Source organism: Rubricoccus marinus (genome assembly GCF_002257665.1).
In the GTDB taxonomy this organism is placed as follows: domain Bacteria; phylum Bacteroidota; class Rhodothermia; order Rhodothermales; family Rubricoccaceae; genus Rubricoccus; species Rubricoccus marinus.
The window spans coordinates 3,854,254-3,911,310 of the sequence record NZ_MQWB01000001.1 but is presented as its reverse complement, the minus strand read 5'-3'; the positions used below and the strand labels follow the sequence as shown (position 1 = coordinate 3,911,310).

The 57,057-nt window shown below is 69.4% G+C and carries 46 protein-coding genes and 1 tRNA gene (1 of these 47 only partly in view); 25 read left to right on the top strand and 22 right to left on the bottom strand.

The window, feature by feature from the left end; genetic code table 11:
- A protein-coding gene (locus tag BSZ36_RS16595; RefSeq protein ID WP_094550978.1) for a hypothetical protein crosses the window boundary here: on the top strand, positions 1-112 show its final stretch. Its footprint begins 182 nt before the window's first position; the window shows 112 of its 294 coding nt (coding positions 183-294); its start codon lies beyond the left edge, outside the window; the stop codon is at positions 110-112.
- 103 nt (positions 113-215) lie between these two features.
- On the opposite strand, the gene BSZ36_RS16590 is transcribed toward BSZ36_RS16595, so the two are convergent.
- The gene (locus tag BSZ36_RS16590) at positions 216-812 is read right to left on the bottom strand and encodes a hypothetical protein (RefSeq protein WP_218827717.1); all 597 of its coding nucleotides are present in this window, start codon (positions 810-812) and stop codon (positions 216-218) included.
- Between the two features lie 146 nt (positions 813-958).
- Here BSZ36_RS16590 and BSZ36_RS16585 point away from each other — a divergent pair, with 146 nt between their 5' ends.
- The 4 genes from BSZ36_RS16585 to BSZ36_RS16570 all read left to right on the top strand — a co-directional run bounded on the left by BSZ36_RS16585 (position 959) and on the right by BSZ36_RS16570 (position 8,537).
- Positions 959-1,888 (top strand): ATP-binding cassette domain-containing protein, encoded by a 930-nt coding sequence (locus tag BSZ36_RS16585; RefSeq protein WP_179271239.1) that lies wholly within the window; start codon positions 959-961, stop codon positions 1,886-1,888.
- Positions 1,889-1,963: 75 nt separating this feature from the next.
- A complete protein-coding gene (locus BSZ36_RS16580) occupies positions 1,964-3,292 on the top strand; it encodes an ABC transporter permease (RefSeq protein ID WP_094550974.1) in 1,329 nt (442 codons plus the stop codon).
- Positions 3,293-3,542: 250 nt separating this feature from the next.
- Entirely contained in the window at positions 3,543-4,850 is a 1,308-nt protein-coding gene (locus tag BSZ36_RS16575) for an aminotransferase class I/II-fold pyridoxal phosphate-dependent enzyme (RefSeq protein WP_094550972.1), read from the top strand.
- 210 nt (positions 4,851-5,060) lie between these two features.
- Positions 5,061-8,537 carry a peptidase MA family metallohydrolase gene (locus BSZ36_RS16570; protein ID WP_094550970.1) on the top strand — a complete coding sequence of 1,159 codons (3,477 nt, stop codon included), beginning with the start codon at positions 5,061-5,063 and terminating at the stop codon, positions 8,535-8,537.
- Between the two features lie 16 nt (positions 8,538-8,553).
- On the opposite strand, the gene BSZ36_RS16565 is transcribed toward BSZ36_RS16570, so the two are convergent.
- From BSZ36_RS16565 to BSZ36_RS16555, 3 genes are all read right to left on the bottom strand, one after another.
- Complete coding sequence (locus tag BSZ36_RS16565; RefSeq protein WP_094550968.1) at positions 8,554-9,939, bottom strand: porin family protein; 1,386 nt, start codon at positions 9,937-9,939, stop codon at positions 8,554-8,556.
- Positions 9,936-10,478, bottom strand: a complete 543-nt coding sequence (locus tag BSZ36_RS16560; protein WP_094550966.1) for an RNA polymerase sigma factor — start codon at positions 10,476-10,478, stop codon at positions 9,936-9,938. Before BSZ36_RS16560 ends, BSZ36_RS16565 begins: the two co-directional genes overlap by 4 nt.
- A 74-nt stretch (positions 10,479-10,552) precedes the next feature.
- Positions 10,553-11,785 carry a serpin family protein gene (locus BSZ36_RS16555; RefSeq protein WP_094550964.1) on the bottom strand — a complete coding sequence of 411 codons (1,233 nt, stop codon included), beginning with the start codon at positions 11,783-11,785 and terminating at the stop codon, positions 10,553-10,555.
- A gap of 226 nt (positions 11,786-12,011) precedes the next feature.
- Here BSZ36_RS16555 and tig point away from each other — a divergent pair, with 226 nt between their 5' ends.
- Both tig and BSZ36_RS16545 read left to right on the top strand, forming a co-directional pair.
- Positions 12,012-13,346 carry a trigger factor gene (gene tig / locus BSZ36_RS16550; protein WP_179271238.1) on the top strand — a complete coding sequence of 445 codons (1,335 nt, stop codon included), beginning with the start codon at positions 12,012-12,014 and terminating at the stop codon, positions 13,344-13,346.
- A gap of 119 nt (positions 13,347-13,465) precedes the next feature.
- Positions 13,466-14,170 (top strand): lipase family alpha/beta hydrolase, encoded by a 705-nt coding sequence (locus tag BSZ36_RS16545; protein ID WP_094550960.1) that lies wholly within the window; start codon positions 13,466-13,468, stop codon positions 14,168-14,170.
- Between the two features lie 48 nt (positions 14,171-14,218).
- On the opposite strand, the gene BSZ36_RS16540 is transcribed toward BSZ36_RS16545, so the two are convergent.
- Positions 14,219-16,105 (bottom strand): MutS-related protein, encoded by a 1,887-nt coding sequence (locus BSZ36_RS16540; protein WP_094550958.1) that lies wholly within the window; start codon positions 16,103-16,105, stop codon positions 14,219-14,221.
- A gap of 221 nt (positions 16,106-16,326) precedes the next feature.
- Between BSZ36_RS16540 and clpP the strand changes: the two genes are divergently transcribed.
- Positions 16,327-17,058, top strand: a complete 732-nt coding sequence (clpP, locus tag BSZ36_RS16535) for an ATP-dependent Clp endopeptidase proteolytic subunit ClpP (RefSeq protein ID WP_094550955.1) — start codon at positions 16,327-16,329, stop codon at positions 17,056-17,058.
- A gap of 61 nt (positions 17,059-17,119) precedes the next feature.
- Here the strand turns inward: clpP and BSZ36_RS16530 are convergent.
- Positions 17,120-17,193 (bottom strand) — tRNA-Lys (locus BSZ36_RS16530).
- Positions 17,194-17,325: 132 nt separating this feature from the next.
- On the opposite strand from BSZ36_RS16530, the gene BSZ36_RS16525 reads away from it, so the two are divergent.
- From BSZ36_RS16525 to BSZ36_RS16495, 7 genes are all read left to right on the top strand, one after another.
- Entirely contained in the window at positions 17,326-19,308 is a 1,983-nt protein-coding gene (locus tag BSZ36_RS16525; protein WP_094550953.1) for a serine hydrolase, read from the top strand.
- A gap of 120 nt (positions 19,309-19,428) precedes the next feature.
- Positions 19,429-22,299 carry an aminomethyl-transferring glycine dehydrogenase gene (gene gcvP / locus BSZ36_RS16520; RefSeq protein ID WP_094550951.1) on the top strand — a complete coding sequence of 957 codons (2,871 nt, stop codon included), beginning with the start codon at positions 19,429-19,431 and terminating at the stop codon, positions 22,297-22,299.
- A gap of 203 nt (positions 22,300-22,502) precedes the next feature.
- On the top strand, positions 22,503-23,552 hold the full coding sequence (locus BSZ36_RS16515; protein WP_094550949.1) for a TolB-like translocation protein: 1,050 nt from the start codon (positions 22,503-22,505) through the stop codon (positions 23,550-23,552).
- Positions 23,553-23,615: 63 nt separating this feature from the next.
- Positions 23,616-24,335 (top strand): hypothetical protein, encoded by a 720-nt coding sequence (locus tag BSZ36_RS16510; protein WP_094550947.1) that lies wholly within the window; start codon positions 23,616-23,618, stop codon positions 24,333-24,335.
- Between the two features lie 89 nt (positions 24,336-24,424).
- Positions 24,425-25,171, top strand: a complete 747-nt coding sequence (locus BSZ36_RS16505) for an electron transfer flavoprotein subunit beta/FixA family protein (protein WP_094550945.1) — start codon at positions 24,425-24,427, stop codon at positions 25,169-25,171.
- An 86-nt stretch (positions 25,172-25,257) separates the two neighbouring features.
- A complete protein-coding gene (locus BSZ36_RS16500; protein ID WP_094550943.1) occupies positions 25,258-26,247 on the top strand; it encodes an electron transfer flavoprotein subunit alpha/FixB family protein in 990 nt (329 codons plus the stop codon).
- Positions 26,248-26,430: 183 nt separating this feature from the next.
- Positions 26,431-28,467, top strand: coding sequence for a monovalent cation:proton antiporter family protein (locus BSZ36_RS16495; protein WP_218827716.1), 2,037 nt, complete (start codon positions 26,431-26,433; stop codon positions 28,465-28,467).
- Between the two features lie 41 nt (positions 28,468-28,508).
- On the opposite strand, the gene BSZ36_RS16490 is transcribed toward BSZ36_RS16495, so the two are convergent.
- The gene (locus BSZ36_RS16490) at positions 28,509-29,450 is read right to left on the bottom strand and encodes a WD40 repeat domain-containing protein (RefSeq protein ID WP_094550941.1); all 942 of its coding nucleotides are present in this window, start codon (positions 29,448-29,450) and stop codon (positions 28,509-28,511) included.
- A 194-nt stretch (positions 29,451-29,644) separates the two neighbouring features.
- Between BSZ36_RS16490 and BSZ36_RS16485 the strand changes: the two genes are divergently transcribed.
- The gene (locus BSZ36_RS16485) at positions 29,645-30,580 is read left to right on the top strand and encodes a calcium/sodium antiporter (RefSeq protein ID WP_094551397.1); all 936 of its coding nucleotides are present in this window, start codon (positions 29,645-29,647) and stop codon (positions 30,578-30,580) included.
- A gap of 28 nt (positions 30,581-30,608) precedes the next feature.
- On the opposite strand, the gene BSZ36_RS16480 is transcribed toward BSZ36_RS16485, so the two are convergent.
- A complete protein-coding gene (locus tag BSZ36_RS16480; RefSeq protein ID WP_094550939.1) occupies positions 30,609-31,571 on the bottom strand; it encodes a D-2-hydroxyacid dehydrogenase in 963 nt (320 codons plus the stop codon).
- A gap of 34 nt (positions 31,572-31,605) precedes the next feature.
- Positions 31,606-32,883 (bottom strand): phospholipase D-like domain-containing protein, encoded by a 1,278-nt coding sequence (locus BSZ36_RS16475; protein WP_094550937.1) that lies wholly within the window; start codon positions 32,881-32,883, stop codon positions 31,606-31,608.
- Between the two features lie 248 nt (positions 32,884-33,131).
- Between BSZ36_RS16475 and ispG the strand changes: the two genes are divergently transcribed.
- Positions 33,132-34,292: a flavodoxin-dependent (E)-4-hydroxy-3-methylbut-2-enyl-diphosphate synthase gene (ispG, locus tag BSZ36_RS16470; RefSeq protein WP_094550935.1), complete on the top strand. Its 1,161-nt coding sequence runs from the start codon at positions 33,132-33,134 to the stop codon at positions 34,290-34,292.
- 150 nt (positions 34,293-34,442) lie between these two features.
- On the opposite strand, the gene BSZ36_RS16465 is transcribed toward ispG, so the two are convergent.
- Both BSZ36_RS16465 and BSZ36_RS16460 read right to left on the bottom strand, forming a co-directional pair.
- Positions 34,443-34,937 (bottom strand): DinB family protein, encoded by a 495-nt coding sequence (locus tag BSZ36_RS16465; protein ID WP_094550933.1) that lies wholly within the window; start codon positions 34,935-34,937, stop codon positions 34,443-34,445.
- Entirely contained in the window at positions 34,934-35,368 is a 435-nt protein-coding gene (locus BSZ36_RS16460) for a DoxX-like family protein (protein WP_094550931.1), read from the bottom strand. Before BSZ36_RS16460 ends, BSZ36_RS16465 begins: the two co-directional genes overlap by 4 nt.
- A gap of 125 nt (positions 35,369-35,493) precedes the next feature.
- On the opposite strand from BSZ36_RS16460, the gene BSZ36_RS16455 reads away from it, so the two are divergent.
- Positions 35,494-36,402 carry an NAD-dependent epimerase/dehydratase family protein gene (locus BSZ36_RS16455; protein ID WP_094550929.1) on the top strand — a complete coding sequence of 303 codons (909 nt, stop codon included), beginning with the start codon at positions 35,494-35,496 and terminating at the stop codon, positions 36,400-36,402.
- 173 nt (positions 36,403-36,575) lie between these two features.
- On the opposite strand, the gene BSZ36_RS16450 is transcribed toward BSZ36_RS16455, so the two are convergent.
- The 4 genes from BSZ36_RS16450 to BSZ36_RS16435 form a co-directional block, all read right to left on the bottom strand.
- A complete protein-coding gene (locus BSZ36_RS16450) occupies positions 36,576-38,003 on the bottom strand; it encodes an alpha/beta hydrolase (RefSeq protein WP_094550927.1) in 1,428 nt (475 codons plus the stop codon).
- 31 nt (positions 38,004-38,034) lie between these two features.
- Entirely contained in the window at positions 38,035-38,442 is a 408-nt protein-coding gene (locus tag BSZ36_RS16445; RefSeq protein WP_094550925.1) for a DUF3224 domain-containing protein, read from the bottom strand.
- A 27-nt stretch (positions 38,443-38,469) separates the two neighbouring features.
- Positions 38,470-38,703, bottom strand: coding sequence for a hypothetical protein (locus tag BSZ36_RS19070; RefSeq protein WP_143536941.1), 234 nt, complete (start codon positions 38,701-38,703; stop codon positions 38,470-38,472).
- A 259-nt stretch (positions 38,704-38,962) separates the two neighbouring features.
- Complete coding sequence (locus BSZ36_RS16435; RefSeq protein ID WP_094550921.1) at positions 38,963-39,895, bottom strand: helix-turn-helix domain-containing protein; 933 nt, start codon at positions 39,893-39,895, stop codon at positions 38,963-38,965.
- Between the two features lie 144 nt (positions 39,896-40,039).
- On the opposite strand from BSZ36_RS16435, the gene BSZ36_RS16430 reads away from it, so the two are divergent.
- The 3 genes from BSZ36_RS16430 (at position 40,040) to acs (ending at position 44,574) form a co-directional block, all read left to right on the top strand.
- Positions 40,040-41,683, top strand: coding sequence for an aldehyde dehydrogenase family protein (locus tag BSZ36_RS16430; RefSeq protein WP_281253161.1), 1,644 nt, complete (start codon positions 40,040-40,042; stop codon positions 41,681-41,683).
- A 164-nt stretch (positions 41,684-41,847) separates the two neighbouring features.
- Entirely contained in the window at positions 41,848-42,225 is a 378-nt protein-coding gene (locus BSZ36_RS16420) for a DUF779 domain-containing protein (RefSeq protein WP_094550919.1), read from the top strand.
- Positions 42,226-42,555: 330 nt separating this feature from the next.
- Positions 42,556-44,574 carry an acetate--CoA ligase gene (gene acs / locus BSZ36_RS16415; protein ID WP_094550917.1) on the top strand — a complete coding sequence of 673 codons (2,019 nt, stop codon included), beginning with the start codon at positions 42,556-42,558 and terminating at the stop codon, positions 44,572-44,574.
- Positions 44,575-44,830: 256 nt separating this feature from the next.
- Here acs and asnB read toward each other — a convergent pair whose 3' ends face one another.
- The 3 genes from asnB to BSZ36_RS16400 all read right to left on the bottom strand — a co-directional run bounded on the left by asnB (position 44,831) and on the right by BSZ36_RS16400 (position 49,282).
- Entirely contained in the window at positions 44,831-46,495 is a 1,665-nt protein-coding gene (asnB, locus tag BSZ36_RS16410; RefSeq protein WP_094550915.1) for an asparagine synthase B, read from the bottom strand.
- Between the two features lie 258 nt (positions 46,496-46,753).
- Positions 46,754-47,572, bottom strand: a complete 819-nt coding sequence (locus BSZ36_RS16405; protein ID WP_094550913.1) for a M48 family metalloprotease — start codon at positions 47,570-47,572, stop codon at positions 46,754-46,756.
- 108 nt (positions 47,573-47,680) lie between these two features.
- Complete coding sequence (locus tag BSZ36_RS16400) at positions 47,681-49,282, bottom strand: GGDEF domain-containing protein (protein WP_179271237.1); 1,602 nt, start codon at positions 49,280-49,282, stop codon at positions 47,681-47,683.
- Positions 49,283-49,579: 297 nt separating this feature from the next.
- Here BSZ36_RS16400 and BSZ36_RS16395 point away from each other — a divergent pair, with 297 nt between their 5' ends.
- Both BSZ36_RS16395 and BSZ36_RS16390 read left to right on the top strand, forming a co-directional pair.
- A complete protein-coding gene (locus BSZ36_RS16395; RefSeq protein WP_094550909.1) occupies positions 49,580-49,873 on the top strand; it encodes a hypothetical protein in 294 nt (97 codons plus the stop codon).
- A 53-nt stretch (positions 49,874-49,926) separates the two neighbouring features.
- Positions 49,927-50,280, top strand: a complete 354-nt coding sequence (locus BSZ36_RS16390) for a VOC family protein (RefSeq protein ID WP_094550907.1) — start codon at positions 49,927-49,929, stop codon at positions 50,278-50,280.
- Positions 50,281-50,584: 304 nt separating this feature from the next.
- Here BSZ36_RS16390 and BSZ36_RS16385 read toward each other — a convergent pair whose 3' ends face one another.
- Positions 50,585-51,628, bottom strand: coding sequence for a succinylglutamate desuccinylase/aspartoacylase family protein (locus tag BSZ36_RS16385; RefSeq protein ID WP_094550905.1), 1,044 nt, complete (start codon positions 51,626-51,628; stop codon positions 50,585-50,587).
- A 193-nt stretch (positions 51,629-51,821) separates the two neighbouring features.
- On the opposite strand from BSZ36_RS16385, the gene BSZ36_RS16380 reads away from it, so the two are divergent.
- Positions 51,822-52,451 carry a hypothetical protein gene (locus BSZ36_RS16380; RefSeq protein WP_094550903.1) on the top strand — a complete coding sequence of 210 codons (630 nt, stop codon included), beginning with the start codon at positions 51,822-51,824 and terminating at the stop codon, positions 52,449-52,451.
- A gap of 90 nt (positions 52,452-52,541) precedes the next feature.
- Here the strand turns inward: BSZ36_RS16380 and BSZ36_RS16375 are convergent, their stop codons facing one another.
- Entirely contained in the window at positions 52,542-53,354 is an 813-nt protein-coding gene (locus BSZ36_RS16375; RefSeq protein ID WP_179271236.1) for a DUF1206 domain-containing protein, read from the bottom strand.
- A 100-nt stretch (positions 53,355-53,454) separates the two neighbouring features.
- Here BSZ36_RS16375 and BSZ36_RS19535 point away from each other — a divergent pair, with 100 nt between their 5' ends.
- Positions 53,455-53,595, top strand: a complete 141-nt coding sequence (locus BSZ36_RS19535) for a hypothetical protein (protein WP_179271235.1) — start codon at positions 53,455-53,457, stop codon at positions 53,593-53,595.
- Here BSZ36_RS19535 and BSZ36_RS16370 read toward each other — a convergent pair.
- Together BSZ36_RS16370 and clpB are read right to left on the bottom strand one after the other, a co-directional pair.
- Positions 53,592-53,993, bottom strand: a complete 402-nt coding sequence (locus tag BSZ36_RS16370; protein ID WP_094550899.1) for a hypothetical protein — start codon at positions 53,991-53,993, stop codon at positions 53,592-53,594. The two genes, BSZ36_RS19535 and BSZ36_RS16370, sit on opposite strands and share 4 nt — an antisense overlap.
- A 311-nt stretch (positions 53,994-54,304) precedes the next feature.
- Positions 54,305-57,001: an ATP-dependent chaperone ClpB gene (clpB, locus tag BSZ36_RS16365; protein ID WP_094551395.1), complete on the bottom strand. Its 2,697-nt coding sequence runs from the start codon at positions 56,999-57,001 to the stop codon at positions 54,305-54,307.
- Positions 57,002-57,057 lie beyond the last annotated feature (56 nt).

Sequence of the window (57,057 nt, the reverse complement as noted above, 5' to 3'; positions counted from 1 at the left end):
GCAGCACGTGCTCGTCAACTTCCGCGGGACAGGTATGTTTGGCGTCCACGAGGAAGCGCTCGCGCGCCGCTACGTCCTGCCCATCCCGGACGACCGCGCCGAGCTACTGTAGCCTCTGGCGACAGAGGTTTAGGGCCAGCGTCCTCTTCCTGTACACCGCGGTCGAACGCGCGGCACGCCTCTACAAGGTGAGTGCGCGCCAGAGGCCTCTGGCGCTAGAGGTTCAGGCCGCGGCCGAGGAGCAGGCTCGGGCGCTCGTACCGCGCGACGAACTCGCCGTCAGCGGTGCCGTCCACGAAGCGGCTCGTGTTCTGCACCTGGATGCCGCGCGCATCGAAGCGGAAGCTGCCGGAAACGACCCCGACGGGATCGACCTCGGTGATCACGAGCGTGCCATCGACGCCGTAGAGCAGCGGGCCTCTGGCGCGCTCGTCTTCGGCGAGGCTGAGATCGGACTCGTCCGCGTCCAACACGTTCGCGTAGCTGGCGGTCACGCCGGAGCGCTGCGGGTCCTCCTCCACCGCGTACGCGCCAACGCCCGGGACGCCTCCTTTCCGGCGGAAAGAGATGAACTGGTACTCGTCGTACTGGCTATCGAAGAGGTCGCCGACGAACAAGCCGAGGACGAACTCCTGGCCGTGCTCGGTCTCGACAACGGTGTACACGGCCTCGCCTTTGAGGCGGCCCTCCTCGGTCTCGTTGTCGTCGTCCTGCGCGTTCTCACGCGCACCATCCACCGTTACATCGGCGCGGAACTCGCCGAAGATGTCGTCATCGTTGGCGGTGTCGCAGCCGGCGGAGAGGAAGGCCACCAGAGCCAGAGCGAGGAAAGAGGGGCGGAATCGGGGCATGACGGGAGGGGAAAGGGAGGCGCCGCTAGCTTGCGGGGCCTCTGGCGTGCGCGCCAGAGGTTGGAAACCGTACGCCCCAGACCGTTCCTCGCCTCCCCCAATCTTAAATGGACCCCGTGCTGCGTCTCGAAAACGTGACCAAACGCTACGGTCAAACGCTGGCCGTTGACGGCGTCTCATTCACCGCCGAGCCGGGCCGGCTCTTCGGGCTGCTCGGCCCCAACGGGGCGGGCAAGACCTCGACGATCCGGATGATCGCGCACATCACGTCGCCGGACTCCGGGACCGTGACGCTCGGCGGCGAGCCCGTCAGCGCCGCCACGCAGAAGCGGATGGGCTACCTCCCCGAGGAGCGCGGCCTGTACCGCAAGATGAAGGTCGGCGAGCAGCTCGTCTACCTCGCGCGGCTTAAAGGCATGAGCGCGGGGGACGCCGAGCGCTCCGCCCGCGAGTGGCTGGAGCGCTTCGACGCGGCCAGTTGGTATGGCAAAAAGGTGGAGGAGCTCTCCAAGGGGATGCAGCAAAAGGTCCAGTTCGTCGCGACGGTCATGCACGGCCCGGACCTCGTCATCCTCGACGAGCCGTTTAGTGGGCTCGACCCCATCAACGCCGACCTTCTCCAGGAGACCGTCGCCGAGCTTCGCTCGGACGGCCGGACGGTTCTGTTCGCGAGTCACCGCATGGAGCAGGTGGAGCAGCTCTGTGACGACCTCTGCCTGATCGCCAGAGGCCGCGTGCTCCTCTCTGGCTCGCTGCGCGATGTCAAGCGGCAGTTCGGCAAGGACACCGCCTCGTTGCACTGGGACGGCGACGGCGCCTTTCTAGACGCGCTCTCGGCCTCTGGCGCCGTTAGCGTTCTCTCGCGCACGCACTCCGCCGCCATGCTGCGCCTCGCCAGCGGCACGGCCCCCAGCGACGTGCTACGCGCCGCGCTCGACGGCTCCGCCGACGTGGACCGCTTCGAGCTCCACGAGCCGCCTCTGGCGGAGATCTTCCGCCAGGCCGTTGGCGGCATGGACAACGCTCCCGCCGCCTGAGGCGGCTCCCTGCTCGCCTCTGGCGCTCACGGCGACGCCCCACGCGCCCTCGCCAGAGGCCTTTCCCCTTTTGAGATGTCCCCGATTGCTCTCGTCGCCCGCAGCGAGTTTTTGCGCCGCGTGCGCTCCAAGTGGTTTGCCGCCACGACGGTCCTCGCGCCCGTCCTCATGCTGGCCGTCGTCATCGTGCCCGTTGTCGCCATCGCGTTCGCGGACGGCCCGGACGAGGCGCGCGAGGTAGCCGTCATTGACGGCACCAACCGGCTCGCGGAAGCCCTCAGCGCGGACGCACCGGAGGGCGTGGTCTTCTCGCGCACCGAGGCGCCAGAGGACAGTCTGCGCGCCCGCGTCCTCCGCGGTGACCTCGCGGCGCTGCTCATCCTCCCCGAAGGGCTGCTGACCGGCGAGGCCTCGGCGCGCTACCTCTCCACCTCTGGCGGCGGGCTCACGCTCCAAGCCGAGCTCCGCGGCTCCGTCCGCAGCGCCGTCCGCGCCGAGCGCGCCCGGATCGCCGGCGCGCCAGAGGCCGTGCTCGACGTGCTGGACGCGCCCACGCGGCTGGACTTCGTGACCGTAAGCGACGCCGGGGACGCCGCGGGCGGCGCCGAGATCGGTTTCCTCATTGCTAACGTGCTCGGGCTGCTCGTGTACGTCGCCGTCCTGCTTTACGGCGCGATGGTAATGCGCGGCGTGATCGAGGAGAAGACCAACCGCATCGTCGAGGTCGTGATCTCCAGCGTGCGCCCGTTCGACCTCCTCATGGGCAAGGTGGTCGGTATCGGCGCGGTCGGGCTTGTGCAGCTGATCTCGTGGGGCGTCCTCCTAGCCGGAATCAGCGCTGCTGCCGGACCGCTCCTCGCCCTCGTGCTCGGGCCCGAGGCCGTCGCCTCTGGCGCGTCCCCCACGGGCGCGATGCCGGCCGGCGGGATCGCCGCCGCGCCAGAGGCCCCGTTCGACCCGGCTGCGATCGCGGCCGTGCTCTCGCCGGGGCTCCTCGTCGCGTTCGTGCTCTTCTTCCTCGGCGGCTACCTCCTCTTCGCGAGCCTGTTCGCGGCCGTCGGCAGCATGGTGGACACGGAGGCCGACGCCCAGAGCCTCCAGGTGCCGGTCATCATCCCCATCATCGTGCCGCTGCTCTTCCTGCCCTACGTGGTGGACCAGCCGGAGGCGCCTCTGGCGGTGGCGCTCTCGCTGTTCCCGCTCTCCTCGCCCATTCTTATGGTGGTTCGGATGGCGGTCACGGACGTCCCGCTGTGGCAGGTCCTCGCGTCACTGGCACTGCTCGGCGTAAGCTTTGTCGGGGCGGTGTGGCTCGCGGCGCGGATCTACCGCGTGGGAATCTTGATGACAGGCAAAAAGGCATCTTTTAAAGACTTGGGCAGGTGGATTAGGGAGGCTGGGTGAAGAAATATGACGGTTGTGGATGTGTATTACATGCCGCTTGCGTCAAAATGTGTTTGCTTAGGGGGCACCCGAAGTGTCCGCGCTTAAGATTGGCTGAGCCGTCGTTGGGCGGCTCGAGGGAGGCGACGCATGAGCGCCTCCGAGCATTGCTGCCGCAGAACTGCTGCGCAACGAAGCGAAGCCATTACGGATGCTTTGATTGGCCTTCCGGGCATACAGAAGCGTCTCCCTATTCCCACCACACCACGCCGTGAGCGCCCTGACGTATCGCGATTTGCTTCGCATCCGGACCCAGTACGGGGTCACCAAACGCACCTCGACCTTTGCTCACCGCATCCGAGAAGACCGCGCGGCAAACATCGACGGACTCCAATACCGCCACGTCCTGACCGAAACCGACCGCGAGGTCACCGTCCGCGACTACTCCGGTGAGGTCCGGCCGATGCGGATGTTCGGCGCGAACAACTACCTCGGCTTCGCGACGCACCCGGTCGTGGTCAAGCGCGTGCAGGAGGCGGTCGCGACGTATGGAGTAGGCGTGGGCGGCCCCCCTGCGCTCAACGGGCACGGCCCGCTCCAGCGCGAGCTTCAGGACCGGCTGGCTGCTCTCGAAGGTCAGGAAGCGGCCCTCCTCTACGGAACCGGCTACTCGGCCAACGTCGGCCTGATGAGTGCCCTCCCCTCCTCCAAGGACTTCGCGGTCTACGACGCGCACAGCCACGCGTCGTTTATCGACGGGTTGAAGCTGGGCAAGGTGCCGGGCCGCACGTTCCCCCACCGGGACCTCCGCGCGCTGGACGCCACGCTCGCCGAGGTCCGCGGCGACTACCGCGATGTGTTCGTAAGCGTGGAGGGCGTGTACTCCATGACGGGAGACGTCGCGCGTTTGGACCGCGTGGCTGAGACCTGCACCAAGCACGACGCGATGCTCATCGTGGACGACGCGCACGGAACGGGCGTGACCGGGCCGAACGGCCGCGGGACCGTCGCGATGTTCGACGTGGCGAAGGAGGTGGACGTCATCGTCGGCACGTTCTCCAAGTCATTCGCGGTCTCCGGCGGCTTTATCGCGGCCAACCGAGACATCGTGGAATACCTCCGGTACTTCTCGCGGGCGCACGTCTTCAGCGCGTCGCTCTCCTCCGCCGTGTGCGCCGCCGTCATCGCGGGCCTGGACGTGCTGGAGAGCGAGCCCGAGATCCACACGCGCCTGATGGACCACGCGGCGAACTTTGCCGAGACGCTCCAGGGCATGGGCTTCGAGGCCTCTGGCGTGACGCCGATCTTCTCGCTCCCCGCCCCACTCGGCGCCGACGTGCGCGCGATGGCGCACGCGTTCCACGACCGCGGCCTGTTCGTCAATCACGTGGAGGCGCCTGTTGTGCCCGCGAGCGAGCAGCGCTTCCGCATCAGCCTCTCCGCGCTCCACACCGAGGAAGACCTCGCCGAGCTAGCCGGAGCGATCGAGGAAATCTGGGAGGCCTACGCACCCGCCGAGCCGCCGACGCACGTGGAAGAGGACATGCCCACGCTGGACGCCTTCGAGGGCGGGTTCTAGTCCCTGGCGTCCGCGCCGTTTCGCTCCGCCTCTGTCGATGGTGCCCGGTGGCATCTCGCCAGAGGCGGTTTTCGTTGGGGGACTATTGGGCGCCAAAGGCCGCACGCATTCGCCTTGCCGCTGCGTTGGGCCCACCCTATCGTGCAGCAGGCCTCTGGCGCTGGAGCCCTGCTCCCCACTGGCCGCTCCCCACTGCCTACTGGCCCCGCCATGCTCCGCCGCCTCGCCCTGCTCGCGCTCGCCGCGCTCGTGCCTCTGGCGCCAGAGGCGAGCGCGCAGTACTTCGCCTTCGGCAAGAACCGCGTGCAGTACGACGCGCCCGCGTGGCGCTACGTGCAGAGCGAGCACTTCGACGTGTACTTCTTCGAGCGGGACCACGCGCCCGGCTCGGGCGAAGTGCTCGCGGCGTTTACCGCCGAGGCCGCCGAGGAGGCCTATCGCGAGGTCGCCGAGACGTTCAACTACGACCTCGCCAAGCGCGTCACCTTTCTCGTCTACCCCTCGCACAACGACTTCGCGGTCACGAACGCGGTGCAGCTTCCGGACTACGCCGAGGGCATCGGCGGCGTGACGGAGCTGTACAAGAACCGCATCGCGATCCCCTTTACGGGCGATTGGCGGGACTTCCGGCGTGTGATCCACCACGAACTCGTCCACGCGGTTGTCAACGACGTGTTCTACGGCGGGAGCGTCCAAAGCCTCTTGCAGCGCGGGCTTCGCTTCCCCATTCCGTTGTGGTTCAACGAGGGCCTCGCGGAATACAGCGCGCAGGGCTGGGATACCAACTCGGACATGTACCTCCGCGACGCCGTCTTGGAGGACAACCTCGCGCCCATCCCGCGCCTCAGCGGCTACTTCGCCTATCGCGGCGGGCAGGGCGTGTGGGACTTCGTGGCCGAGGAGTACGGGCAGGAAAAGGTCACCGAGATCCTGGAGCGCGTCCGCCTTCAGCGCAACGTGCCGGGCGCCGTGCGCCGGGCCACAGGCCTGTCCCTCAACGAGCTTTCCGAGCGCTGGCACCGCACGCTCAAAGCCGTCTACTTCCCTGAGGTCGCCGCGCGAGAGGCCATCCGCGACGTGGCCCGGCCTCTGGCGACGCGCGAGCGCGGCGGCGCGGGCTACCACGCGAGCCCCGTTCTCTCGCCGCAGGGCGACAAGGTGGCGTACGTCGCTACGAGCGACGGCCTGTTCGATGTGATGGTGGCCGAGACCGCCGGCTCGCCCAACCTGCGAAAGGTGCTGGACGCGCAGGACAACCCGCGCTTTGAGAGCCTGCGCATCCTCACGCCCGGCATGGCGTGGAGCCCCGACGGGCAGCGCCTCGCCGTCGCCGTCAAGAGCGGCGCGACCGACGCCATCGCGCTTGTCGACGTGGCCTCTGGCGCGAGCGAGATCGTACGGCCGACCGGCGTGGATGCGATCCAGGCCGTTGCGTGGAGCCCGGACGGCGCGCGCCTCGCCTTCGAAGGCACTGCCGGGGCCCACTCCGACCTGTGGATCGTTGACATCGCCTCTGGCGAGACGACGAACCTCACGCGCGACCTCTACGCCGACCACGCCCCCGCGTGGACGCCCGATGGGACGGCCCTCGTCTTCCACTCCGACCGCGCGGGCCAGCTCGTCACCGGCCAGGTCACCGCCTCTGGCGCCGAAAGCCGCACCTTCGACACGCGCACCCTCGGGCGCGGCGCTTTTGACATCTACCGCATCGAGGTCGCGAGCCCCGGCCGGGTCGAGCGCTTGACGAGCGATCCGGTCTGGGATCAGACGCACGCCCGCGTCGCGCAGACGCCCGTCGCGGCGGCTCCACTCCCTGAGCCTCTGGCGCCAGAAGCCTCGGGTGCCGACATGGTGTTCGGAGAGGACCTCGCTCCCGCCTCGCCAGAGGCCTCTGGCGAGGCCATCCTCTTCCTCTCCGACGAGAACGGCGTCCCCAACCTCTACGCCCTGGAGCCCGGAGGCGGCCACCGCCCGCTGAGCAACGTCCAGACCGGCTTCACCGACCTCAGCGTCTCCGCCGACGGCACGCGCGCGGTGGTCCTCGCGCTAGACCGCGGGCTGCCCAGCGTGTACCTGCTCCGCGAGCCTCTGGCGCGCAAGGACCTGCCCGAAACGCTCGCGCCGACGATCTGGGCGCAACGCCGCCTGGGCACGACGGACGAGAACGCGCCCGCGCTCCAGATCGCCGCGCAGAGCAACCGCGAGCGCAACCCCATCCTCCGCGACGCCGCCGACGGACGGCCGCCGCGCGAGCCGGGCACGCGCCCCGAGGCCTTCCCGATGCCCGACCTCGCGGACTTCGACCCCGACGTTCTCGACCGCGCCGGCGTGCCCATCGGCACCAACATCGACTCGCTGATCGCGGTCACGCTTGCCCGCCGCGACTCGCTGCGCCAGAGGCCCGAGCCGGACCTCATCGCGAGCACGGACACGTTCGACGTGGCGACGGTCAGCTACCGGGACTACACCTTTGGCGAGGGGTTCGACCAGGCCGCCGAGGCTCAGTTCGAGACGGCGACGGACGCTTTCGCGCCAGAGGACAACCTGGACCCCGACGGCAGTCTCCGCGTGCGCCGCTACAAGCTCCGCTTCTCGCCCGACATCGTGTACGCCGCTGGCGCCTACGACACCGTGTTCGGCGTGCAGAGCGTGACGCAGATGCTGTTTTCCGACGTGCTCGGGGAGCACCGCATCGGGCTCGCGACGAACCTTGTCCTGGACCTCCGCAACTCGGACTACCTGCTCTCCTACGCCAACCTCCGCGGCCGGACCGATTGGGGCGTGCGCGCCTTCCACCTCGCACGAGAGCTCCCGGACTTCCGCGACCGGACCGTCTACCGCTACCGCAACTACGGCGTCACGGCGGAGGCCAGCTACCCGCTCAGCAAGTTCAGCCGCGTGGACGCCGAAGTCGGCATCATCGGCGTTTCGCTCGCGGACCTTTCGGATATCGGCACGCAGCCGCGGAGACGTGTCTTCGCGCTGCCGCAACTGTCCTACACGCGCGATGCGACCGTCCCGGGCTTTCTCGGCCCACGCTCCGGCACGCGCTACGCCGCGTCCGTTTCAGGCTCACCTGGCCCCGACGTGAGCTTTGCGACGGCGCTCGTAGATGCCCGCCGCTACTGGTCCGTCGGTCCCGGCTACGCGTTCGCGCTCCGCGCCAGCTCCGGCGTCTCGCTGGGCCCAGATCCCCAGCGTTTCTACGCCTCTGGCGTGCAGAACTGGCTCAACCCCACGTTTAACAGCCTGCCCGTCCGCAACCCGGACGACTTCATGTTCGCGACGCCCGTCTTGCCGCTGCGCGGTTACGGCTACTCCGAGGCTGAAGGCAACTCGTTCGCGCTCGCCAACCTGGAGGCGCGCGTGCCGCTCGTGGCGGCGCTGCTCCCCGGCCCGATCCCGCTCGCGCCGTTGTACAACATCCAGACGGTCGGCTTCGTGGACGCCGGCTTTATCGCCTCTGGCGGGCTGGACGTGTGGCGCGACGTCCCGGCCGAGACCGACGAGCAGGGCAACGTGACCGAGCCCGCGCGGCGCGAGTTCGACGACATCCTGATCGGGACTGGTGTGGGCTTGCGCACGCTCGTCTTCGGCTACCCCGTCCGCGTGGACTGGGCGTGGCCCTTCGACGGTCGCCAGTTCGGGGAGAACCGCGTGTACTTCTCCTTCGGCGTGGACTTCTAGCCTCTGGCGCCAGAGGCTAGCGGAGCGCGATGCGGAGCCGCACGCCGACCGTCGTGAGGTCCAGGTCCTGCGACGTCAGCCCGCCGAGCGGGAGCCGCGTGTAGCCCTCCACCGCCAGAGGCGAGCGGTCGGACGTGAAGCGGAGCCCGAGGTTGAGCTGCCGCGCTAGGTCTATGCGGCTGAGCGGGCCCGGGGAGTCGCTCGCGGTGTACGCCTGCGCCTCGAACGTCGCAACGTCGCCGCTCGGGCTGGACACGCCAGCCGAGTACGTCCGCCCCTCTTCCCGGAACGTCTGCGCGAGGTAGACCGCCGAGGTCACGCCGGCCGAAACGCCGACACGGCCTCCGGCAGCGCGGAACACGTCCAGTCCCACGTCCAGCGGAATTTCCAGCGCGAGCGTCGAGAACTCCGTCCGGCTCGGCACGCTCACCGAGAGCGAGGGGTCCGCGGCGATGTCCCGGAACGCCAGAGGCGCCGCGTTCCCGCTCGGCTCCACGGTGAAGCGGTTGTACGCCGCGAGTGCGCCGCCCGAGACGGAGAGGCCTCTGGCGACGGCGAACTCCTGCACGACGCCCACCGAGCCTCCCAGCCCTTCGGCAAACTGTCCGCCGGAGAGTGCAGACGTAGACGCCACCGTCACGCTCAACCCCTCCGAGACGCGACGCATAGGGAGTGGCCCGTCAAGCCGATCCACTTTTACCTCCGGCTTGGGCACTGCGACAACGATGGAAGGCAGGGACACCACAGAAAAATCCTCATCCTCTGGCGAAAGTCTCGCGCCCGAGGCCTCTTGCGACACGTCCGCGCCCTCTCTCACAAGCGGTAGCGCAACGGCTACCTCTGACGCGTCCATACCGGCCGCCTGCTCAGGAGCAAGCGCTGGGGTGCGGGGAGAAACAGGACCTGGGGCCACAGGCGCGGCCGAACGGCGCGGCGCGAGACCGCGGGCCGCACGCGAGGCCTCTGGCGCCACCGCCGCAGCGCTCTCGCCAGAGGCGGGCGCAGGATCGGCGAAAGCAGGCTCGGTGGAATCGCTGGCCTCTGGCGCGAGGTCGTCCGCCGCGGGCTCCGGTTCCTGCTGCGCCACGGCGACGGCCGGCGCCTCGGCCTCTGGCGCGAGGCCGGGGCGGGCGGTCCAGACGCCAGCGGCCAGGATCAGTGCGGCGAGCGCGGCGGCGCCGATCCAGACCGCGCGACGCGGGCGTTGCGCGGCCGCCGAGCGGTCCCCCGCACGGCGCGGTGCGGCGCCAGAGGCGACGGGCACGGCAGCCGGCCCCGTCTCGGAGGCGCCAGAGGCGAGTGCGGCTTTTGTGCGCGCCCACGCGGCCTCGTCCACGGGCTCCTCGTAGGCGTCGAACGCCTCGCGCACGCGGTCCGCGAAACGGTCGTCGAAGTCGGTCATGAGAGCGTCCCGATGTGGTGGTGGTAGAGCGCCTGGAGCCGAGCGCGGGCGCGCGTGAGGTGCGAACGCGACGTGCCGACGGCGATGCCGAGGAGGCCCGCGATCTCGTCGTGCGAGTAGCCCTCCACTTCGTAGAGGTTGAAGACGGCCCGCTGCGGCTCGCTCAACTCCGCTAGAAGCTGGAGGATCTCACCCGTCTCCAGCGCGCCGAGTTGATCGGCGTGGACCGGCGCCTCTGGCGGATCGTCCGAGGGCGCGAGCGTGGCGTAGTGACGGCGCGTGGAGCGGTGCTGGTCGATGGCGCAGCGGACGAGGATCTGGCGGAACCACGGCTTGAACGGCCGCCCCGGGTCCACATCGCCCATCGCGCCGAACGCCTTGACGAACGCGTCGTGGGCGACTTCGAGGGCGTCCTCGCGAGAGGCGGCGTAGCGGAGGGCGACGGACATGGCGAACGACCAGTAGAGGCGGTACAACGCCTCCTGGCTCGGGGGGTGCTGCTGCTTGCAGCCGTGGATGAGATCTCGCTCGGTGGGCACGCGCGCAACCTAGGGGCGCGCCAGAAGCGAGGCGAGGCGCTGGGATGTCCCCAGCGGCCTCTGGCGGAACCGGCTCACGAGGTGGGATCGGCGACCTGCCCGATAAAGAGGAGCGTGTTCGTCGTGCGCTCGCGGATGGCGAACACGAACGGCCGGTCGGCGGAGAACTGCGGGCCGAGCGAGGTCGCCGTCACGCCGACCGTCGTCACGGCCGCGGCTTCCGTCCCCTCCTCGTTGACCTCCACGAACGTGTTCTGCTTCACGAAGCTGACCACCATCGAGAGTTGCGCCTGGATGCGCGAGAGGTCCGCCCGCGGCCCGAAGGCGTCGGTCATGCCCAGCGCCTCCAGCGTACCGTTGAGTGTCTTGTCGGTCTCGAAGGAGAAGCGCGGGAGCGCCACGTCCACCTTGTAGAAGACCTCTTGCGCGTCCAGGGCCGCCGTCGCGTCGCGCCAGAGGCCGCCGCGGAGCGCGGCGCCGAAATCCGCGAGCGAGCCCGCCTCTGGCGTGAGGACCACCATTGAGAAGTTGCGGCGGCCGTAGGGCATCTCCAGCGCGGTGTAGCCGTCGCCAGAGGCCAAGAGCGCCTGCACGCCGCCGTGCATCGTCGGCGCCTGCACGGTCTCGCCAGAGGCGAGCGTGAACGCGGCGGGCCGCGTGTTCTCCTCTTTGAACGGCGTGGACCAGTCGCCCTTGAAGTAGAGCGCGTTCATGAGCAGCAGCACGAGGTCCGGGTCCAACTCGCTCAGCACGGTCTCGACGCGGTCGTTGGTCTGGTCCGCGGCCCAGCCGTTGATCGTCCTGAGCGCCTCTGGCGCGAAAAAGTCCAGGCCGTCCACGCGCGCCTCGAACGGGCCGCGCAGCGCGGCGAGGAACGGCGCCTCCAGCGGGAAGCCGTCGGTGACGTTCGAGTTGTGGAACAGGGCGTTGGCGAGCGTGAACTGCACGTCGGGATCGGCCTCCAGGAGTTGCTCGCGGAGATCGGCGTAGGCCGCGTTGACGGCGTCCAGGTCGGCCTCTGGCGCGAGCCCGAGCATCGCGTGGATCTGGTCATAGGTGTCGCCAGAGGCGCCGTTCATCAGCATCGTCAGCGCCACGCTCGCGCTCAGCGGCGAGAGCATGAGGTTGCCGTCGTCCTCGGCGGCGGTTTCGGCGAAAAGCGCCACGCCGAAGCTGTTGCCCTGGTCCACGAGGTCTTTCGCCAGAGGCGAGAGCGCGATGGGCGTGGGGTCCTGGGGCGCGTCCTCTCCGGCGAGGTCGCACGCCGCCAGCGGCGCGAGGAGGAAGAGGGCGAGGAGGAGTCGCATGTGCGGAGGCGCGGGGCCGCGCCGGAAGGGTGTCCCTCCCCGTACGGAGCCCGCGCGCGCCGCGCTGCAGCGGCCTCTGGCGCCAGCGGCCCCTCCCTCTCGCCAGAGGCCCGATTCCCGGCATCCTCACCGCCGGGCGAGATCCTATCCCCTAGTTTTTCGGTACCACGGGCGTGGCTCCTCAGCGGGCCGCGCCTCTGTGCTTAAACACCCCGCGCCGAAACCGATGCAGACCGACGTCCGCGAACTCTCCGAGGTCGATTACGCCCTCGACATCGTCGTCCCGACCGACGAGATCCAGGAACAGATCACCGATGCGCTCAAGAAAGAGCGCGCCCAGATCAGCCTCAAGGGCTTCCGCCCCGGCAAGGTGCCCATGGGCGTCGTCCGCAAGATGGTGGGCCAGCAGGTCGCCGTGCAGGTCGCCGAGGCGGCCATCGGCGAGGCCTACCGGACGGCCGTCGTGGAGAACGAGTCCTACGACCCCATCGGCCAGCCGCGTCTGGTGGACATGGACTTCGACGTGGACGACAAGGACGCGGAGCTGAAGGCGGAAGTCCGCTTCGGCGTCAAGCCGCAGTTCGAGCTCGCCGAGATGAGCGGCGTGCCGGTCACGCGCCTCGTGCGGACGTTCACCGACGAGGACATCGAGGCCGACCTGGAGCGCCGCCGCGACCTCGCGGCCACGCTCGAAGACGAGCCCGAAGGCACGGCGCTGACCGCCGACCACGTCGCCATTGTGGACATCCAGCCCGTCAACGCCGAGGACGAGCCCTCCGGCCCGAAGCAGAGCGACGCGCAGATCGTCCTCGCCAACCCCGACCTCCGCCCCGAGCTCAAGGACGGCCTGATCGGCAAAACCTCTGGCGACGAGTTCATCGTCGAGTTCCCCCACGAGCACGAGGAGGACGAGGAGCTGGACCACGACGAGCACGTGGACCGCTACCAGATCACGGTCCAGACCGTGCAGCGCCGCGACATCCCCGAGATGACCGACGAGTGGGTCAAGGAGCACACCTCCGGCAAGCAGGAGACCGTGGACGGGCTCCGCGAGGAGGCCCGCAACGAGCTGGAGGAGAACTGGAACCGCCGCGCGCGCCAGAACATGGAGTCCAAGATGGTGGAGGCGTTCGTGGACGCGCACCCCTTCGCCATCCCCGAAGTCCTGAGCGACGCCGCCCTGGACGCCTCGCTGGAAGAGATCCGCGAGAAGCAGCCCAACAAGCAGCTCCCCGCCGGCTTCGACGTGGAGGCGTTCCGCGAGCAGAACCGCGAGCAGGCTGAAAAGCAGGTCCGCTGGTTGCTCGTCAAGGACAAGCTCGTGGAAGAGGAAGGCCTGGAAGTCACGAACGAGGACTTCGACGCCGAGTTTGCACGCATCGCGGGCGAGGACGGCGACATCGAGATGATGAAGGGCTTCTTTACCCAGCAGCCGCAGATGATGCAGCAGATGGGCGACCACCTTCTCAACCAGCGCGTCTTCGAGTCGCTCGGCAAGCGCTTCGAGATCGTAGAGAAGAGCCGCGAGGACCTGGAGGCCGAGAAGACCTCTGGCGAGTAGGCGGACACGCGCCGCCTCTGGCGACCGCAACCCGCGCCCGTCTGCTTCGGTAGACGGGCGCGTTCCGTTTAGGCCTCTGGCGCCAAAGGCCCGTGACGCCAGAGGCTATTCTTCCCGTTATGACCCGCCCCCGAATCCGCGTTCTTTCCGTCGCGCTTCTCGCGCTCGCCCTCAGCGGCTGCGCGCCGCGCGGCCTCGCGCCAGAGGCCCCGCGCGAGTTGGTCGTCCTCGTGCACGGCATGGGCCGCAGCCAGTTCTCCATGGTGCCGATGGAGCTTCGCCTCCGCCAGCAGGGCTTCCGCACGCTCAACTACGGCTACGACAGCTTTGGTCCGGACATCGAGACCATCGCGGGAGACCTGAACGCCGTTCTAGAGCGCGAGACGGAGGCGAACCCGCCCGCACAGGTGCACTTCGTGACGCACAGTCTGGGCGGGATCGTGGTGCGGCAGTTGATTGAGGACGAGCGGCCCGAGCACCTGGGCCGCGTGGTCATGATGGCACCGCCGAACCAAGGCTCCGAGACCGCCGACCGGCTCTCGAAATGGGTCGGCTGGATGCTGCGGCCGATCACCGAACTCAAGACCGAGAACAGCACCGTCGCGGCGATGCCCCCGCCAGAGGCCGTCGAGATCGCCGTCATCGCGGGAGACCGCGACGGCAAGGTGAGCCTGGAGGAAAGCCACCTTGAGGGCGAGGCCGAGCACGTTGTGGTGGCGTCCGGCCACACGTTCATCATGACGAAGCCGTCCGTGGCGCGGATGACCGCCTGCTTTCTCCGAACAGGCGCGACGGCAGGGTGCGAAGCAGAGGGGGACCAGTAGCCTCTGGCGCCAGAGGCTATGATCCGGGCGCCTCTGGCGCCTCCCCTCTTATCCCGTCGCGGGCTCCAGCACCACCGGCAGGCCCGCGCGGTGCATGATGATGAGCGCGTTCGTGGTGGGGCACGGGCCGGGACGCAAGAGGTAATCGAAGGCGAGGCGGTCGCCCTCGGCCTCCTCGCGGAAGTGCGCGTTGCTGACGCGCGCGTCCTCCTGCTCCAGATCCGCCAGCGCGAGGTCGTGCGTGGCGACGAGAGACGTGGCGTGAGCGCCCGCGAGCGCCCGCACGATGGCTTGCGCACCCGCCAGCCGCTCGCGATTGTTCGTGCCGCGCAGCATCTCGTCGATCAGCACGAGCGACGGCACGGCCTCCGCGCTCTCGCCAGAGGCCGGCACCTGCCCCGGACGCCGATCCGCGGGCGTCTCGACGGAGTCCAGCAGCGCCTTGAGGCGCTTGACTTCGGCGTAGAAGGTGGAGAGGCCTTCCTGGAGCACGTCGCCGATGCGCATGGACGCGAACGGCCGCAGCGGCCGCAACGATGCCGACTCGGCCCAGACGGGCCCGCCGGCCCATCCCAGCACGCTCGCCACGCCGATGGAGCGGAGAAAGGTGCTCTTGCCCGACATGTTGGAGCCGGTCACGAGGATGACCTCCCCCGCGCCTAGCTCAATCTCGTTGCCACGCGCTCCGCCGAGCGGCAGGAGCGGGTGCCGGAGATCGGCCGCACGGAAAAGCGGCGGCGCGCCCGAGGCCTCTGGCGCCAGAGGCGAGAGGTCGGGGAACGCGGTGGCCTCGCGGCGGAAGTCATAGGCGGCGGCGAGCGCGCCCAGCGCCTCGATCTCGTAGACGGCGTCCAGCCACGGCGGGAGCAGGCGCGCGAATTCCGTCCGCAGCCGGTTCAGCGCGAGCGTGAGCAGCAGGTCGTAGGGCAGGATCGCGTTGATGACCACGCGGCCCACGTCGTTGCGCGTCACCGCCGCGGCCGACGCGATCCGGTCCAGCCGCTTGAGGTGCCGGCTCGGCGCGCTCTCGCCCGCCAGAGGCTCCCACAACGGCGCGAGGTCGGGGTCGCGGCGCGCTCCGTCCGCCTCCGCGAAGTCCAGCATCGGCGCGATCTGCGCAAGCCCGTGCTGCAAGTCGTAGGCGCGGTCGAAGACCTCGGAAAAGGCCGCGTAGCGCGAGACGTACAGCAGCAGGTACACCACGAACGAGTAGCCCCACAGCGACGGGCCACCGATAATCGCGATCACGATGAGGATCGCCGTTAGCGCGGCGAGCGAGCCCAGCACGAGCGCCCAGGTGCGGACGGAGCCGTCGGCCTCTGGCGCGTCCAGCCAGGTCCGGAGCGACGCGTCGCTCCAGCGCGCGTCGGCCGAGCCGCTGGCGGTATGGGCGAGCAGCGCGAGGCGGTCGCGCAAACGGCGGCGCGGCACGAGGGCGCGGACGCGGCGCTGGCGGAGGCGCCCCGCGTCGGCGTCGGGGACGGACGCCAGGAGCCAGCCGCGGAGGCGGGTGCGGGCGCCCGCCGTCCCCGTCGTGTCCAGCAGGTGCAAAAGCGAGCGCGGCCCCACCACGTCCAGGTCCGACGCGAACGCGTGGCCGGGCGGCGCGGGCGCCGGCGCCGGGCCGAGCGCGTCCCAGTCCAACGTCACGCGCGCGAGGTGCCGCGCCTGAAGCGTCCGCCAGAGCCGGTTCCGCTTGAGCGCCACCTCCACGCGGTCGTGGAAGCGCACGAGGACACTGAACACGAGGATCGTGCCCAGCGCGGTGAGCCAGCCCGCTAGAGGCCCGACCGTCCCGCCAAGCGCCAGCGCGAGGCCGATGCCGCCGAGGGCGGCCGCGAGGCGGAGGCGGGAAAAGCGGAGGCTCGTCTGCCGCAGCGAGGCGGCATGGCGGTCGAGCCGCTGGAGGAGGTCGGGGAGGCGATCAGCGTGCATCGTGCCGGGACGCGCCGCGCCCGCTCCCGGTTGCACGCGCGCCTCTGGCGCCAGAGGCGCAGGGAGCCGCCAGAGGCGCGGGCTGGCGAATGGACGGCGCCGTGGGCACCCGTCTGGTCCCCTTCCCTGGCCGAATCTCCCCGTCGCGCGGTTTCGGAACCGTGGCGCGGCGCGCCGGGTGCGAGGACGCGAACTTGTCACCGACACACCCGACCCCGAAAATGTCCCAGATCAGCGACTTCGTCACCTTCGCCAAAGGCATCACGAGCCTGCCCGGCGGCATCTACTCCGGCCCGCAAGAGGCCGCGCCCATCAACGCGCTCGTGCCGATGGTGATCGAGCAGACGACGCGCGGCGAGCGCTCGTTCGACATCTTCTCGCGCCTGCTCAAGGACCGCATCGTCCTCTTCGGCACGCAGGTCAACGACCAGACGGCCAACCTCGCCGTTGCCCAGCTGCTCTTCCTCGCCGCTGACGACCCGGACAAGGACATCAACCTGTACATCAACTCGCCCGGCGGCGCGGTGTACTCCGGCATGGCCGTCTACGACACCATGCAGTTCGTCAAGCCCGACGTGGCGACGATCTGCGTCGGCCTCGCGGCGAGCATGGGCTCCGTCTTCCTGGCCGGCGGCGCGAAGGGCAAGCGCGCGGCGCTCCCCAACTCCCGCATCATGATCCACCAGCCGTCCTCTGGCGCGCAGGGCCAGGCCTCGGACATCGAGATCCAGGCCAAGGAGATCCTCTACATCAAGCAGCGCCTCAACGAGGTCCTCGCGCACCACACCGGCCAGACCGTCGAGACCATCGAGGAGCGGACGGACCGGGACAACTTCATGAGCCCCGTCGAGGCCAAGGAGTTCGGCCTGATCGACGTCGTCCTCGGGCCAGGCCACGGCGAGCCCGCCAAGGACCTCGACGACCAGATCGACGAGACCGTCGACGACGTGTAGCCTCTGGCGCATGCCCAAAAAAAGAAGGCCTCTGGCGGTTGCGCCAGAGGCCTTTCCTGTGTGCCCCCAGCTGGATTCGAACCAGCGACACGCGGATTAAGAGTCCGCTGCTCTAACCAACTGAGCTATAGGGGCACCAGCAAGGTACCGAGCGCGCCGGACGGCTTCCAAGCGGAGCGACGATGAAACTGGCGGCGTTCCCGAGCGCCGCGGGCGAAACATCGGGGCCGCGCATCCGAACAGAGGCCGGACTCTTCCTCACCCCACATGACGCCTCGCTACACCCTCGCCCTCCTCCTCGCGCTCGCCTCTGGCGGCGCAGCCGCGCAAGAGGCCCTCGTGCCTGGCCAGCCCGCCGAGGGCACCACCGCCTCTGGCGACTCGGACGCCTACACCCTCGCGCTCGACGCCGACCAGTTCGTGCTCGGCCGCGCCGTGCAGGTCGACGCCGACGTTGTCGTGACCGTCACCGGACCGGACGGCGAGGCCGTCGGCGAGTTCGACGAGTCCGCCAGAGGCACCGACCCGTTCCAGTTCGTGAGTGAGGCCTCTGGCGTCTACACGATCACCGTCACGCCGTTCGAGAACGCCAAGGGCACCTACGCGCTGGAGATCCTCCGCTCCGAGCCCGTGGCCACGGCGCCAGAGGCCATTGTGGACCAGCAGTACGCCGTGCTCGACAGCGACGACTCGCCCGGCGTGGTCGTCGCAATCGTGGAGCGCGGCGAGCTGGTCTTTGCGAAGCCGTACGGCATGGCGAGCCTTACCTACGGCATCCCGTACACGCTGGACACGCCGACCAACATCGGCTCCACGTCGAAGCAGTTCACCGCCTTCGCGATCGCGCTTCTGGCGGAGCGGGGCGAGCTGGGCCTGGACGACGACATCCGCGCGCACATCCCCGAACTCCCGGACCTCGGCGCGACGGTCACCATCCGCCACCTCCTCACCCACACGAGCGGCTACCGCGAGTTCCTCAACGCCCTCGCGATGAGCGGCGTGGCCCCCTTGGCGATCGAGCGCCACGAGATCATCTCGCTCGTCCAGCGCCAGACCGAGTTGCAGAACACGCCGGGAACCGAGTGGAACTACAACAACACCGCCTTCGCGCTTCTGGCGACGGTCGTGGAGCGCGTGACGGAGGAGAGCTTCCCGGACTGGATGCGCGCCAACGTCTTCCTCCCGCTCGGCATGGAGAACACCTACGTCCGCGAATCGCCCACGACGATCATCCCCGGCCGCGCCAGCGGCTACACCGCCGCCGAAGGAGGCGGCTGGGACGAGGTGCCGGACCTCGGCGGCGCGATGGGCGCCGGCGGCATCTACTCCACCGCGCCCGACCTCGCGAAGTGGATGGACAACTACCGCACGGCCCGCCTCGGCGGCGAGCGCGTCATCGCGCAGATGACGACGCCGTACGTGCTGGCCTCTGGCGACACGACGGACTACGGCTTTGGCCTCTTTATCGATGAGGTGCGCGGGCAGCGGCGCTTCCAGCACGGCGGCGCCGACATGGCGCACCGCTCGGACTTCGGCTACATGCCGGACATCGAGAGCGGAATCATCGTGCTCAGCAACACGCCAAGCATTCCCAACGCAGTGGCGCAGGTCGCAAACGCCTTCTTCGCCGACCACTTCACGCCAGAGGACGAGGCCGACGCGCCAGCGGCCTCTGGCGAGGACTTCGACCCGGAGAGCTTCGACCCCGAGACGTTCGACGCCTACGCGGGGCGATACGAGTTGGAGGAGATGCCCGGCTTTATCCTCACCTTCCGCCGCGAGGACGGCCGCTACTTCACCCAGGCCACCGGCCAGTCCGAGGTCGAGATCTTCCCCATCTCCGCCGAGACCTTCGAGCTCCGCGTGGTGCCCGCAAGCGTGACGTTCAACGTCGCCGACGACGGCACCGTCCCGACGATCACGCTCCACCAGGGCGGCGACCACCCCGCCACGCGCCTGCCCGACGAGGCCGCCGAGCCCGCGCCTCTGGCGGACTACGCCGGCCGCTACTTCAGCGAGGAGATGGAGACGTTCTACACTGTCGAGGTGGACGGCGACGAGCTGCACCTGGTCCACCGCCGCTTCGAGGAGCCGGTCACGCTGGCCCACAGCACCGGGGACGACTTCACCGGCGGCTTCCCCATCGCGACGGTCGATTTCGAACGCGACGACTCGGGCGCTGTAACGGGCTTCCGCGCAGGCAGCGGCCGCACGCGCGACGTGTGGTTCGCCAAGGTGGAGACGCCGTAGCTCCGCGAGAAGCCACCGGGCCTCTGGCGCACCCGCGCCAGAGGCGAAAAGGTTGTGAGGCGGGGGCACTGTTCGGCGGGTGGGCGTAGCCTCCCTCTCCACCTGCTGCCTCGCCTGAGAATGGACGCCCTCGACCGCCTCCTCGCCCCCACGGACCGCTTCGCCGACCGCCACCTCGGGCCCTCGCCAGAGGACCGGCAGGCGATGCTCGACCTGCTCGGTTTCGACTCCCTCGACGCGCTCGTCGACAAGGCCGTGCCGGACGGTATTCGGATGGATGGCGACTTGGATCTGCCCGCGCCGCTGACCGAACAACAGCTTCTGGCGCTGGCGCGCGAGCGCGCCGAGCAGAACGAGACCATGCGCTCGTTTATCGGCATGGGCTACTACGGGACGGTGACGCCGCCCGTGATCCTGCGCAACGTGCTGGAGAATCCGGGCTGGTACACGCAGTACACGCCCTACCAGGCCGAGATCGCGCAGGGCCGGTTGGAAGCGCTTCTCAACTTCCAGACCGCCGTCGCGGACCTGACCGGCCTGCCGGTCGCCAACGCATCGCTGCTCGACGAGGGCACGGCCGCAGCCGAGGCGATGACGATGTTCTTCGGCGCCGCCCGTGGCGAGCGCGACCTCTTCTTCGTGGACGCGCGCTGCCACCCGCAGACCATCGCGGTCGTGCAGCAGCGCGCCGAGCCCCAGGGCATCACCGTCGAGGTGGGCGACTGGGCGGCGTTCGCGCCAGAGGCCTCGTGCGTCGGCGCGCTCGTGCAGTACCCGACGACCGACGGCGAGGTGGTCGACTACAAGGACTTCGCGGACCGCATCCACGAGGCGGGCGGGCTTCTGGCGGTGGCGACGGACCTCCTCGCGCTGACCCTCTTGGAGGCCCCTGGCGAGTGGGGCGCGGACGTGGCGGTCGGCAGCAGCCAGCGCTTCGGCGTGCCGATGGGCTTCGGCGGCCCGCACGCGGCGTTCTTCGCGACGACCGAGGACTTCAAGCGCAAGATCCCCGGCCGCATCATCGGCGTGAGCCAGGACCGCCACGGCGATACGGCGCTCCGCATGGCGCTCCAGACCCGCGAGCAGCACATCCGCCGCGAGAAGGCGACGAGCAACATCTGCACGGCGCAGGTGCTCCTGGCGAACGTGGCCGGGTTCTACGCGGTCTACCACGGGCCAGACGGCCTGACCGAGATCGCCGAGCGCGTCCACCGCGCGACCAAGACCCTCGCCAACGCGATCGAGAGCGCGGGCTACATCGTGGCCTCTGGCGACGTGTTCGACACGATCCGCATTGTGGCAGGCGTCACGGGCGCAAACCTCCAGGACATTCTGGCGCGAGCACGCGAGGAGTTCGGCATCAACCTCCGCGCCTACGACAACGGCGACCTCGGCATCGCGCTCGACCAGACGGTCACGCCAGAGGATCTGCGCGACTTGGCGGCTCTCTTCGGCGCCGACCTCGACACGGACTCGGCGCCCGAGGGCTACGAGGGGCCTCTGGCGCGCGAGACCGCGTTTATGGAGCACCCGACGTTCCACAGTTACCGCAGCGAGCACGAGATGCTGCGTTACCTCAAGAAGCTGGAGAACCGCGACCTCTCGCTCGTCCACAGCATGATCCCGCTGGGCTCGTGCACGATGAAGCTCAACGCGACGGCGGAGATGATGCCGATCACGATGCCGGGCTTCTCGGACCTGCACCCGTTCGCGCCAGAGGATCAGGCGAAAGGCTACCACGCCGTTATCTCCGAGCTTCAGACGTGGCTCGCGGAGATCACCGGCTTCCACAGCGTCTCGCTCCAGCCCAACTCGGGCGCGATGGGCGAGTACACGGGGCTTCTGGCGATCCGCGCCTACCACCTCGCGCAGGGCGACACGCAGCGCATGGCCTGCCTCATCCCGACGAGTGCGCACGGTACGAACCCGGCCAGCGCCGTCATGTGCGGTATGAACGTGGTCCCCGTCAAGGTGCTGGAGAACGGCAACATCGACCTCGACGACCTCCGCGCGAAGGCGGAGAAGCATAGGGACACGCTCGCGGCACTTATGATCACGTACCCGAGCACGCACGGCGTGTTCGAGACGACGATCCGCGAGATCGCCGACATCGTCCACGACGCGGGCGGTCTCGTCTACATGGACGGCGCCAACATGAACGCGATGGTCGGCCTCTGCCGCCCGGGCGACTTCGGCATGGACGTGTGCCACCTCAACCTGCACAAAACGTTCGCCATCCCGCACGGCGGCGGCGGCCCCGGCATGGGCCCCATCGGCGTGGTGGAGAAGCTGGCGCCGTTCCTCCCCGGCCACCCGGTCGTGACGACCGGCGGCGATCAGGCCACAGGCCCCGTCGCCGCGGCGCCCTATGGCAGCGCGCTCGTGCTCCTCATCTCGTGGGCCTACTGCGCGATGCTCGGCGCCAGAGGCCTCAAGATGTCGTCTCAGGTCGCCATCCTGAACGCCAACTACATGGCGAAGCGGCTCGACGGCCACTACGACGTGCTTTACCGCGGGCCCGGCGGCCTCAGCGCGCACGAATTCATCCTCGACGTGCGCCCCTTCCAGGCCTCTGGCGTCGGCGCCGAGGACATCGCGAAGCGCCTCATCGACTACGGCTTCCACGCGCCCACGATGAGCTGGCCCGTGACGGGCACGCTGATGGTGGAGCCGACCGAGAGCGAGCCCAAGGCCGAACTCGACCGCTTCTGCGATGCCATGATCGCGATCCGGACGGAGATCCAGGAGCTGGAGCTGGGCACCGCCGACGCCGAAGACAACGTCCTCAAGATGGCGCCCCACACCGCCGCCGAGGTCACCGCCGACGAGTGGAGCCACCCGTACTCCCGCCAGCAGGCCGCCTACCCGGCCGCGTGGTCCCGCGACGCCAAGTTCTGGCCGACCGTCGGCCGCGTGGACAACGCGTGGGGCGACCGCAACCTCGTCTGCTCCTGCCCGCCGATGGAGGACTACGCCGAGGAGGCGGCGTAGCGCCAGAGGCGAAGCGTGCCAGAGGCCTCTGGCGACATGCGCGAAGGGTCCGTCGCCTCCGGCGAGGCGACGGCTCTCCCGCCAGAGGCCACGTCTCGCCGTGCGGTAGAGCCGTCCGGCGGTGCGGTGTCTCCGCTCGCCGCATCGCAGTTGTGGTGCGGCCGGATGGGTGAGATCCTGGCATCGCACCTCTCGCCTCTCCGATGTCTGTCGTCTCCCTGCTCCTCGCGGCGCTGCTCCTCACCTCCGGTTGCCAGCCTTCGCCAGAGACCGCGCCGGTCGCCTCTGGCGAGGTGCCCGCGGACACCGTCTCGCTCGGGACCCCGCCCGCCCGCGCCGAGCCCTTCCTGCCCGGCCTGTTTGCCGCGAACACCTGGGCGCTCACGGCCACGCTCACGCCCGACCGCCGAACGATGTACGCCGTTGTGTGGGACCAGCCGTCGCCGCGCACCATGCAGCGGCTCGTGACCAGCCGGTTCGTGGACGGCGCGTGGACGCCTCTGGCGCCGGTCGCCGAGACCGTGGGGTGGCGCGTGGACTGGCCGCATGTGGCACCGGACGGGCAGTCGTTCTGGCTCTCGTTCGCGAAGCCTCACGCGGGCCACACCGGCGTTGCGGACTCGCTACAGACGGCCGACTTCGACCTCTGGCGGGGGCGCCGCCTCCCCGACGCCCCCAACGGGACGGTTCAGTGGACGCCGTTGGAGCCCGTTGACGCACCCGACGTGAACCGGCCCAAGACGGCCGAGAACCTCCGCATCGGCTACGTCCACAACGAGACCGGCCCGCGCATTGCGCCCGACGGCTCGCTGCTGTTCTGGACCGAGCGGCGCGACGACGGCGGCGGCGGACGCGACCTGTACCTCGCGGCCTCTGACGAGAACGGCCTCTCGGCGCCGGAGCTGCTCCCTGCCCCCGTGAACTCGCGGTACGACGAGTCTGGCGGCGTCTTTCTCGCGGACGGCCGGACGCTGATCTTCGCCTCCACGCGTCCCGGTGGTCTGGGCGGCTCTGACCTGTACGCATCCACCCGGCGAGACGATGGGACGTGGACAGAGCCCGTCAACCTCGGACCGGGCGTGAACTCCGCCAGCGGCGAGGGCTCGCCTGAACTCCTGCCCGGCGGCGACGCCCTGCTGTTCACCAGCAGCCGCCCGAGGCCCGGCGTCCCGCAAAAGCCTGACGTAGACGGCCGCCTCGTCAACCCGTACGCGCCGTTCTGGGTCAGCACCGCTTCGCTGCCCCTCCGCTAGAGCCGTCGCGCCAGAGGCCTCTGGCGGCACACCAACGCCGCGCTCCGTGCGTAGCCTCTGGCGATGCGCACGCTCCTGATCCTGACCGCCCTCCTTCTCACGACCTCTGGCGTCAGAGGCCAAAATGTGTCTCTGGCGGAGCAGATCGTGGGCGACTGGGCCAGCGCGGACAGCGTGGCCCACACCGTCTATGACGAGCACGGCCAACAGATCGTGGCCGAAGACGGAGGCCCGGCGTTCGCGACGCTCTACCTGCACTTCGCGATCACCGACTCCACGATCACGACCACGGCGCTGAACTGGAACAAAGGAGATTTGCAGGGCTCCGAGTCAACGGTGCCCTACCAGCTCCGCGGTGACTCGCTGGCCACGGAAGACGGCGTGTCCGTCCACATCGACGTTCTGAACGACTCGCTGGTCATCGGCCAGACGGATCCTCTCGGCGTGCGGACCGGCAGCGTCTATGCGCGCGCAGCGGCGCTAGACCCGCCAGAGGCGCTTCTCGGCGACTGGATCACGGTGGAGATGACCGACAACGCCGGCGTCGTCTTCGACCTCCCGTTCCGTTTCCGCGCCGACGGCACCGTCCTCGTTGGATACGGCGATCCTCTGGCGTACCGCGTGCTCGGGCCATACCTGCTGGTGTACGAGACGGAGTTCGAGGACCCCGCGAGCGGATCGGTCACGACGCTCTTTCGGGTTTCGCGTCTGGATCTGCACGACGCAAGCGCGAAAATCCAGACACCTGGCGGTGGCGAGACGCTTGTCCTGTACCGCCGCTAAGGCGCCTCTGGCGCCAGAGGCCACACTGTTTTCGTGGCGGAAACACCCGCGCCTCGGTACCATCACGGCCCCACACGCTTAGAACTCCGATGCGCTTCGCCGTCTGCATCAACCAGGTCCCCGACGTCGCCGCTCCCTCCCAGGTGCGCGACGGCCAGCTCGTGCTCGACGCCGGGCGCGTCGTGCTCGATGCCTACGCCGCGAGCGCCGTCGAGGCCGCACTCGTGCTGAAGGAGGCCTCTGGCGGCGAGGTTGACGTCGTCCTCGTGGGCCCCGAGAAGGCATCCGAGACCATCCGCAAGGCCCTCGCGATGGGCGCCGACAGCGGCACGCACCTCGTGACCGACGCCGAGTTGGACTCCGCCGCCGTCGTCCGGCTTCTGGCGGACCACTTGCGCGACGGCGGCCACGACGCAGTTCTCCTCGGCAAGCAGTCGCAGGACACCGACGCTGGGCTCGTCGGCGGCATGCTCGCCGAGGCGCTCGCCCTGCCGTACGTCACCAACGCCGTCGGTCTCGCGCAAGAGGCCGACACGCTCGTCGTGACGCGCCAGGGTGACAAGGGGCAGGAGGTCATCGCGCTGCCCACGCCGGGCTTGGTGACGTGCTCCAACGACATGAACGACCCGCGCATCCCCAACCTCAAGGGGATCATGGCGAGCAAGCGCAAGCCCGTCGAGACGAAGGCCGTCGAGGCCTCTGGCGTGCGCGTGAAGACCACCGGATACGCGAACCCGCCCTCGCGCGAGCCCGGCAAAACCGTCGACGGCGACGAGCCCGCAGCGGTCGCCCGCGAACTCGTCCGCCTGCTCGCCGACGAAGCCCGCGCCATCTGAGTTTTGGGTACGAGGTACAGGGTGCCGGGTACGGCGTTGAACGTACCGGCCGTCGCGTACCCCGTACTCCGCACCCTGTACCCACTATGCCGACGATCCTCACCCACGTCCCCGTCTCCGGTGGCACGCCCAACCGCACCGCGCTGGAGGCGCTGACCCGCGCCCGCCAGATCGCCACCGAGAACGGCTGGACCTGCGCCGCCTCCGTCGTTGCGCCAGAGGCCTCTGGCGTGGCTGAGAGCCTGGGCGCGTACGGCGCCGAGACGGTCTACGCCGTCAGCGACGCCGCCTTCGAGCAGCCGCTCAACGCGCCCGTCGTGGACGCGCTGGAACAGGTCATCCGCGAGGCCGAGCCCGAGATCGTCGTCTTCCCCAGTACGGAGGGCGTCAAGGATGTCATCGGCGCACTCGCGCAGCGGCTGGGCGCGCCCGCGCTGCCGGACGTCTCTGCATTTTCCGCGACCGCCTCTGGCGTGAGCGCCACACGCCCCGTGATGGCTGCCAAGTTCCGCGCCGACGTGGAGGCCGAGGCGCCAGAGGGCGCGCCGGTCCTCGTCTCCGTCCGAGCGGGCTCCTACACAGCAGAGGAGGCCTCTGGCGCCGGGGCGCCCGAAGTCATCGACATCGCACTCGCGACCGACGCGAGTAGCCTCAAGCAGACGCTCCGCGAGGTCGTCAGCGCGGCTGGGGGTGGCGTGGACCTCTCCGACGCGACCGTCGTCGTCGCCGCCGGACGTGGCGTGCGTGACGAGGCGGGCCGCGACCTCGTCCAGCAACTCGCCGACGTGACGGGCGCCGCCATCGGCGCGAGCCGCGCGGTCGTGGAGATGGGCCTGTTCCCGCCAGAGGCGCAGATCGGGCAGACCGGGAAGGTCGTCGCGCCGGACCTCTACTTCGCCGTCGGCATCTCCGGCGCCATCCAGCACGTCGCGGGCATGACGGGCAGCCGCACCATCGTCGCCATCAACAAAGACGCCGACGCGCCCATCTTCGACGTGGCGACCTACGGCATCGTGGGCGACCTCCACGCCGTCCTGCCGCCGCTGATCGAGGCTCTGCGCGACGCCAAGGCGTAACGCACCACCCCTCGCCTCTGGCGCCAGAGGCGGAGCCGCTGTTTGCGCAGCGTCTAGCCATGGAACCCGCTCTTCGCCAGAGGCCTCTGGCGGAGCGCGGCCGCCGGAGGGCATGAACCTCCCGTGGGGCGGGCACCGCGCCAGAGGCGGGCGGTACCCTGCGGTCCCTCTCGCCCTGCTTCTGTGCTGTCCTTCCCTCTCGCCGCCGCCCCGCTCCCGTTCGTGGGAGAGCTCGCCGCGCTGTTCGCCGCTGGCGTCCTCGTAGCGTACCTGTGCTACAAAGTGCGGCTCGTGCCGATCGCGGGGTTCTTGCTCGCGGGCGTGGCCGTGGGGCCGAATGCGCTGGGGCTGGTAACGGACCTGGAACTGGTGCAGCAGATCGCCGAGGTGGGCGTGATCCTGCTCTTGTTCTCCATCGGCGTGGAGTTCTCGCTCAAGGAGATGGCGCGGCTGGCGCGGCCCATCTTCCTAGGCGGCGGCGTGCAGGTGGGGCTGACGATTGCGGCCGTGGCCGGGATCGCGCTCGCGCTCGGCGTGCCGTTTGGAGCGTCGGTCTTTACGGGCTTTCTCGTCGCGATGTCGTCCACGGCGATCGTGCTGAAGGTGCTGGCGGAGCGCGCCGAGTCCGACACGCCGGTCGGGCGGATCGCGCTAGCGATGCTGCTTTTCCAGGACATCATCATCGTGGTCATGGCGCTGCTCATCCCGATCCTCGCGGGCGAGGGCGGGACGGGCCTCGGCATCGCGTGGGCGCTGGGCAAGGCGGCGCTCGTGATCGTGGCGGTCCTCGTGGGCGCGCGGCAGATCGTGCCGTGGTTCTTGGACCGCATCGCGAAGACGCGCCGGACCGAGCTGTTTCTGCTCGCCGTCGCGGCGATCTGCCTGGGCGTGGGCTGGGCCGCGAGCCTGGCGGGCGTGAGCATCGCGCTGGGCGCGTTCCTGGCGGGCCTCCTGGTCTCCGAGAGCGACTACGCCGAGCACGCGCTGAGCGAGGTGCTCCCGCTCCAGACGCTGTTCACCGCCGCGTTCTTCCTCTCGGTCGGGATGCTGCTGGACCCGGCGTTCCTGGTGCAGAACCTGGGCTGGGTGCTTCTGGCGGCGGCGGGCGTGCTCCTGCTCAAGGGCGTCATCGCGGCCATCGGCGCGCGGGTGATCGGCTACCCGATAGGCGTGGCGCTGGCGGGCGGGCTCGCGCTCGGGCAGGTCGGCGAGTTCTCGTTCGTGCTCGCGCTGGAGGGCGCGTCGGTCGGCCTGACGCCTCTGGCGCTGGGCGAGACGGGCAGCCAGGGCCTGATCGCCGTGACCGTCGTGCTGATGATCCTCACGCCGCTGCTCATCGCGACGGCGCCGCGGCTGGCGGCGCTCGGCCGGCGCATGGAGACCGCGACCGACGGCGCGGCGCCAGAGGCGGAGGCGGCCTCTGGCGGAGGCCACGGCCACGGCGTGGGCCTCGCGGACCACACCGTCGTCATCGGCTACGGCCCGGCGGGGCGGCGGCTCGCGCGCGTGCTGGCCGACGTGGGCATCCCGTTCGCGGTTAGCGACATGAACGCGCGGAGCCTCCAAGAGGCGCGGGAGGACGACATCCCTGTCGTCTACGGGGACGCCTCGCGCGAGCCCATCCTGCTCAGCCTCGGCGCCGACCGCGCCAAGCTGCTCGTCGTCGCCATCAACGACCGCGACGCCACGCGGCGCATCGTGTCGGTCGCGCGGCACCTCAACCCGACGCTCCAGATCATCGCGCGGACGCGGTTCACGACCGACGTCGAAACGCTTACTCGCGCCGGCGCCGACGTCGTCGTTCCAGAGGAGTTGGAGACCACGGTCCGGCTGTTCTCGCAGGTTCTCGGCGCGTACCTCGTGCCCAAGGACGAGATCGAGCGGCAGGTCTCGGCCGTGCGCCAGGACGACTACGGCGTGCTCCGGGGCTCCATCCAAGAAGCGCACCTCATGGTGCTCCAGGGGCTGGACGAGGAAGGCCTGCACACGCGCGCGGTCGCGGTGCGGGAGGGCGCGCCTGCGGCCGGGCGGTCGCTCGCGGACCTCTCGCTCCGCCAGAGGCACGGCATCACGGTCATGGCCGTCCGCCGCGGGCGCCAGACCATCGGCAACCCGGCGGGCGAGTTTCAGGTGGAGGCCGGCGACCGGCTCGTGATGGTGGCCGAGGCGGAGCAATTCGCAGCCTCGGCGGACCTGTTCCGCACGCCGCTCGAGGACTGAGCCTCTGGCGCCAGAGGCCTCTGGCGCCCAACGGCTCGGCGCTACGGCATCGCCATCAGGAAAACGGTGGGCGCCCTCTGGTAGCCTTCGAAGTCTGCCCGCTCCGCCATCCCCGTGCGCTCGCCGTTCTCGTCGAAGCTGGAATAGCGGACGGTGGGGGGCACATATCGGCCGCTAGACATCACGGCCACGTGGTCCCCGCCCGGCGCGAAGCCGACGCCGACGACAGAGGTCTTGGTCCGGGGGATCGCCCACGAGGCTAGCCTCTCGCCAGAGGCGGCGTCCCACACGAACGCGCCCGCGGTGGTCGCGACGGCCACGCGCGCGCCGTCGTCTGAAACGGCGAGCTGCCGGATCTCGTCGGGCCTCACGGCGCGGCCGTCCCGCCCGTCGTGGTCCAGCGGGGCCGTGCCGCTCCACAGCGCCTCGCCAGAGGCGGCGTCCCAGCCGGTGACGTTCCCCTGGGCGTCGGTTCCGTAGAGCGTCGCGCCATCGGGTGAAAAGGCGAGAAACGTGGCGCGGTTGGGCCAGCCCGCCACGCCCTTCCGCGCGGCGATGGCGTCTTCTCCCTCGGCGACGCGGACGATCGCCAGAGGCTGGCCGCTGGAACTGCGGACGCGCACGGTGCCGTCCGTCCGCATGGCGAGGGCGAAGCGATTGGCCTCTGGCGCGAGGGCGGAGGTGGAGACCCAACGCGAGCTGTCGAGGGGGGGCGGGGGCGCCTCGCCGGACGCTACCCACATGTCGTCGCGGATCTCGGACCCGTCTGGAAACGCGCCTTCCGTGACCGCCGGTGCGGGGGCCGAGAACGCGACGGGGGCGCCATCTTCCCGCGTGAACGCGCCGTCCTCATCCACCGAGCCGGCAAAGGCGCACGTCCGAAAGGCAGGCTCGTCCTGAGCCGCGTTGATGTTCTCGCACGGGCTGCTAAACGAGGAGCACGCGGCGAGGGCCGCCAGAGGCAGGAGGGCGAGGCGTCGCATGGCGTTCGGGGGGGCTAGCATCTGCCTAGACATACGCCGCCTCTCGCGAGAGCAGACCAGCGCTCCCCGGTAGATCGCGCAGGCGGGCTCGGGCCTCTGGCGCCAGAGGCCGCGCGTGAACTTTCTCTTCCGCTTCCGGTGGACGGAGCCGGATGGAAACGCGGGGGTTGGACGGCACCTTTTCCCCTCCTCCGATGGCTCTCCATCTCCTCACGCTGGCAGGCGGTCTCGCGCTTCTGATGGTGGCCGCGAGCGGGCTCGTGCGTGGCGCGTCTGCGCTGGCGCTCCGGTTCGGCCTCTCGCCGCTTATCGTGGGCCTCACGGTTGTCGCGTTCGGGACGAGCGCGCCGGAACTCGTAGTCAGCGTGCAGGCGACGCTGGCGGGCGCCGGCGGGATCGCCGTGGGCAACGTGGTCGGCTCCAACATCGCGAACGTGGGGCTCATCCTCGGGATCGCCGTTCTCGTGCGGCCCATCGCCTCCGACCGCTCCGTGCTCCGCCGCGACCTCCCGGCCCTGCTCGCCGCGACGGCGCTCGCGGCGGTGTTCCTGCTGGACCGGCAGGCCAGCGCCTGGGAGGGCGCGTTCCTCCTCGCGGCCCTGTTTGCCTACCTCGCGTGGAGCCTCACGCTCGCCCGCCGCGAGGGCGCCGCCCCCGAGATTGCCTCTGGCGCCAGAGGCCCCGCGTGGCGCGACGCGCTGTTCGTGGTCCTCGGGCTGGCCGGGCTGGTGGTGGGCGCGGACCTGTTCGTCGGCGCCGCGACGGCGCTCGCCGAGGCCGCGGGCGTTTCCAACGCCGTGATCGGGCTTACCGTCGTGGCGCTGGGCACGAGCTTGCCCGAGCTCGCGACGTCGGTTGTGGCGGCGTGGCGCGGCGAGGGCTCCATCGCCGTGGGCAACGTGATCGGGTCCAACCTTTTCAACCTGCTCGGCATCCTCGGCGTGGCGGCGCTGGTCCGCCCCATCGTGGTCCCGGGCCTCCAGCCGCTCGATGTCGCCGTCATGGGCGCGTTCGTGCTCATCCTCGTCCCGATGATGCTCTCCGGCCGCCGCCTCGTGCGCGCGGAGGCGGGCGTGCTCATCGCCGGCTACGCGGGCTACATGGTGTACCTCGGCGCCCTGCACGGGTAGCGGCGCAAAGCGCCAGAGGCCTCTGGCGCTAGTAGCCCGCCGCCAGGTCCACGCGGTTGCGGAGCTCGTCGCCGGCACGCCAGGAGCGGAGGTTGTCGGCGAAAAGGGCGAGCGCGCGCCGGGCGTACTGCGGCGAGTCGCCGGCGACGTGCGGAGTGAGGATCACGTTGTCCATCTCCCACAGCGGAGACGACGCCGGAAGCGGCTCGTCGTCGAACACGTCGAGCGCGGCGGCACCGATCTGCCCGGAGCGGAGCGCCTCCACCAAGTCGTACTGGTCCACGGTCTCGCCCCGCCCGACGTTGACGAAAAGGGCGCCGGGCTTGAGCGCGCCAAACGTCTCGGCGTCCAGCATCCGGTAGGTCGCGTCGGTCAAGGGCAGCGCCGCCACAACGGCGTCGGCCTCGGCGAGCTCGCCCGCCATGGCCTCTGGCGTGACCGTGCGGAGGGCGCCGGGCGTCTCGGCGCCGCTGGCGCGGACGGCGACGGCGGACATGCCGAGCGCGCCCGCAAGCTCGATCACGCGCTCACCGATGGAGCCGGCGCCGACCATCACGAGCCGCTTGCAGAGCCACTCGAACACGCCGTCGTAGTCCTCGCTCCCGCCCCACCGCTTTGCGCGCTGATCGCGCAGCGCCAGAGGCAGCCGGCGCGAGAACGCGAGCAGGACGGCGAGCACGTGCTCGCCGATGGGTACCGCGTGGATGCCCGACGCGCTCGTCACCACGAGGTCCGGGTGCGCGGCGGGGTAGAAGTCCTCGTGCTCTACCAACCAGTCCAGCCCGGCGCTCCACGACTGGAGCCACCGCAGCCGCGGCGCCTCCGCGACGAGAGCGGGCGGGGGGAATCCGAGGGCGATCTCGGCGTCCTTCAGCACGTCTCGGACACGCTCGCCTGTGGCCCGGACCACGTCGTAGCCGCTCGCGATCTCCCGGACGCGGCCGAGGTCGGCGAGTTGGTCGGTGGAAAGGCAGACGAGAAGCGTGGGCATCGCCAAGGGGTACGCTGGCCTCTGGCGCCAGAGGCTAGAGTTGGGACTTGATCGGGATCAGAACGGTCTCGGCAAACTTCTCGCCCCAGGGGCGGTTCTCCCACATCGCGTAGGTGTACGCGCGGCCCTGGGCGAAATCGGCCTCGAACACCTCCGTCATCGCCTGCGCGAAGTCCCGGTCGTAGAGGTTGAGGCTGGCCTCGTCGTTGAGCTCGAACGAGCGGATGTCGAAGTTGGTGGAGCCGACCGAGACCATCTCGCCGTCGATGATGAGCATCTTGGTGTGGATCATCGTGGGCTCGTACTCCGCGATGGCGACGCCCGCCTGGAGAAGCGGGCCCCAGCTACGCTTGGAAGAGAGCGCGACGAGTTCGGAGTCCAGGTGCTCGCCGGGCACGAGGATGCGGACCCGCACGCCGCGCTCCTGCGCCGCCACGAGCGCGCCCAGGATGAGCTGGTCCGGGACGAAGTAGGCCGCGTTGAGGTCCAGCGTCCTCTCCGCAGCGGCGATGGCCATGAGGTACATCAGCCGCATGCTATCGCTGCCGCCGGCGGGCGAGCTGGTAAACATCTGCGCCGGGACGCCGCCGGTGCTCTCCAGCGGGGGGAAGTAGTCCGGCCCGTTGAGGACCTCGCCGGTCGTCTCGATCCAGTTGTCCATAAAGGCCGCCTGGAGCTGGCCCACCACCGGCCCTTCCACGCGGAAGTGGATGTCACGCCAGTGCTCGGGGTCCTGCGCGTCGCCCGTCCACACGTCGGCGATGCCGACGCCGCCGGTAAAGCCCACCCTTCCGTCCACGACGAGGAGCTTGCGGTGCGTGCGGTTGTTCAGCCGCGAGAGCGTGTACCACGCCAGCGGCCGGTACTGCTCCACGCTCGCGCCAGAGGCCCGGAGGGAGTCCAAGATCGCGCCGTCCATCTTCGCGGAGCCGACCCAGTCCAGCAGGACCTTGACGGCGACGCCCTCGCGGGCCTTCCGCGCGAGGGCCCGGGAAAACCGGTCGCCGATCTCGCCGGACCAGTAGATGTAGGTCTCGAACGTGATGGTCGTCTCGGCGCTGTCGATGGCGGCGAGCATGGCCGGGAAGATCTCGTCGCCGTTCTGGAGCGCTTCCACGCTGTTTCCGCCCAGGATGCCGGGCCCGAGCAGCACGCCCATCTCGCGCGTGAACTGCGGGCTGTCCAGCGGATACCGGTGCCCGATCCGGCGCTCCACCTGCCGCGCGGGCCCGGCGAAGTTGAGGGCGATCACGACGCCAAAAGCCGTGATGATGACGGCGGCGGTGACCACCCAGATGCGCTTGTGCTTCATCGTGTAAGCTATCGGCGTTTGGGAGCGCGGAGGGCCTGCGGGTTCGCCTCTGGCGCCGAAAGGGACGGCCGCGTTCCGTCCCAGCGGCGTTCCGCTCCAGAGCGTAGCTGCACGCGCAGGCCGGCGCACCAGGCTCCCCTGCCGGGGGCGGCCTCTGGCGCCAGAGGCAGATTCGCGCAATCGTCCCGGCGCGCGGCGAACCCGCAGAACGTCCGGCCGTAGTCTTCCGCGATCCGAACCCCGACCGTATGGAACGCTCTCAGGAAGAATCCACCCAGGCTGCTCAGGCGCCTGTCCGCCCGCGCCGTCACAGCCGTCAGGTCACGTTGCGCTACGCCGTGGACGGCGAGCCGCGCGAGCTGAAGATCGGCGGCGGCGCCCCGATCACGGTCCAGAGCATGACCACGGGCAAGACGCACGACGTCGAGAACTGCCTCGCGGAGATCAAGGAGCTGGCCGACGCGGGTGCGGACGTGGTGCGCGTCGCGGTCCCGCGCCCGGAGGACGCCGAGGCGCTGAAGGACATCGTCCACGGCGCGACGGTCCCCATCGTGGCCGATATCCACTTCAACCACAAGTACGCGCTGAAGGCGCTGGAGGCGGGCGTGGCCAAGGTGCGCATCAACCCCGGCAACATCGGCAAGCCGGAGTGGGAGCGCGAGGTGCTGCTGGCGGCCAAGGAGCGCGGCACGCCCATCCGCATCGGCGTCAACGGCGGCTCGCTGGAAAAGGACATCCTGGACAAGTACGGCTACCCGCGCCCCGAGGCGCTGTTCGAGAGCGCGATGCGCCACGTGGAGGCGTGCACGCGCGTCGGCTTCGAGGACATCGTGATCTCGGTCAAGCACTCGGACGTGTACTTCATGATCCAGAGCTACCGGCTTCTGGCGGAGGCGACGGACTACCCGCTGCACCTCGGCGTGACCGAAAGCGGGAGCCTCAAGACCGGCCCTATCAAGAGCAGCATCGGTATCGGCTCTCTGCTCGCGGACGGCATCGGCGACACGATCCGCGTGAGCCTCGCGGCGGACTCGGTCAACGAGGTCCGCGTGGGGCACCAGATCCTCAAAAGCCTCCGCCTGGGCCGCCCCGGCGTCAACGTTATCGCGTGCCCCACGTGTGGGCGCCTGGCAGGTGACCTCTTCTCGGTCGTGGACGAGGTGGAGGAGGCCGTCGCCGCCAGAGGCTTCGACAAGGATTTGAGCGTGGCGCTGATGGGCTGCGCCGTCAACGGACCCGGCGAGGCCGCTGGCGCGGATCTTGGCGTAAGCCTCGGCCGCGGCCGCGCGCACATCTTCAAGCGCGGCGAGACCGTCGGGACCGTGGATCAGCACGAGATCGCGGACGCGGTGATCCAGATGATCGAGAACTGGGACGAGGCGGCGGAAGGAAACAGCCCCGGCCAGTAGAGCGCCGGCCTCTGGCGCCAGGGGCGGGGCCACGCGCGGTCCCTCCCGAACCGGTCCCGTAGGGACACACCGCTGGTGTGTCCACTCCCCGGAATGTCTCGGCGCCGTCCGAGGCCTGCGTCCTCCGCCATCCGCCAGAGGCCTCCGGCGCTACCGGACGGCCGCGAGCGTGCGCTCCACCTGCGCGTCGTGGTGCCGGTGATGTGCGAGGAGAAACGCAAAGGCGTCCCCTGTCACAAACGGCCCGAACATCGGGTGCCAGAACGCGACGGCCTCTGGCGGGACCGACGGCAACCTCTGGCGCCAGAGGCCCCGGAGGTCGGCCCAGGCGTCGCGCGTGGCAGCGTAGTCCGGGGCGGGGCCGGGCAGGATGGGGCCGGCACCTGGAGGCGCCGGGATCCGCAGCGGCAGCGCGAGGATGCCCGAGAGCACGCGGCGCCGTGCGCCGCTCGTGAGCCGCACCGGCGCGGACGCCCGCTCCCCGTCCAGCTTCACCCCCCGATCGATCCGGTACAGGTGCTCCACGATCTGCGCCAGGCTCCAGCCGCCAGAGGCCGGGCGCGCGTGGACGGTCTCTGGCGCGAGCGCGTCCAGCCGCGCGACGAGCGCGAGACGGTGCGACTCCAGGGCAACGAGCGCGGTCATGCCGCCAGAGGCCGGCGCCGGAGACCACGCGAGCCTCTGGCGAGACGAGCGCGCGCGGGCGCGTCGGAAAGCGTCCAGACAACGGTCGCGCAGACCGCGAGAGCGCCGTTCTTGAACACGCCCGTCAGCGGCGCCAGGAGCGTCGTCGGATCGGTCCAGACGACGCCGGCAGTGATGGCGAACATCGCGAGCGTGGTGACGAGCACGGCTGGCCTCTCGCGCCACCCGCTGAGCAAAACGACGCCCGCAGCGATCTCCAACCACCCGATGGCGACAAGCGTCCAGACCGGCGAGACGACCCACAACCTGGAGTCCGCGACGATCGCGAGTTCGGTCGGCTCGCGGAGCCAGACCTTGAGGACGGCGCCTTCGACGAGCCAGACGGCGGCGAGCGCGAGGCGGGCGAAAAGGCGGAGGCGCGCGTGCGTCATGGCGAACTTTCAGTCGGGAGTGAAAGCTACGCGGCGGCTTCCGGCAGGTTGCGCCACTGGCGCCAGAGGCGCGGGAGCCTCTGGCGGGGCGTCGGCGTCCACGGCGTCCCCTCTCCCCTGATCCCATGCTCGTCCTCGTCACCGGCGCCAGCGGCTTTGTCGGCTCCCACCTCGTTCCCGCGCTGCTCGCGGCCGGCCACACCGTCCGCGCGCTTTCGCGCTCGCCAGAGGCAGACCCGCGCGAGGGCGTCGAAACCGTCCACGGCGACGTGACCGATGTGGGCTCGCTGAAAGGCGCCTTCGAGGGCGTGGACGCGGTCGTGCACCTCGTCGGCATCATCGACGAGAGCCCGTCGAAGGGCGTGACGTTCGAGGCCATCCACGTGGACGGCACGCGCAACGTGGCGCACGCGGCGAAAGAGGCGGGGGTGGAGCGGTTCGTGCACATGAGCGCGAACGGCGCGCGGCTGGACGGCAAGAGCGAGTACCAGACCACGAAGTGGCGCGCGGAGGAGATCGCCAGAGGCGTCGGCTTTGAGCATCTGGTCGTCTTCCGGCCATCCACGCTCTTCGGAGACCCCGGCCCTGACAACCCCGAGTTCGCCAAGCGGCTCTGGGAGACCCTCGTCAAGCCGTTCCCGGTCCTGCCTGTCTTCGGCAAGGGTGACTACGAGCTCCAGCCCGTCCACGTCCAGGCCTGCGCCGACGCGATGGCCGCGGCGGTCACGCGCGAGGCCTCTGGCGGCGAGAGCTACTGCGTGGCCGGCCACGAGCGCATCCCGTACACGGAGGTGCTCAAGCGCATCGCCAGAGGCGGCGGCATCGAGCCCAAGCCGACGGCGCCGGTGCCCATCTTCGCGGCCCGGCTAGGCGTTAACACGCTCGGCAAAGCGGGCCTGCTGCCCATTTCACCCGCCCAGTTCGAGATGCTGGTGGAGGGCAACACGTGCGACCCGACGGCCTTTTTCGAGGACTTCGGCGTGACCTCGCCCGCGTTCGACGGCGAGAGCCTGGGGTACCTCGCGACGTACTAAGGCCGATTTCCCATGCCTCTTGCGTGTCATCGTGAGAAGCGCGGCGACCTCGTGCCTCGGCGCTTGTCCAGACGAGATCGCGTCGCTGAAGCTCGCGATGACACCGGTTCGGGTAGGACGACTACGCGAGCGCCGCAGATCATGGCCTCTGGCGCGGAGCGGCCCGCCAGAGGCTACCTCTCGTAGAGCGCCATCATGCCGTCCCACAGGCCCGGCGCGAGGACACCCTGGTGGTCCGCGCCGTCGTAGACGCGGAGCGTGACCGTGAGCTCGGGCATCGCGCGGAAACGTTCGGCGAGTTGCTCGGCACGCCCGGCCAGGTCCCCGATCCCTCCCCGCTCCTCATCGCCGACGCCGAGGAACACCCGCGCGCCTCTGGCGCGAGCGCCCGCGAAGGCGGCATCGAGGAGGTACGAGCGGTCCCAGAACAGCGACGGCGAGAGCGCGAGGTAGTCCGCGAACAGGTCCGGGTGGCTCTCCATCATCCAGGTGGTGAACAGCCCGCCAAAGGAGTGGCCCGAAAGCGCGCGCTGCGCAGGATCGGAGGGGAAACGCGCTTCCACCTCGGGGATCACGCGGTCCCGCAGAAAGGCGTAGAACGCCTCCGCCCCGCCCGTAGAGGCCGAATCCAAACGAGCCGACGCGCCCATCGTGAACGTGACCCCGCGCGGCGGGACAAAGGGTGTGGGCGTGTAGTCTTTGTTGCGGCCCCGCTGGTACGCCGCCTCGCCTCCTACCGTCGAGACGCCGACGAGCAAGAACGGCCGGACCGGCTGCGTGCCGCCCCTCGGCGCGATCGTCATCGCGACCCGGTGCAGCCCCTTCGCCAGCGCCGCGTTGCGCCAGCCGTCCAGGTAGTAGAGCGTCGGAAGCGGCTCGCCTCTGGCGCGGTCGTAGCCCGGCGGGAACGTGACCTCGATGTCGTACTCGCCAGAGGGGCCGGCCAGCCGGAACGCCTCGGTCTCGGGGTCCGAGACCGTCTGCGCGAGGGCGCTCGCCAGCGGCGTGAGCACGAGGGCGGCGAGCAGCAGGAGTCGAGACATCAGAGACCGGAAACGAGTCCAGCAAGGTAGACGTCCCTTCTCAGCCTCTGGCGCCAGAGGCCGCTCGCTTTCCCTGCGGTCCTCGTGCACGAACGCCGCGGCCCGGCTCAGGATGATCGCGTCGATGGTCTCTCGCGTGGCACCGTCCCAGTAGTACTGCTTCTCATGGTCTCGAAGCGTGTCGCGGGCGTGGTAGAGGAGGTAGAAGTCCAGGAGGACGTGCGGGTGATCGTGCGCTAGCGAGAGGTCCTTCAGGTCCCGCAGCGTGTCGCCGAGGTCGGCCTTCCCGGCGAGCATCATCCGGAGGATCTCCGCGACGTAGGCCTCGATGGCACGGCCCGGCCCGAGGTCCGGCATCCCGACCTCTACCAGCGCGCGGTCCCGCAGCGGCGCCAACTCGAAGTGGTTGTGGGGCGGGCTCATCCCGGCCAGTTCCACGAGCGCCTCGCCGTCATGCCCGGCGACCAACATGGCCGTGGCCCAGTCCACACACTCCTGGCCACAGGCCTTCTGGAGCGCCTTCCGGCCGAGGACGTGGGCAGTCGTGACGGTCTGCATGAGGATCGGGCCTCTGGCGCCAGAGGCTGGGCTACGCCTCTGGCGGGAGCGTGACTTCCAGTGTCATCGTGTGCGTCCCGTCCGCCTGCGCGATCTGGACCGTGCCCGCGATTCCCGCCAGCGCGCCCGTCCCCGAACCCGGCACGATGTTTCCGAACGTGTGCGGCGCGACCTCCGGCCCCATCAGACCGCCATGCTGGATCACGAACGTCCCCTCGCGCTCTCCGATGCGGCCCGCAAGCCGCTCACTCACGAGGTAGCCCGCGCCCGCCTCTGGCGCGCCCATGCCGCAGAACAAGCCTTCGCCGGAGGACGTGCCCTCGAAGTCCCCCGCGAACGTCTTGGTGAGCGCGACGCGGCTCAGGTCCGGCCCCGCCTCTGGCGTGTCGGTCGGCGTGGCGTCCCAGCCGGTGACATCGAAGGTGGAGACGACGGTCATGGCGTGCGCGGTGGGTGGAGCCCGAGACTACGCCAGAGGCGGTGACATGCGGGCGCGAACGGCCGAGGCGACCGCCAGAGCCAAGAATGCCACGGTCGCTCCGGCCACCCACAGCCAGTGAGCGTAGACGTGGGGAGGCGAATGCATGAGGCCGAGGCCGAAAGCGACGGTCAACACGACGCCTGCCAGCGCGGCGCCGAGCGCGCGGCCCCATGAACGCCGGTAGCTCTCCGGCCGAAGCATCGCGTAAAAGAAGGTCACCTCGCCTGACAAAATTGCGCCCATGGTGAGCACGCCTGCCCACGGATACGATGTCTGCGCGCCCCGGACGGCTGTTGAGTACCCGTCGCCCTGAGCCCCTGCCCACAGGAGGGCCGCGACGCCGACTAGCCACAGAGCCGCGAACAGGGAATAGCGCCAGGTGAGCGTTTGGGCCATGCCGGGGGAACGTCCGTACGGCTGCACCGCGCGGGAGAGGGAATCCAGTCTACGATGGGCCTTCCGCCAGATGCCTCTGGCGCTACGCCGCCGCGCGGGCGAGCTGGTCTTGCTTGGGCGTCTCGCCCACGTGCTCGCGGTAGACGCGGATAAAGTGGCTGACGGAGTTGAACCCGACCGCCGCCGCCACGTCCGTCACGCTCCGCGCGGGGTTCGCCAGTAGCCGCTGCGCCCGGTCCACGCGCAGCCGCGTGAGGTAGGCCACCGGCGTAATTCCGAACTCGTTGCGGAAGGCGCGATAGAACGACGGCTCGCTCATGCACGCCGCCTCGGCCAAGTCCGAAACCCGCAGCGGCTCGTGCAAGCGCCGCTTCGCCATCTCCGCCGCCGCCGCCAGGCCGTGGCGCGACGCGCGAAGAACGCTCTCCTCCAAGAGCAGCTTGCGCGCCTCAACCCGGAGCATCCGCACCACCAGTTCCTGCACTCCCAGGTCGATCAAGAGGTCTTTGTCCGGCGCGTCCTCCATGAACAGCCCCACCAACTGGTGCACGGTGTGCTCGATGCCGGGCGTGTTCATAAAGTGGCACACGGCGTCGTCGTCGTATGTCCACTCGCCAGAGGCCTCGGCGCGGGGCGCCGCCTCGTTGAGCCGCTCCGCCACGCGCCGAACGCGCGCCCGGTCGATCTCGATCGTGAGGCACTTTGTCGGCGCCGCGTCGCTCGCGTCCGGGAAGTCGATCTCGATGGTGTGGCCGGTCGGGACCACGAGGGATTCCAGCGGCAAAAACGGAATCGCCGCGCCTCTGGCGGTGTGCACCACCTTTTTGCCCGTCACCATGCCGCAGTAGAGCGGGTTGTCGGCCGCCAGAGGCACGCGCTCGGCGGGCCGCACGGTGTCGTACACGGAGAAGGCGGCGCCCTCGGCGCCGAACGTCACCTTGTTCTCGACGAGATCCTGTGCGGGGGCCTCTTGCGCGATCCGCGCGAGGTGGTCCGTGAACGATCTGAGCTCCATGGGAGGGTGTGATAGTATCCCGCGATTTATCGAGAGGCGCCAGATAGAAGTCCCCGGAAGCGCTCCCGAAATTAGAAGGACAAGTAAAGACCAACGTCCGCCGGGCGCAACGGTCCCCTGTTCCTCCCTTTCCTCCTCTCCGCCATGCTGTACGAGCGCCCCCCCTTTAAAGATCGGTATCCCAACTTCATCGGCGGTGAGTACGCCGAACCTGTGGACGGTCAGTACTTCGACAACCCGTCCCCCATCGACGGGAAGACGTTCTGCCAGGTCGCCCGGTCGAACGAGAAGGACGTAGACAACGCCGTCGAGGCCGCGCAGAAGGCGTTCGACGAGACGTGGAAGCACACGTCGGTCACCGAGCGCGCCAACATGCTCCTCAAGATCGCGCAGATCACCGAGGACAACCTGGAGCACCTCGCACTCGTGGACACGATTGACAACGGCAAACCAATCCGCGAGACGCTCGCGGCCGACCTCCCGCTCGTCGTGGATCACTACCGCTACTTCGCGTCGGTCATCCGCGCCCAGGAAGGCGGCATTAGCGAGTTAGACGAGACGACGGTCAGCATCCAGTTGCACGAGCCGCTCGGCGTCGTGGGTCAGATCATCCCGTGGAACTTCCCGCTGCTCATGGCGGCCTGGAAGCTGGCGCCCGCCCTCGCGGCCGGCAACTGCGTGGTCCTCAAGCCCGCCGAGCAGACGCCGGTGAGCATCATGGAGTGGATCGAGCTCATCAAGGACGTGCTCCCTGCCGGCGTGCTCAACGTGGTCCACGGATTCGGCCCCGAGGCCGGCAAGCCTCTGGCGCAGCACGAGGGCATCAAGAAAATCGCCTTTACCGGCGAGACCACGACCGGCCGCCTCATCATGCAGTACGCGTCCGAGAACCTGATCCCGATGACGCTGGAGCTAGGCGGCAAGAGCCCCAACGTGTTCTTTGAGTCCGTCATGGACGAGGACGACGCCTTTTTCGACAAGTGCCTGGAAGGCGCCGCGATGTTCGCGCTCAACCAGGGCGAGGTCTGCACCTGCCCGAGCCGCATCCTGGTTCAGGAGTCCATCGCCGACAAGTTCATCGAGCGACTCGTCGAGCGCGTGAACAAGATCAAGGTGGGCAACCCGCTGGACTCCGACACGATGGTCGGCGCGCAGGCGTCCAACGACCAGTACGAGAAGATCCAGAAGTACATCAAGATCGGCCGCGAGGAAGGCGCCGAGGTTCTGGCCGGCGGCGCGGTCGCGTCCAACGGCGAGCCCGTCATGGCCGTCGCCGGCAACGACTCCACCAACGCGCCCAACAGCGCGGCCACGCCCACGCCCGAGACCCCGGCCCACGCCGGCGCCCCCGTCTCGGGGGACGGGGCAGGCTCCGCCTCTGGCGACGGCTACGCGGGCGTCCCGGACGGCGGCTTCTACATCCAGCCGACCATCTTCAAAGGCGACAACTCGATGCGCGTCTTCCAGGAAGAGATTTTTGGGCCGGTCGTGAGTGTCACCACGTTCAAGGACGAGGCCGAGGCCATCGAGATCGCGAACGAGACTCTTTACGGCCTGGGTGCCGGCGTCTGGACGCGCGACGCGCACCAGCTCTACCAAGTGCCGCGCGCCATCGAGAGCGGCCGCGTGTGGGTCAACTGCTACCACCTCTACCCGGCGCACGCCGCGTTCGGTGGCTACAAGAAGTCCGGCATCGGGCGCGAGAACCACAAGATGATGCTCTCGCACTACCAGCAGACCAAGAACATGCTGGTGTCGTACTCGAAGGACGCCCTCGGCTTTTTCTAGGAGCCAGTAGCGAGTAGGCAGGGGCCAGTGGGGAACGGCGAGAGCCGGACACCCCGCTGGCCCTCGCCATATGCGCTCGCGCGGCCTTTCCAGCCTCTGGCGCCAGAGGCCGTCCTCATCGTCCCTCTCTGCCACTGGCGACTGCCCACTCCCCCCATCCTCCTATGTCTACCCCCCGAGTCCTCGTCACGCCAGAGGCCGAAGCCGTCATCGACCAGCTCCGCGAGACGCACGGCCCGCTCATGTTCCACCAGTCCGGCGGATGCTGCGACGGCTCCTCGCCGATGTGCTACGCCGAAGGCGACTTCCGCCTCGGCCGCTCGGATGTGAAGCTCGGCGAGATCCACGGCGTCCCGTTCTACATGGAGCGCTCCCAGTTCGAGTACTGGAAGCACACCCAACTCACCGTCGACGTGAAGCCGGGCCGCGGCTCCAGCTTTTCGATCGAGATCCCGCTCGGGTTGCGCTTCCTCATCGACTCCCGTCTCTACACCGAGGAGGAGGCCGAGCAACTCACGCCCGTCGAGCGCGTGGACGCGTAGGGCACCGTAGGCTACCGCCCGCGCATCCGTAGGGGCACACCGCTGGTGTGCCCTTGGTCAGAATGGCGCGATCCCGCCAGAGGCCTCTGGTGAGCATTGAAGTTGGTCGCGGCTACCCCGGTCTGCGCGCCTGGGCGTCGGTCAACCTGTCCCCCTCATTAAGGGGACCATTCAGATCTGATCCTTCAGGCAGCGCGCGGAGTGAATTGCGCCCCCGAATCAGAGGAGGCCAGCCGAGCACCGTCCCCAACAAGCCGCCCCACCACACGCCTCTGGCGCCAGAGGCCGCCCTTCTTTTATCCTCCACGTTCCCTCACACCTCCCCGCTCCGTGTCCGACGCCCCCGACATCTACCCGCCGTCCCAAGAGTTCGCCGCCCGCGCCCACATCGGCAGCATGGCCGAGTACGAGGAGATGTACGCCCGCTCCGTAGAGGACAACGAGGGCTTCTGGCGCGAGCAGGCCGAGCGCATCGACTGGTTTGAGCCGTTCACGACCGTCAAGGACGTGAGCTACGCGAGTGACGACGTGCACATCCGCTGGTACACCGGCGGCAAGACGAACGCGTGCTACAACGCGCTCGACCGCCACGTGGACGCCGGGAAGGGCGACAAGACGGCGTTCATCTTCGAGCCCGACGACCCGAACACGCAAGAGGCCCGCCACATCTCGTACGCCGAGGCGCTACGCGAGACCAAGACGATGGCCTGCGTTCTCACGAACCACGGCGTCAAAAAGGGCGACCGCGTCACCATCTACATGCCGATGATCCCGGAGGCGGCCTACGCCATGCTCGCGTGTGCGCGCATCGGGGCGGTCTTCTCGGTCATCTTCGGCGGCTTCTCGCCAGAGGCCATCGCGGGTCGCATTCGCGACGCGGACTCGGACTTCGTCATCACGGCCGATCAGGGGCGCCGCGGCGGCAAGACCATTGCGCTCAAGGCCAACGTGGACGCCGCGCTGCAAAAGACCGACGCCGACGGGCCGACCGTCCGCCACGTCCTCGTGGTGAAAAACACCGGCGGCAACATCCAGTGGCACGAGAGCCGCGACGTGTGGCTCCACGACGCCACGCCAGAGGCACAGACCACCGAGGCCTCTGGCGGCTGCCCGTGCGCGCACATGGACGCCGAGGACCCACTGTTCATCCTCTACACGAGTGGCAGCACCGGCACGCCCAAGGGCGTCGTCCACACGACGGGCGGCTACTGCGTCTACACGTCGATGACACACGAATACGTCTTCGACCTCCACGAGGACGACGTCTTCTGGTGCACCGCCGACGTGGGCTGGATCACCGGCCACAGCTACATCGTGTTCGGCCCGCTTATCAACGGCTGCACGCAGGTCTTCTTCGAGGGCATCCCCACCTTCCCCGACGCCGGGCGCTTCTGGGACGTCGTCGACAAGCACGGCGTCACCATCTTCTACACCGCGCCGACGGCCATCCGCGCGCTCATGGCGCAGGGCGACGCGCTCGTCACGCGGGCCTCTCGCGCGAGCCTCCGCCTTCTCGGGACGGTCGGCGAGCCCATCAACCCGGAGGCGTGGCGCTGGTACCACGAAACCGTCGGCGACGGGCGCTGCCCCATCGTAGACACGTGGTGGCAGACCGAGACCGGCGGCATCATGCTCACGCCGCTCCCCGGCGCGGTCCCGCAGAAGCCGGGCAGCGCGACGCTCCCGTTTTTCGGCATCCAGCCCCAGGTCTTGGAAGCGGCCTCTGGCGAGGTCCTCGACGGCCCGACCGAGGGCATTCTGGTCATCGCGGACTCCTGGCCCAGTCAGGCGCGGACGGTCTACGGCAACCACGAGCGCTTCGTCAACACCTACTTCACCGCCTACGAGGGCAAGTACTTCACCGGCGACGGGTGCCGGCGCGACGAGGACGGCTACTACTGGATTACGGGCCGCGTGGACGACGTGATCAACGTCTCTGGTCACCGCATGGGCACGGCCGAGGTCGAGAGCGCGCTCGTTTTGCACGAGGCCGTCGCGGAGGCCGCGGTCGTCGGCATTCCGCACGACATCAAGGGGCAGAGCATCTACGCCTACGTCTCGCTCGGCGAGGGCTACACGCCCAACGAGGACCTCCGCGCCGAGCTTCGCCAGCACGTCCGCACCGTTATCGGCCCCATCGCGACGCCGGAGTTTCTCCAGTTCGCGATTGCGGGCCTGCCCAAGACGCGCTCAGGCAAAATCATGCGCCGCATCCTCCGCAAGATTGCCACCAACGAGCACGACGCGCTCGGCGACACGTCCACGCTCGCGGACGCGGAGGTCGTCGACAAGCTCATCACCGGCCGCCGCAACCGCCCCGAGGTGGACGACGGCGACTACATGGGCTGAGGTACTGGGTACTGGGTAAAGCTGCGTCGCGCTCGCCTCTGGCGCCAGAGGCGGTTTGTGAGGCATAGATCACCCCCCGGTCGGCGCGCCTGCACGGCGGCCGACCTGTCCCCCTTGCCAAGGGGGACAATCCACTCCGAGCGCTGAGCGAAGTACCAATCTGAATTGTCCCCCTCGTTGAGGGGGACAGCTTCGCGACCGTAGGGCGAGCGAAGCGGGGGTAGTTGCAGCCGACCGCAGAGCCGCGCCAGAGGCCTCAGTACGCCTGGGCGTGCACCCCGGCTACGGCGCGGCCCGAGGGGTCTGCCGAGTCCGCGAACGAGGCGTCCCACGCAAGGGCCTCTGGCGTGCTGCACGCGACCGACTTTCCGCTGGGCACGGTGAGCGCGCAGGTGTCGAGCGGGAAGTGGGACTCGAACAGCGTGCGGTAGAAGTAGCCCTCCTTGGTATCCGGCGTGTGGATGGGGAAGCGCTCGCCAGAGGCCGCGAAGTCCGCGTCGGAGACCTGCGCGTCGGCGTGGGCGCGGAGGCTGTCGATCCACGCGTAGCCGACGCCGTCGGAGAACTGCTCCTTCTGACGCCACGCGACCGACGCAGGAAGTGCGCTCTCGAACGCCTCGCGCAAGAGGTGCTTTTCCATCCGACCGCTGTGCGGGCGTTTGGCCTCTGGCGCCACACGCATGGCCACGTCGAGGAACTCCTGATCCAGGAACGGCACGCGGGCTTCGATGCCCCATGCGGCCATCGCCTTGTTGGCGCGGAGGCAGTCGAAGAGGTGTAGGCGGTCCAGCTTGCGGACGGTCTCCTCGTGGAAGGCCCGCGCGTCCGGTGCTTTGTGGAAGTAGAGGTAGCCACCGAAGATCTCGTCGGCGCCCTCGCCGGAGAGGACCATCTTGATGCCCATCGCGCGGATGCGGCGCGCCATGAGGTACATCGGTGTGGCGGCGCGGATCGTCGTCACGTCAAACGTTTCGAGGTGCCGCACCACGTCCGAAAGCGCGTCGAGGCCCTCCTGCACGGTGAAGTGGAAGGCGTGGTGCTCGGTCCCGATGTGGTCGGCCACCTTCTGCGCCGCCTCCAGATCCGGGCTGCCCTCCAAGCCAATCGCGAACGAGTGGAGGTGCGGCCACCAGGCCTCTTGCGCACCGTCGGCCTCGATGCGCCGGTCGGCGAAGCGTTTGGCCGTGGCGGCGATGATGGACGAGTCCAACCCACCCGAGAGGAGCACGCCATACGGCACGTCGGTCATGAGTTGGCGCTTGACGGCGGCCTCCAGCGCCTCGCGCACCGCCAGAGGCTCGGCGGAGTTGTCCGCGACGGCGTCGTAGCCCATCCAATCGCGCGAATAGTACCGCACCGGCTCGCCGACCTCGCTGTCCCACACGTGCCCCGGCGGGAATGTCTCGATGGTCTCGCAGACCGGCACGAGCGCCTTCATCTCGCTGGCCACGTAGAGCGTGCCTCCCGCGTCGCGCCCGGTGTAGAGCGGCATCACGCCCATCGGGTCGCGCGCGATGAGGTAGCGGCCGCGCGTCTCGTCGACGAGCACGAACGCGAAGATGCCCACCAGGTCGTCCAGGAAATCCGCGCCGTGGTCGCGGTAGAGCGCGAGGATGACCTCGCAGTCCGAGTCGGTCTGGAACGCGAACGGCTGCTCCAGCCTCTGGCGCAAGAGGCGGTGGTTGTAGATCTCGCCGTTGACGGCGAGCGCGTGCGTCTTCTCGGGGTTGAGGAGCGGCTGCGCGCCGCCCATCACGTCGACGATCGCGAGGCGCTCGTGCGCGAGCACGGCGGTGTCCGACGCGTAGACGCCGGACCAGTCTGGGCCGCGGTGGCGCTGGAGGCCGGAGAGGCGGACGGCGGTGGACCGCGCATCGGCGGGGTCCGTCTGGAGGTCGAGGATTCCGAGGATGGAGCACATGACAAACGGGGGCGGGCGGAAAGCCGGGGCACAAAAAAGCGGCCCCTCCGGAAGTGGAGGGGCCGCTTGGGAATGGGGGACTCGGGTCTGCTAGACCTCTACACGCCACCTCCCGCGACTCCTCTCGGAGACCGGATTGGGATTGGCGTTGAAGGTGAAGCGCGTCACGGCGTGAGCGGAAGGAGTCGCCCGAAGAGTAGAGAGCGGCGCGCGCAGAAGCAAGGCGGGGGCAAAAAACGCCCGGCCTCTGGCGCACGCCTACATCGCCAGAGGCGCTGCTGGGGTCCGCGCGAGCACGCGCCGGCGGGCGGCCTCGAAGCGCGCCGGGTCGCCGCCCCAGCCCGAGCCGTCCCACTCGGCCGCGCCAGCGCGAGCCGCTTCGACGCGGTCCTCGCTCAGCGGGTGCGTACCGAACCAGCGCTCGAACAGCACCGGCTGCCTCTGGCGCAGCGCGAGCAGCGTCTCGAACATGGCCGCCATGCCGTCGGGGTCGTAGTCCGCCTCGGCCATAAAGCGGAGGCCGAGCGCGTCGGCTTCGGTCTCGTCCGTGCGCGAAAACCGGGCCAGCACACCCTGCCCGATGAGTTCGGCGACGATCTCGCGGATCATGCCGGGATCGTCGCCCAGCACGAGCCCCGCGACGACGCTCAGTCCCTGCGCCTTCACCATCCGCTCCGTGCTGTGCCGCGCCACCACGTGCGCCACCTCGTGCGCGACCACGCTCGCCAGTTCCGCCTCGCTTTCCGCCGCCGCGACAAGGCCGCTGTGGATGTACACGTGCCCTCCCGGGAGCGCGAACGCGTTGACCGCCGGGTCCTCGATCACCGTAAACGTCCACGCGCGGTCGGACAGCTCGGTCTCAGCCACGAGGCTGGCGCCCATCGCGTCGGCGTACGCCTCTACCTCGGCGTCCGCCAGAGGCGCCACCTGCGCGTCGACCTCGGCGGCGAGTTGGCGGCCCAGTTCCCACTCGTCGTCCAGCGAGACGAGGTTGAGGTCGCCGCGGTTGACGCTGTTGGGGTTGCAGGTGCAGCCGGGGATGGCCGCGAAAACGAGGGCGAAGACGAAAAGGCGCACGGAAGCGGGACGGAGGGGCGCCTGCCTACGCGCGAGCCTGCGCTGGGCTTCCAGCAGAGGTGAACCCTGCGCCAGAAGCCTCGGGCGGGCTTCGGGCGGCTGCGTCCCCTACACGGCGGCGAGGCCCGAGTCGCTCCCGGAGTAAACCGCGACCCCGCCTTTCCGCCGCTCCTTCGAGGCGTACATCGCGTGGTCGGCGTCGTGGAGGACGTCCTCGTAGGAGCGGTAGGCGTCGGCGCCGAGCGCGACCCCGATGCTGGCGCCGGAGAACAACTGCAGTCCGCCGGTCAGCGCGAAGGGGGACGCGAGGGCGCCCTGAATCCGCTCCGCCATTTCCACCGCCGTCCCCTCCGCTACCATTCCGTTGAGCAGCACGGCGAACTCGTCGCCGCCGACGCGCGCCACCACGTCGGTCTCGCGCACGCACCTCAGAATCCGCTTGGCGAGCATCGCCAGAAGCTCGTCCCCGATGGCGTGGCCGTACGTGTCGTTGACCTCCTTGAACGAGTCGAGGTCGATAAAGAGGACCGCGTAGCTGTGCGACGGCGTGCGCGCGCGGAGATCGATGGCGTCCTGGACACGCTCTGCGAGGACGGCGCGCTTGGCCAGGCCCGTAAGCGCGTCGTGCGTGGCGAGGTACTGGAGTTGGAGCGTCGAGGCGCGGGCCTGCGTGACGTCCTGGATCTGCGAGATGAAGTGAACGGGCCGCCCGGCCTCGTCGCGGATGATGGAGACGTCCAACTGGGCCCAGACCGTCTCGCCTCTGGCGTCGACGTACCGCTTTTCCATCCGGTACGAGGTCTCGCGCCCGTCGATAAGGCCCTGGACCTTTTCGAGGTCCGCGTTCAGGTCGCCCGGGTGCGTGATGGTCTGAAAGTCGGCGGCCATCAGGTCCGCTTCGTCGTAGCCGAGCATCTCGCAGAGCGCCCGGTTGACGCTGACAAAGCGGCCCTCCAGAGACACGATCGCCATGCCGATGGGCGCGTTGTCCAGCGTGGCGCGGAACTGCCGCTCGCTCTTGGCCAGGCTGCGCTGGATCCGGCCCATCCGGTTCAGCATCGCGATGCCCACCCCCAGGGACACCATCATGCCGAGCAGGCCCACCACGAACCCGAGCGCGGCGCGGTCCGAGTGAACGCGCCCTTCGGCCTCGATGGCCGCCGTCATTCGGTCGGCGGCCAACCGGAGCGCCTCTACGGCCTGGAAGTCCACCGTCCCGGTCTCGCGGAGGCTCTGGTCATACACCTGCCACCGGGCCTCTACCCCCACGCCTGCCTGGGGATAGCGCGTGGTGAGCCGCTGCAGCACGGCTTCAAAGTTGTCCCGCGCGGCTTCCCACGGTTGCCCTTCGCGGATCAGCGCGGGGACGTGGAGGCTCCGGTACCGCAGGGACCCGCTTTCGTTGACGGCGGTCAGGTGCGCGCCCGCCCGCCGCTCCTCTTCCAGCGCGTACGCGAACGCGGAGACGGAGACGAGCACCAAGGCGGCGGTCAGCGACCAGAGCGCGTGCCCTCGGAACGCACGGCTCCGCGCGCGGAGCCCAAACGCGGCCATCCCGAACACGAAAGGCAGCGCGTCCAGCGCCCACAAGTGCGGGGTTTCGGCCTGTGCCGCCGCCCACGCCGCGATGCCGTGACCTCCCTGCGCCACAACCTCCACGTGAGTACCAAGAGCCGCAATCCCCACCCCGAGCGCAGCGCTTATCCACACGCTTTGATGGATGTTAGGGAGCCGCGAGCTGTTCATACGGGACATCCGGATCTCGCCAGAGGCGCGGATGCGGAGGGTGGTGGTGGGTCACCCCGCTCGTAGGCTGTGTGGGCAGAGACGGGGCTGCACTGCCTATCGGCGGCTCGCGCGCTCACCTTTAGACGCGCCGAGCCCAACCGGGGCCTCGGCAGCCCGCCGGTGCCGAGCCCGCCTCTGGCGCGGAGGCCCGCAGGCATCGTGGTCATGGCCCGGTAAGCGCAGCGGTGACGTATTGGACAGGGCACCACGCCCCCTTACATGTCCGACCGCCCCCGTCTCCTCTCACGGCGCGACGCCCTCCGCCACACTGCTGGAGTCCTCGCGCTTGGCTGCGCTGCTCCCGCCTCGCTCGCTGCGCCTCTGGCGCCAGAGGCGCCCCTCTTCCGCCTCTCCATCTTCGCGCCCGACGGCTCGCTGGTTCAGACACTCCGCCTGAGCGACGACGCCGGACGCACGCTGCGCGACGCCGGAGCACTCGGCTCCATCACGTTTCAGAGCGTGGACGGCGAGGTGGCCCACACGCACGCGACGTTCGACCTCCGCGCGGGCTGAGCCTCTGGCGCCAGAGGCCGCGCGTAGGTTCGCTGTCTCCCCGACCGTTGCCCATGCCCACACACCATTCTCTCGACTACGTCGAGTTCACCGTCCGCGACCTCGCCGAGGCCAAGCGGTTCTACGCCGACGCCTTTGGCTGGGCGTTTACCGACTACGGCCCGACGTACGCCGGCATTCAAGGCGCGGAGCGCGAGGTCGGCGGGATGGAGCAGACCGAGGCCCCGCGGGCCTCTGGCGGCGGCGCCCTCGCGATCCTCTACTCGGACGACCTGGAGGCCAGCCTGGAAGCGGTCGAGGCCTCTGGCGGGACCGTCTCGAAGGCCATCTTCAGCTTTCCCGGCGGGCGCCGCTTCCATTTTCTCGACCCCAGCGGCAACGAGCTCGCCGTGTGGACGCTCGCCTAAGACCGCCTAACAAAACCCTGTTGGCGTCATCGTGAGGAGCCCGTTCGGCTGCGCTCTGGGCAGGCTCCACGATGCGGCGATCCCGTCACTCCGCGCTCGTCTGGAAGAGATCGCGTCGCTGGCGCTCGCGATGACAACCGGATTTGTTAGGGCGTCTACGCCTCTGACGCCAGAGGCCGCGGGCCGGGAGCCTCGCAGTCCCTAGTCCCCAGTCCCCGCCTCGCCAGAGGCCGCGACTCGTCGTCACAAGGCCTGGCGAGGACGTGAGGAGGGCACAGGCGTGTCCATCCCTTATCCCTCCCGGTCAGTGGTCCTCGTCGACGGGCTCTTCCCAGACCGAGAGGCGCTCGTCGTAGGTGGTCAGGCGCTCCTCGGCCGTGTCTGGCTCTTCCAGCCGCGCGATGTGGAACAGCGCCTCGCCCTCGTAGACCAGCGGGAGCTGCGTCTTGCCGATGAGGATGCCGCTGTCGCGCGAGAGGACCGGGATAGATGTCTCGCCCAGCGGCGCCGTGATCGTGCCGATGGGCTCGCCCTCCTCCACCAGCGCGCCGATCCCGCGCGTGAGCTGGAACGTGCCGCTCTCCTCCGCGCGCGTCCACCGGCTGCTCCGCGCCAGAAGCGGCGCGGTGATGGGCGTGGGCGGGATGGCGGGCAGCATGCCGAGGTTGCGCATGACGGAGACGACGCCGCGCACGCCGATGCGAATCGCGCGCTCGTCCAGGCGGAGCGCCTCGCCGGCCTCGTAGAGCAGCACCGGCACGCCCTGCTCCAGGACCGTCTGGCGAAGCGAGCCGTCGCGGAGGTTGGAGTGCAGGATGAGCGGCACGCGGAACTGGTGCGCCATCTCGACGGCGTCCTCCTGGTCCAGCGAGACGCGGACGTGCGGGAGGTTCGTGCGGTCGACGGCGCCCGTGTGGAGGTCGATGCCGTGCGTGCTGTTGGTCACCACCTCGGACATAAACGTGTGCGCCAGCCGCGAGGCCATCGAGCCGCTGGCGGAGCCGGGGAACGAGCGGTTGAGGTCGCGCCGGTCCGGGAGGTAGCGCGAGCGCGCGGTGTAGCCGTACACGTTCACGACCGGGACCGCCAGAAGCGTCCCGCGCAGCTGCTTGAGCAGCTTGAGCCCCAGCAGCCGTCGGATGATCTCCACGCCGAGGATCTCGTCGCCGTGGATGGCGGCGGAGATGAACAGCCGCGGCCCGTCCTTCTTGCCGCGGATCACGTGGACGGGCATCGCCATCGCGGCGAGCGTGTACAGCGGCGCGATGGGCAGGCGAACGGTCGTGCGCTCGCCTCTGGCGACGGCGGTGCCGCCGATAAAAAGTGGCTCGGAGAAGGATGTGTCCATCTCGCGAGGGTACGCGCAGACCGCCCCGCGTCAAAACACCGGTCCTGCACGGCCTCTGGCGTCAGAGGCTGTATCAGAGGATGCTTTCCGGAGCCGCGAGGGCCGCGCGAGGGTGAGCGAATGACTTGGCGAACGGTGACGGGATCCATGCTAGAGGCCTGTAGACAGGGGACACCACATCTCCCCCAGCTCCATGCGTTTCTCCCTCCTCTTCCTCGCTCTTCTCGCCAGCGGCTGCGCCCAGGTAGAGCAGGTCGCTCGCGACGCCATCGGCGACGCCACGGGCCGCCCGCTCCCTGCCTCCGACGACACGCCGAGGACGTACGACACGTCGCAGGGCGAATCTGTCCGCTTCGATCTCGGAGCCGTCGCCTTCGCAGACCGCGTCGACCGGTTCAGCCCCACAGCCGATCTCAACGAGGCCTACCTCGACCCGTGGCAGGCGGTCGGCCCACCGGACTACGAGACCGGGTGCCGTTCGGGTGACGAGTGCTACGTGACGCTCACGCCCGGCGGCGTGGCCGTCTTCGAGTTCACCAACAACATCCTCTACGATGGCCCCGGCGACGACATCGCCATTTTCGAGATCGGTCCTGACGTGGAGGCCACGACGGTTGAGATCTCGGTCGACGGCCGCGACTACATCACGCTCGGCCGCGTCGAGGGATCGTCGGCGTCGCTTGACATCGCAGGTCGCGGCCCCGACGGCGCCCGCTTCCGGTTCGTGCGTCTGACGGACGACCCGAACCAGGGCGGCAGCGGCGGCTCTACGCCGGGCGCGGACATCGACGCCGTGGGCGCCATCCACGCCGAACGCCGCTAACCTCTGCTAAACAGATGCGGCCTCTGACGGACAGAATTGCCAGAGGCCGTCATCTTTTTCTGAGCGGAGAGCGCCTCTGGCGCCAGAGGCTCAGGCGTTCTCGATGCGCTTGTACTTCGCCATCACGCCGCAGTAGAGGCCGTAGGCCGCCAGCCCGAGGCCGACCGCAGCGAGCACCCACACGCCGTAGGGAGCCTGGCGGAGCGAGTCCAGCGCGGCGTCCAGGCCCATCGCCTCGCTCGCGTCCGTCTGCCACGCCGCCACTGCCAGCGACGCCCCGAGCAGGCCGTACACGACGGCCCGCGCCGCGAGGCCCGCGCGGCCCAGCCGCTCTACGTTGTGCCGCTGGTCCTGCCCGATGCCGTCGAGCGCGAGGTCCTGCATGAACTTCGCGGAGTAGGCCCGGTAGGCCTCTCGCGCGGCAAAACCCAGGAGCGCGCACGCCGCCAGCGCCACGAGCCAGCGCCCGCCCGGCAGGCCGAACGCCGTCTGCGCCTGCTCGGACGCGCCGCCGCCCTCGCCGCCGCCGCCGCTGCCCCACACCAGCCGCCCGGCCACGAACGCGAAGTAGCCGTAGGCCACCGCGCTCGCGAAGTAGCCGACGCGATGCACGAGGCCGCTGGCGTCGGTCCCGTGGTTCTCGGGATCGAGGATGGCCGTCGCGAGGCGCCAGAGGCTGTACGCGCCCAGGCCAACGGCGAGGAGCGCGAGCAGGATGCCGCCGAACGAGTTGTCGGCGACCGCACGGAGGGCGCCGGTCTGGCCTTCGGCGTCACCGCCGCTGAGGGCGGCCTGGACGGCGAGCACGCCGAGGAGAACGTAGAGCACGCCCTTAAAGGCGTAGCCGATGCGTCCGGCCGTCTCCATAGGACGGTTCGAGGCGCGAGAAGTGAGCGTAGACATAGCGAGGGAGAGAGGGATAGGGTGTACAGGTCCACTCCCCTTGTGATCCCGCCGGAGGCTTCGGACGGCTTCCCCACGCCTCTGGCGCCAGAGGCCACGCATGATGCTCTACCCAAACCGATGCCATCGCGAGCAACGCGCGGCGATCCCGGGACGCCGAGCGCTGGATCACCAGATCGTCGCCACGGGGCGCTCCCCTTGTGATCCCGCCCGCGCCTCTGGCGCCAGAGGCCGCGTCTAGCGCGCCCGGCCCGTCACCGGCTCTACGGGGTGCCCGGGGCGGACGTACATCATCCGGTAGCGCCGCCCGCTCGTGGGCTCCACGGACTTCGCGTTGGGCCGCCGGTGCTTCCGCGAGCGGTCCACGTCATAGTCGTACTCGGGGTCTACCGCGAGGCGGCTTCCACGTGGTACCCGCGGGAGCATCTTGCGGAAAAGCATTCCGTGGAGCCGGAAGCGGGCACCGTCCGCGAGCGTGCGAAACGCCACGAGGCCGAGGTCGTCGGCGTTCTCCGAGACCAGCCCGGGGTCCAGCCCGACGCGGCGGATGGCCTGCTCGCGCGTGATGCCATGGCGGTCCATGAGGCCCTGCAAGAGGCCGTCTGGTGGGAGGTCCCAGGAGTCGTCGGTCGGAGGCATGGGGCCTGCAACGCACGTACGCGCGTGAGGTTGAGCGGGCGCCACGGCGCCGCAAACGAACTGCGGCCTCTGGCGGAGTCTGTCTCGCCAGAGGCCGCGAATCGTAGTTGAGAGTGCCTCACGCCTGCCTGTTGGGGATCTGCCCAGCCTCTGGCGCGAGAGGCTAGAGTGAGGTGCCTCCTAGCCGGTGTCATCGCGAGCGCAGCGCGGCGATCTCGTGACGCCGAGCGCGGGCCACCAGATCGCCGCGTCGCTGTGCTCCTCGCGATGACACCGATCTGGGAAGCCCCGGTTTAGGGAGGCCTCTGGCGCTACGCTTCGCCCGCAGGCGCCAGCGGCACGCCTCTGGCGTCCACCGCTGCGCCAGAGGCCTCTGGCGCAGCCGCGCCCGCCGGGACGGTCGAGAGCGACACGCCGCCGCCAGAGGCGGCGTCGATGACGACCGTGTCGCCCTCGCGGACGAGCCCGCCGAGGATCTGCTCGGCCAGCTTGTTGGCCACCTGACGCTGCAGCACGCGCTTGAGCGGGCGCGCGCCGAAGACCGGGTCGAAGCCCTCGCGCGCGAGTTCGTCCTTCGCCGCGTCGGTCAGGACGAGGTGGATGCCCTGGCGCTGCGCCATCTGCTTCGTGCGGCCAAACTGGATCTCGACGATGTGCCGGATCTGCTCGCGGCCGAGCGGGCGGAAGACGACGATCTCGTCCACGCGGTTGAGAAACTCGGGGCGGAGCTGCCCTTTGAGCCGGTCGAACAGCTCGGTCCGGAGTGTCTCCATCTCGTTCTCCGTCATCGTGCCCTCGCCAGAGGCCTCGGCGGTCTCCATCTTGCGCTTGATGAGGTCGGAGCCCAGGTTGCTCGTCATGATGATGAGCGTGTTCGTGAAGTCGACCGTGCGGCCCTTGGAGTCGGTCAGGCGGCCGTCATCGAGCACTTGCAGGAGGACGTTGAACACCTCGGGGTGCGCCTTCTCGAACTCGTCCAGAAGCACGACCGAGTACGGCTTGCGCCGGACGGCCTCGGTGAGCTGCCCGCCCTCGTCGTAGCCGACGTAGCCGGGAGGCGCGCCGATGAGGCGGCTGACGGTGTGGCGCTCCTGGTACTCGCTCATGTCGATCCGCACGATCGCGCCTTCGTCGTCGAACAGCTGCTCGGCGAGGGCCTTGGCGAGTTCGGTTTTGCCGACGCCCGTCGTGCCCAGGAAGATGAACGAGCCCAGCGGACGGCTGGCCTCTTGCAAGCCCGCACGCGCACGGCGCACGGCGTTGCTCACGGCCTCGACCGCTTCGCGCTGACCGACCACTCGGGCCTCCAACGCCTCTTCCATGCCGAGAAGCTTTTCCTTCTCGGTCTCCAGCATCCGGCTCACCGGAATGCCCGTGGACCGCGCGATCACATCCGCGATGTCCTCGGCGTCGACCTCCTCCTTGAGCATCGCGCCAGAGGCCTGCACCTCGGCCAGCTTGCCTGTGGCCTCGGTGATCTGGGTCTCCAGCTCCGGGATCTGTCCGTAGCGGATCTCGGCCACGCGGCCGAAGTCGCCGTGGCGCTCCAGGTCGGCGGCCTCGGTCTTGAGCGCGTCGATCCCCGCCTTGGCCTCCTTGATGATGGTGACCAGGTCGCGCTCCTGCTCGTACTTGGCGCGGAGCCGGTCGCGCTCCTCCTCCAGATCGGCCAGGCGGCGCGTGATGTCGGCCTCTTGCGCCACATCGCCCTCGCGCTTGACGGCTTCTCGCGCGATCTCCTGCGTGCGGATCTCGCGCTCCACCTGATCGAGTTCCTCTGGCGTCGAGTCGATCTCAATGCGCAGGCGGCTCGCGGCCTCGTCGATGAGGTCGATGGCCTTGTCCGGAAGAAAGCGGTTGGAGATGTAGCGGTCGCTCAGTTCGGCCGCGGCGACGATCGCGCCGTCGGTGATGCGGACGCCGTGGTGCACCTCGTAGCGGTCCTGAATGCCGCGCAGGATCGCGATGGTATCGGGGACCGAGGGCTCGCCCACAAGCACCATCTGGAAGCGGCGCTCCAGCGCCTTGTCCTTCTCGAAGTACTTCTGGTACTCGTCCAGCGTCGTCGCGCCGATCGCGCGGAGTTCGCCTCTGGCGAGCGCGGGCTTGAGGATGTTGGCGGCGTCCATCGCGCCGTCGCCGCCACCCGCGCCGACGAGCGTGTGGATCTCGTCGATAAAGAGGATGATCTCGCCCTCCGCCTGGGTGACTTCCTTGACGACGGCCTTGAGGCGGTCCTCGAACTCGCCGCGGTACTTCGCGCCCGCGATGAGCGCGCCCATGTCGAGCGCCATGATGGTCTTGCTTTTGAGCCCCTCGGGCACGTCGCCTTCCATGATGCGGATCGCGAGGCCCTCGGCGATGGCGGTCTTGCCCACGCCGGGCTCACCGACCAGAACCGGGTTGTTCTTCGTCCGGCGCGAGAGGATCTGGAGCACGCGGCGGATCTCGTCGTCGCGCCCGATCACGGGGTCGATCTTGCCCTTGCGCGCGGCCTCATTCAGGTCGCGGGCGTAGCGGTTCAGGGCGTCGTACTTGCTCTCGGCGTACGGATCGGTCACGCGCTGGCCGCCGCGCACGCCCTGCAGCGCCTCGAGCAGCCGCGCCTTCGTCACGTTCTGCGCGCGCAGCGCGTCGCCAGAGGCCCCCTGGCTCTCGGAGAGCGCCACGAGGAGGTGCTCGACGGCGACGTACTCGTCGCCCAGTCCGTCGGCCTCTTTCTTGGCCGCGTCGAAGACCGGGCCGATGTCGGCGCCGAGGTACGTGCCCTGCACGCTCGCGCCGCTCACCTTGGGGAGCTTCCCTAGCGCGTCGTCGGTCTTGGTGGTGATGTAGTCGAGGTTGGCGCCGAGCGTCTGGAGCAGGGTCGTCGCCAGCCCGCCCTCGTCCTGGAGGAGCGCCTTGAGAAGGTGGGGCGGTTCGAGCCCCTGGTTGGTGTTCGCCTGCGCGATCTCGATGGCCGACTGGACGGCCTCTTGCGCCTTGACGGTGTAGTTCTGGAGGTTCATATCGGGGTTCAATGGGTGGCCGCTGGCGCCAGAGGCGCGGGCCACCATGTATCGAA

Coding starts and splice junctions, on each gene's coding strand:
- BSZ36_RS16585 (WP_179271239.1), top strand. CDS start 959: ATGGACCCCGTGCTGCGTCTCGAAAACGTGACCAAACGCTACGGTCAA.
- BSZ36_RS16580 (WP_094550974.1), top strand. CDS start 1,964: ATGTCCCCGATTGCTCTCGTCGCCCGCAGCGAGTTTTTGCGCCGCGTG.
- BSZ36_RS16570 (WP_094550970.1), top strand. CDS start 5,061: ATGCTCCGCCGCCTCGCCCTGCTCGCGCTCGCCGCGCTCGTGCCTCTG.
- BSZ36_RS16565 (WP_094550968.1), bottom strand. CDS start 9,939: ATGACCGACTTCGACGACCGTTTCGCGGACCGCGTGCGCGAGGCGTTC.
- BSZ36_RS16555 (WP_094550964.1), bottom strand. CDS start 11,785: ATGCGACTCCTCCTCGCCCTCTTCCTCCTCGCGCCGCTGGCGGCGTGC.
- tig (WP_179271238.1), top strand. CDS start 12,012: ATGCAGACCGACGTCCGCGAACTCTCCGAGGTCGATTACGCCCTCGAC.
- BSZ36_RS16545 (WP_094550960.1), top strand. CDS start 13,466: ATGACCCGCCCCCGAATCCGCGTTCTTTCCGTCGCGCTTCTCGCGCTC.
- BSZ36_RS16540 (WP_094550958.1), bottom strand. CDS start 16,105: ATGCACGCTGATCGCCTCCCCGACCTCCTCCAGCGGCTCGACCGCCAT.
- clpP (WP_094550955.1), top strand. CDS start 16,327: ATGTCCCAGATCAGCGACTTCGTCACCTTCGCCAAAGGCATCACGAGC.
- BSZ36_RS16525 (WP_094550953.1), top strand. CDS start 17,326: ATGACGCCTCGCTACACCCTCGCCCTCCTCCTCGCGCTCGCCTCTGGC.
- gcvP (WP_094550951.1), top strand. CDS start 19,429: ATGGACGCCCTCGACCGCCTCCTCGCCCCCACGGACCGCTTCGCCGAC.
- BSZ36_RS16515 (WP_094550949.1), top strand. CDS start 22,503: ATGTCTGTCGTCTCCCTGCTCCTCGCGGCGCTGCTCCTCACCTCCGGT.
- BSZ36_RS16510 (WP_094550947.1), top strand. CDS start 23,616: ATGCGCACGCTCCTGATCCTGACCGCCCTCCTTCTCACGACCTCTGGC.
- BSZ36_RS16505 (WP_094550945.1), top strand. CDS start 24,425: ATGCGCTTCGCCGTCTGCATCAACCAGGTCCCCGACGTCGCCGCTCCC.
- BSZ36_RS16500 (WP_094550943.1), top strand. CDS start 25,258: ATGCCGACGATCCTCACCCACGTCCCCGTCTCCGGTGGCACGCCCAAC.
- BSZ36_RS16490 (WP_094550941.1), bottom strand. CDS start 29,450: ATGCGACGCCTCGCCCTCCTGCCTCTGGCGGCCCTCGCCGCGTGCTCC.
- BSZ36_RS16485 (WP_094551397.1), top strand. CDS start 29,645: ATGGCTCTCCATCTCCTCACGCTGGCAGGCGGTCTCGCGCTTCTGATG.
- BSZ36_RS16480 (WP_094550939.1), bottom strand. CDS start 31,571: ATGCCCACGCTTCTCGTCTGCCTTTCCACCGACCAACTCGCCGACCTC.
- BSZ36_RS16475 (WP_094550937.1), bottom strand. CDS start 32,883: ATGAAGCACAAGCGCATCTGGGTGGTCACCGCCGCCGTCATCATCACG.
- ispG (WP_094550935.1), top strand. CDS start 33,132: ATGGAACGCTCTCAGGAAGAATCCACCCAGGCTGCTCAGGCGCCTGTC.
- BSZ36_RS16465 (WP_094550933.1), bottom strand. CDS start 34,937: ATGACCGCGCTCGTTGCCCTGGAGTCGCACCGTCTCGCGCTCGTCGCG.
- BSZ36_RS16460 (WP_094550931.1), bottom strand. CDS start 35,368: ATGACGCACGCGCGCCTCCGCCTTTTCGCCCGCCTCGCGCTCGCCGCC.
- BSZ36_RS16455 (WP_094550929.1), top strand. CDS start 35,494: ATGCTCGTCCTCGTCACCGGCGCCAGCGGCTTTGTCGGCTCCCACCTC.
- BSZ36_RS16450 (WP_094550927.1), bottom strand. CDS start 38,003: ATGCAGACCGTCACGACTGCCCACGTCCTCGGCCGGAAGGCGCTCCAG.
- BSZ36_RS16445 (WP_094550925.1), bottom strand. CDS start 38,442: ATGACCGTCGTCTCCACCTTCGATGTCACCGGCTGGGACGCCACGCCG.
- BSZ36_RS16435 (WP_094550921.1), bottom strand. CDS start 39,895: ATGGAGCTCAGATCGTTCACGGACCACCTCGCGCGGATCGCGCAAGAG.
- BSZ36_RS16430 (WP_281253161.1), top strand. CDS start 40,040: ATGCTGTACGAGCGCCCCCCCTTTAAAGATCGGTATCCCAACTTCATC.
- BSZ36_RS16420 (WP_094550919.1), top strand. CDS start 41,848: ATGTCTACCCCCCGAGTCCTCGTCACGCCAGAGGCCGAAGCCGTCATC.
- asnB (WP_094550915.1), bottom strand. CDS start 46,495: ATGTGCTCCATCCTCGGAATCCTCGACCTCCAGACGGACCCCGCCGAT.
- BSZ36_RS16395 (WP_094550909.1), top strand. CDS start 49,580: ATGTCCGACCGCCCCCGTCTCCTCTCACGGCGCGACGCCCTCCGCCAC.
- BSZ36_RS16390 (WP_094550907.1), top strand. CDS start 49,927: ATGCCCACACACCATTCTCTCGACTACGTCGAGTTCACCGTCCGCGAC.
- BSZ36_RS16385 (WP_094550905.1), bottom strand. CDS start 51,628: ATGGACACATCCTTCTCCGAGCCACTTTTTATCGGCGGCACCGCCGTC.
- BSZ36_RS16380 (WP_094550903.1), top strand. CDS start 51,822: ATGCGTTTCTCCCTCCTCTTCCTCGCTCTTCTCGCCAGCGGCTGCGCC.
- BSZ36_RS16375 (WP_179271236.1), bottom strand. CDS start 53,354: ATGTCTACGCTCACTTCTCGCGCCTCGAACCGTCCTATGGAGACGGCC.
- BSZ36_RS19535 (WP_179271235.1), top strand. CDS start 53,455: ATGATGCTCTACCCAAACCGATGCCATCGCGAGCAACGCGCGGCGATC.
- BSZ36_RS16370 (WP_094550899.1), bottom strand. CDS start 53,993: ATGCCTCCGACCGACGACTCCTGGGACCTCCCACCAGACGGCCTCTTG.
- clpB (WP_094551395.1), bottom strand. CDS start 57,001: ATGAACCTCCAGAACTACACCGTCAAGGCGCAAGAGGCCGTCCAGTCG.